Origin of the sequence: Micromonospora sp. DT63 (genome assembly GCF_049841615.1) — a bacterium.
In the GTDB taxonomy this organism is placed as follows: Bacteria; Actinomycetota; Actinomycetes; order Mycobacteriales; family Micromonosporaceae; genus Micromonospora.
In genome coordinates this window covers 280,002-333,788 of sequence record NZ_JBNCKQ010000006.1, presented here as the reverse complement: position 1 = coordinate 333,788, position 53,787 = coordinate 280,002, and the positions used below count along the sequence as shown (strand labels likewise).

The window sequence follows — 53,787 nt, the reverse complement described above, 5'->3', positions numbered from 1 at the left end:
GTGAGGCAGGACAGCCCGTGAGGCAGGACAGCCCGTGGCAGGACAGCCCGTGAGGCAGGACAGCCGAGCCTCAGGACACCGGACACCGGGCAGTCAGGGACACCACGCAGCCAGGACACCCGGCCAGGACCGGGCAGCGGTCAGGGCAGCCAGGCGGGTAGCGGTTCGCGGGCGGCCAGCCACGGCTCGGGCACCCCACCCGGCGTGCCGACGCCCGTGTACGCGGCCACCACCGCCCCGGTGATGGCGGCCGTGGTGTCCACGTCACCGCCGGCCCGCACGCAGACGCGGATGGCCTCCGGGTAGTCGTCGAGGTGGGTGGCGGCCACCCAGAGCGTGAACGCGACGGTGTCCTGGGCCGTGACGCGGGTGCCGTTGCCGAGCGCCGCCACCACCCGCGACAGTGGCCGGCCGAGCAGCCCGACGGCGCGGTGCACGCCGCGGTGCACCTCGGTGCCCGGGTCGACCGCGGCGGCGATCCCGGCCAGCAGTCGGGCCGGCGCCGGTCGGTGTCCGTCGAGGCGGGCCCGGGCGGCGAGCGCGGCGGCGACCGCCACCGCGACCGCCCCGGCGATTCCCTCGGGATGCGCGTGGGTCACCTCGGCCGAGGCACGGGCCTGCGCGGCGGCGCGGGCGGTGGAGTCGGCGAAGTACGCGCCCAGCGGGCCCACCCGCATCGCCGCGCCGTTGCCGCAGGAGCCCTGCCCGTCGAAGGCGGAGGCGGCGGCCACCGGCCACGGGGTGCCGGTGCGGATCAGCCGCAGGATCAGCATCGCGCCGGGACCGTACCCGCGCCGGGCGTCGCAGCGCCGCGCGAACGCCAGTGCCAGCCGGTCGCGGTCGATGCCGCCCGTCGCGGCCAGCTCCGCGACCACCGAACAGGCCATCTCGGTGTCGTCGGTCCACTCCCAGGGCGCGGGCGGCAGCGTGCCGTCGGCGAGGTCCTCCGGCGGCCCCGGCAGGAAGAACCGCGCCCCGAGCGCGTCGCCGGTGGAGAGGCCGGCGAGGCTGTCCCGGGCGAGCGCCAGGCGGGCGTCGGCGAACAGGGTGAAGGACATCGTCGTACCAGCTTGCCCGGTTCCCAGGCACGTCGCAACGCGATCAACTTGCCAGGCCAAGTACGGTCTTGTCGTGGCCTCCGTGCTCCTGGTCGAAGACGATCACGTCGTACGCGGCGCGATGCTGCGGTCCCTCGCTGACCGGGGGCATGCCGTGCACGCCGTGGGCACCGCCCTGGACGCGTTGCGCCGGGTCGCCGCGGAGACACCCGATCTGGTGGTGCTGGACCTCGGCCTGCCCGATCTGGACGGTTCCGACGCCCTGCGGATGCTGCGCGGCATCACCGACGTCCCGATCATCATCGCCACGGCCCGCGACGACGAGCAGTCGGTGGTCAAGCTGCTGCGCGCCGGGGCGGACGACTACATGGTCAAGCCGTTCACGGGCGCGCACCTGGACGCCCGCATCACCACGGTGCTGCGGCGTGCCGGGCGGGCCAGCCGGACGGTGCAGCCCGCGGTGCACACAGTCGGCGGCCTGCGGGTCGACGTCGGTGAGCGCAGCGCCCAGCTCGACGGCGAGCCGCTGGCGCTGACCCGTAAGGAATTCGACCTGCTGGCGTATCTCGCCGCACGACCCGGGCGGGTAGTGTCCCGCCGGGAACTCTTGGAGGAGGTATGGCGGCAGCCATCGGTCGGCGAGGATCAGACCATCGACGTACACCTGTACTGGCTCCGCCGAAAGATGGGCGAGTCCGCGGCGAAGCCGCGCTACCTGCGCACCGTGCGGGGGGTCGGGTTCCGGCTGGTGGCACCGGACTGAGGACGGCGCTGGCCCTGCTCACGGCCGGCATGTGCAGCCTCGTCGCGCTCGCGTTCCTGATCCCTCTCGGGTTGAGCCTGCGCGGGCAGACGCGCGAGGAGGCGATCGCCGACGCGGCTCGACGCAGCGCGCTGGTCACCGGGGCGCTGGCGGTGAGCACGGACCCGGCGGTGGTGGAACGCGCCGTCGTGGCCAGCGGTGAGGGCGCGTCGACCCGGCCGGTGGTGCACGGGCTGGGGTTGGACGAGTCCGCCGGCCGCGCGAGTGGCAGCGACCTGGACCGGGCCCGCGCCGAGCGGCGCTCGCTGGTCACCGACGTCGACGGCGGGGTGGTCCGGCTCGACCCGGTGGTCCTCGGCGACCGGACGGCAGTGGTCGAGGTGTTCGTGCCGGACTCGACGTTGGGCGAGGGCGCCGGCGGCACCTGGCTGTTGCTGTTCGGGGTGGGCGCGGCGATGGCCGGCGCGGCGGTGCTGGTGGTCGACCGGGTGGCCGCCCGCGCGGTGGACGCCACCCGAGGTCTGGTCAAGGCCGCCCTGTCGATCGGCGACGGCGACTTGGGCGTACGCGTGGAGCCGACCGGCCCCCGTGAGCTGGCGGAGGCCGGGTACGCCTTCAACCGGATGGCGGACCGGCTGGACGCGGCGCGCACCGATGAGCGGGAGCTGGTGGCCGACCTGTCACACCGGCTGCGGACGCCGTTGACAGTGCTCCGGCTGGACGCGGAGGCGCTGGAGTCCGACGACACCAGCGTGGGCTCGTTCAGCCCGGCGGAGCTGGACCGGCTGCGGGGCATCCGGCGGATCCGGCAGGCGATCGTCACCCTCGAAGGTGAGATCGACGTGCTGATCAAGACCACCCGCAAGGCGGTGGCCCACGAGGCCGGGCCGGCCATGTGCGACGTCAGCGAGGTCGTCCGGGACCGGATGGTGTTCTGGGCGGCGCTCGCCGGTGACCAGAACCGGCCCCACCGGGTCAACGGCGCCCAGCTGCGCATCCCCGCGCCCGTGCCGCGCGCCGAGCTGGCCGCAGCGCTGGACGCGGTGATCGGCAACGTCTTCCGCTACACCCCGCAGGGAACGGCGTTCGAGGTGGCGGTGTCCCGCCGCGACGGGTATGTCGCGATCCGGATCGACGACGCCGGCCCGGGCATCGCCAACCCGGACCGGGCGCTACGGCGGGGCACCAGCGACCAGGGCTCCACCGGGCTCGGCCTGGACATTGCCAAGCGGGTGGCGTTGCAGGCCAACGGTTCGGTCAGCATCGACCGGGCCCGGCTGGGCGGCGCCAGCGTGGTGATGCTGCTCGCCGATCCGGAGGCGACGCCCCGGCAGGTCAACCGGTTCGGCCTCGTGGGTCGGATGGCGCGGGACGCCCGGGACCAGAAGACGACCGGCCGTCGCTGGCCCCGGCAGCGCCCCACCGACGACTGAGCGCCCCCGTGCCGGGCGACTGTCCATCGTCGACCGATCGGCCGACGGGGGCGCTCCGATCGGCTGAGCGGACCGGGGCTGTGCGGTGGCGCAAGTCTTCCTTAGATCGCGGTTAACGACTGCGGTCAGAGGCTTGCGGGCTGACAGGATCAGAGCACGAACCCACCAGTTCCACCGGCCAGCGCACCGCGCACCCACACCGGCCGGTGGAGCCGCGCGCGCGGCGGGAGTCTCAGGTCCCCCCACACCCACGCTCCCGCCGCGCGCCCCGCTCACCCGAGCGGCCCGGCCCGATCGGCGTCAGCCGGCGCTGGCGAGGTACGCGTCGATCTCGGCGGTGATCCGCTGCTTGCCGGCCGGGTCCATGAAGGACGCGGTCACCGCGTTGCGGGCCAGTGCGGCAAGCTCCCCCGGGCCCGCCCCGAGCAGCCGGGCGGCCACCGCGTACTCGTCGTTGAGTGTGGTGCCGAACATCGGCGGGTCGTCGGAGTTGATGGTGACGAGCAGCCCGGCCTCGACCAGCCGGGGCAGCGGGTGCTCGTCGAGGTTGGCCACGGCCCGGGTCCGGACGTTGGACGTCGGGCAGATCTCCATGCCGATCTGCCGCTCGGCCAGGTGCGCGAGCAGCTCCGGGTCCTGGGCTGCGGAGATGCCGTGGCCGATCCGCTCGGCGCCCAGCTCGTTCAGCGCGTCCCAGACGGTCTGCGGGCCGGTGGTCTCGCCCGCGTGCGGCACCGAGTGGAGCCCGGCGGCGCGGGCCTGGTCGAAGAAGGGCCGGAACTGCGGCCGGGGCACGCCGATCTCGGGGCCGCCGAGACCGAAGCTGATGAGCCCGTCGGGGCGCTCGTCGAGCGCGATGCGCAGCGTCTCCTCGGCCGCCGGCAGGCCGGCCTCGCCGGGGATGTCGAAACACCAGCGCAGTTCGAGGCCGAAGTCGGCGGCGGCGCGCTTGCGGGCGTCCTCGATCGCCTCGCAGAACGCCGGCGCGGGGATGCCCCGGCGTACGTGCGAGTACGGGGTGATGGTCAGCTCCGCGTAGCGGACCTGCTGGCGGGCCAGCTCCCGGGCCACCTCGTGGGTGAGGAGCCAGACGTCCTCCGGGTCGCGGATGAGGTCGACGACGCTCAGGTAGACCTCGACGAAGTGGGCGAAGTCGCGGAACTCGAAGTAGCTGGCGAGGGCCGCCGGGTCGGCCGGGACGGGCGAGCGACCCTCGTGCCGGGCGGCCAGCTCGGCGACGATGTGGGGGGAGGCGGAGCCGACGTGGTGCACGTGCAGCTCCACCTTGGGCAGGCCGGCGATGAAGGTGGTCAGGTCGGTCACGGGTTCTCCTGGGCATGAGCGCCGGTGCGGGCGACGACGAAGACGCGGCGGAACGGGAAGGACACCTGGCCGTGCCGCACCGGGTACGCGGCGGCGAGCCGTACGCCCAGCTCGGCCCGGAAGGCCGACCAGCCGGCGGCGTCCAGGGCGGCCCGGACGGGGCGCAGCGCGGTGCCCTCCATCCAGGCGAGCACCGGGTGGTCGGCGGCGGGTTCGGCCGGCAGCAGGTGCACGTACGTAGTCTCCCAGGCGTCCACCGCGCAGCCGGCGGCGGTCAGCAGCTCAGCGTAGTCGGCTGGGTCGTCGACCGGGTGGGCGCGCAGTAGCGATGCCAGCTCGGCACGCCAGGCGGGGCGGCCGGCGACCTCGCGCAGCGCCCGGTGCGACGGGGCGTCGAAGTTGCCGGGGACCTGCATGGCGAGCCAGGCGCCGGCGGGCAGGTCGGCGGCCCAGTGGCGCAGCAGCTCCTGGTGCCCGGGCACCCACTGCAGGGCCGCGTTGGTGACCACCACGTCCTCGTCGCCGGCCGGGCGCCAGTTCCGCAGGTCGGCGACGGCGAACTCGACAGGTGTCGGCAGGGCCCGCGCCCGGTCGATCATCTCCGGCGCGGAGTCGAGGCCGACGATCCGGGCGTCCGGCCAGCGCTCGGCGAGGGTCGCGGTGAGTTGGCCGGGGCCGCAGCCGAGGTCGACCACCGTGCGGGGCCGGACGGCCGGGACCCGGGCCAGCAGGTCGTAGAACGGCCGGGAGCGCTCGTCGCCGTAGCGCAGGTACGTCGTCGGATCCCACATCTCCGCCTCCAAACCGTACGTCCGTCTTGTTTACGGTACGGCTCGCGTGGCAGGCCGGCAACCCGATCACTAGGCTCGGGGTATGGAACAGCGCAGCTTCAACCGGCTCGGCCGGACCGTCGGAGTGGTTGGCCTGGGCGCCTGGCAGCTCGGCGCCGACTGGGGCACGGTCAGCGAGGCCGACGCCATGGGCGTGCTCGACGCCGCCGTGGACGCCGGAGTCACCTTTCTGGACACCGCCGACGTGTACGGCGACGGCCGCAGCGAGCAGTTGATCGGCCGCTTCCTGCGCTCCCGGTCCGACGCCGGCCTGACCGTCGCCACCAAGATGGGCCGGCGCGTCGAGCAGCGGCCGGAGGCGTACACCCTGGCCAACTTCCGGCAGTGGACCGACAGGTCCCGGGCCAACCTCGGCATGGACACCCTGGACCTGGTCCAGCTGCACTGCCCGCCGACCGCCGTCTTCGCCGACGACACCGTCTTCGACGCGCTGGACACCCTCGTCGCCGAGAAGGCCATCGCGGGGTACGGGGTCAGCGTGGAGACCTGCGACCAGGCACTCACTGCGATCGCCCGGCCCGGCGTGGCCAGCGTCCAGATCATCCTCAACGCCGTCCGGCACAAGCCGCTGGAGCAGGTGCTGCCGGCGGCCGCGCAGGCCGGGGTCGGCATCATCGCCCGGGTGCCGCTGGCCAGCGGCCTGCTCTCCGGCCGCTACGACGAGAACACCCAGTTCCCGGCCGACGACCACCGCAACTTCAACCGCCAGGGCGCGGCGTTCGACGTCGGCGAGACGTTCTCCGGCGTCGACTACGCGCAGGGGCTCGCGGCCGTGCGCCGGCTCGCGCCGCTCGTCGACGCCGACCGCACGATGGCGCAGTTCGCGCTGCGGTGGGTGCTGGACCAGGCCGGCGTCACAGTCGTCATCCCCGGCGCCCGCGACGCCGAGCAGGCCCGGCGCAACGCCGCGGCGGCCGACCTGCCGCCGCTCACGGCCGCGCAACTGGCCGGGGTACGCGAGGTCTACGACGAGCTGATCCGCCCGCAGGTGCACGACCGGTGGTGAACCGCCCACCCCTGGTGCTCGCGTCGCACCGCCGCGACGGCGATGCTGGGGGCCTCGGGCGGTGTGCCGCCCGATCTCCGAAGGAGGGCGCGCGATGAGAGGTTGGCTGACACTCACCCTCGGCCTGCTGGCCGTGGTGATCGGTGCGGTGTGGACGGTGCAGGGCCTCGGCTACGTCGGCGGCAGCGCGATGACCGACGAGCGGCTCTGGGCGGTGATCGGTCCGATCGTGGCCCTGGCCGGGTTGGTCGTGCTCTGGCTGGGCCTGCGCTCGCGCCGTCGACTCTGACGAGAAGAATGTGGGAAGCCCCGCATCCCGGAAGGGATACGGGGCTTCATCGCAACGACCCCTGGCCGGGTCGTCCACTGACCGGCGGGGGCCGGCCACCCTCGTCAGAGGGGACGGACCTGCTCGGCCTGCGGGCCCTTCTGACCCTGGGCGATCTCGAACTCCACTCGCTGGTTCTCCTCCAGCGTGCGGTAGCCGCTGGTCTGGATGGCCGAGAAGTGGACGAACACGTCAGCACCCCCGCCGTCGACGGTGATGAAGCCGAAGCCCTTGTCAGCGTTGAACCACTTCACGGTTCCCTGCGCCATGTGTATCTCCTTCTAAAACTGGCGGCCGTGCACGCCGTGCGGCCGATTGGCCGTTTTCGAGCAGCGGCGTCTGAGGCGGCCCCCACGAAGGGAACTTCTCTCAACCCACGCCATCTCGCAACAGCGTGGAACAGCAAATCACGTACGCAAAAAGTCTGCACGACCTGTCCGACGAATTTCTCCGACATGTGACCTGACGGATGCCCGAGATCGCTGGGCGGCGTGCGGAGCCATGCGAAAGGCCCCCTTCCCGTCGATGGGTAAGGGGGCCCGACGTCGATGTCGGTCAGTCCGGCCAGTGGCCGGTCATCCGGCGGACGCCAACCGCTCCACCCCGGTCCACTGCGGCCCGGACCACCGCGAAGATGGCCCCCTGCAACGCCGCGGCGGCCAGGATCTCGCCCCAACGGCGGTCCTCGTCGGTGGCGTTGGGCGCCTCGCCGTCGCCCGCCGTGACCTTCCAGACCTGCCGGAAGATCGCGCCGGCCACCGTACCCGCGGCGATACCCAACAACACGCCGACCGGCCGGTACGCGACCCTGCCGATGCTCTTGCTCACCTACGCCTCCCCCGCACGATCATCAGAACCACCACGGTGGCCACCGCGCCGGCGGCGATCGCCGCCCACGGCACCGGGTTGCGTCGTACCAGCTCGCTCTTCTCGCGGACCAGGCCGCCCTTGTCGTACGCCTGGGCGCGTGCCATCCCCGCGCCGCGGGCGGCCTGCCCGCGGACCCGGGCCATGGTCTGCGCCGCCTGCTCGCGCATCCGCTCCCGCGCCTGGTCGGCGGACTCCTTCAGGCGGGCCTTGACGTCCGCCTTGGCGGCCAGCGCCTCCATCGTCTCGCCCAGCTCGACCCGGGTGCGGCGGATCTCCTCGCGCAGGGCCTCGGTGTCGCCCGTCCCGTTGCCCGTCATGCCCGACCCCTGTCCTTCACCGCGGCGGCGACGGTGTCCACATCAGCCCGGAGGCTGCGGACCGCTGCCGCCGGCATCGGCGGGACCGCACGGCTGACCTGATTCTTTCCCACCAGCGCGAGAATGCCGGCAACCAGGAAGAGAGCCACCGCGACGATCAGGGCGGCGGCCCAGGCGGGCAGCACCAGGTCGAGCAGCAGGATCGCCGTGACGACCAGCGCGCCCAGGCCGTAGAACGCCAGCGCGCCGCCGCCGCCGAACAGGCCGATCCCGATGCCGGCGTGCTTGCCCTTCTGGGTCAACTCCGCCCGGGCCAGCGCCAGTTCGTCCCGTACCAGACGGGAGACCTGTTCGGTGGCCCGCTGCACCAGCTCGGCGGTGGAGGGCTCGCTCCCATTGCGGGATGTGCGGGCATTTGCCACGTCAGCCATGCTGTCCTCCTTTCCTCATCACCGCGCTGTATGCCCGGAGTTGCCGCCCGTCAATCCTAGAGCGCCCCGGGTCGGCGACAGTTCCTGTTGTCCGGTTGCCGCGCCGATCGCCGACAGAGATGCCCGGCAGCAGGTCCCCCGCCAACGCCAACCCAAACCTCCCCACCCACCCCCCTTTGACGGTGATCAAGAGGTTTGCGTCAGGAGTGGCACCTTTACTGACGCAAACCTCTTGATCACCGGAAGGGGTCAGCGGTGGGCGGGCAGCGGGTGGGGGGTCAGCGGGACGGGGTGGCGGGAGTGGGACTGGGGGTGGGGGTCTCGTCGGGGCCGACGAAGGCTTCGCTGCGGGCGTCGCCGTCGTCGCTTCCGCCGAAGACGCGCGCGTCGTCGGGGGCCTCGGTGCCGCCCGGACGTCGGGTCGGCCGCCGGGGCTGCACCCACTGCCACGGCAGGTTGCTGCTGGCGTCGCCCAGCTCGGTACGCATCCGCGGCATCGCGGTGGGCCGGTTGTCCCGGATCCAGGCAACCAGGTGCTCGCGGACGAGGCAGCGCAGGTCCCACAGGCTGCCCGCGTCGGCGGCGCTGACCAGCGCGCGCACCCTTACCGTCCCGCCGGTGGCGTCGGTGACCTGCAGGACGCAGACCCGGCCGTCCCACAGCTCGGTGCCCTCGACCAGCCGGCGCAGCTCCTCCCGCATGGTCTGCACCGGCACGGCCCAGTCGACGTCGAACTCGGCGGTGCCGAGCACTGCCGCCTCGGTCCGGGTCCAGTTCTGGAAGGGCTTGCTGGTGAAGTACGAGGTGGGCAGGATCAGCCGCCGGTCGTCCCAGATCTGGACCACCACGTAGCTCAGGGTCAGCTCCTCGATCCGGCCCCACTCCCCCTCGACGACCACCACGTCGTCGAGGCGGACCGCGTCGCTGAAGGCGAGTTGCAGCCCGGCGAAGACGTTGCCGAGCAGGCTCTGGGCGGCCAGCGCGGCCACCACACCGACCACACCGGCGGAGGTCAGCACGCCGGCGCCGATGCCGCGCACGCTCGGGAACGTCATCAGCATCACGCCGACGGTCAGGATGACGATCACCGCGATGGTCAGCCGCCGCAGCATCACCACCTGGGTCCGCACCCGTCGGGCGTGCCGGTTGTTCGGCACGTCGACGCGGAACCGGGCGAGCGCGGTGTCCTCCACGACGACGAGCAACGCCGCCACCAGCCAGGCCGCGCTGGCGATCACGCAGAGCACCAGCAGGTGCAGCAGCAGCCGCCGCCAGCTCTCACCGACGGCGTACCCGGTGCTGAAGCGGACGGCGAACTGCACCGCGAGCACCGTGGCGGCGACCTGGAACGGGCGGTGCGCGTGGTCGGTCAACTCGGTCATCAACAGCGAGCGCCGACCGAACCGTCGGGTGAGCCGGTGGATGACCTCGACCAGGAAAAGGGCGACCGCCGCCGCGGCGAGCGCGGCGACGGCCGTTTCGAGATAGCTCTGCACGAGTGGGGCGCTTCCCTTCGACCCGGGGGGCGGTACTTCGGGCAAAAGCCCAATAGTGCCGCACGTCCCCGGTATCGACCAGCTCAGACCTTGCGGTACCGGGACTGGAGGAAGCAGTAGACGCCGAAGCAGGCGATGCCCAGGGCGACCAGGGTCAGCAGGGCCGTGCCGTACGACTGCTCGCGCAGCGTGCGCAGGGCAGCGTCCAGGCCGCGGGCCTTCTCCGGGTCGTAGTTGACCGCGGCCACGATGACCAGCAGGCCGGCGATACCGTACGCGACGCCCTTGGCGACGTAGCCGGCGATGCCGAGGCGACGGGCCAACTTGCGGGTCTGCGGGCTCATCTCGCCGGTCTTCAGGTGCTTCTCGAACGTCTTCTTCAGCCCGTAGATCACCAGGCCGACACCGATCGCGGCGACCACCAGTCCGGCCAGGCCGACCAGCCAGCGGCCCCCGGTGGAGGTCATCAGCTTGCCGGTCAGCGCCTCCTGACTGTCGGCGCTGTTGGAGCCGGCGTCGGAGAAGACCTTGAACGCGGTCCAGGCGAAGTAGAGGTAGACGATGGTCCGGCCGGCCGAGGCGAGCCGTTCGGTGACCCGCTCCCGGCCCCGCTCGGCGCGGTGCCCGACCGCCGCCTCCAGCCCCTGCCAGATCGCCATGGCGAGCAGGCCGACCGCGGTGGCGATGACCAGGAACTTGCCCAGTGGCTGCGCGGCGAGCGTCCGCAGCGCGCCGGACTGGTCGCCGTCGTCGGACGACGTGCCGAACGCGATCTGCAGGGCCAACCAGGCGAAGAGCAGGTGGACGATGCCGTAGCCGATGAAGCCGGCCCGGGCGAGGAGTTCCAGCCACCGGCTGTCCGCCGTGCGGGAGGCGGTGGCTTCGGCGCTACGGGTGAGTGACATGCTGCCACAATCTCCGATTTCGACGATTCCCAAACGTCGGCCACCGCCGCCCGCCAGGTCAGTTGCCCGGGTTGCGGGAAACGCGGATCTTGACCTGCTGGTCGGTGACGCTGTCGACGGTGACCGCGAAGCCGCCGGCCTCGGTGGCCTGCTGGCCGGTGGTGAGGGTGAGCTGCTCGCCGGCGACCTCGACGGTCACCTGGTCGCCCTCGGCCCCGACGAGCTTGGCCTCGACGCCCAGGATCGTGGCGCTCGCGTCGACACCCCGCTCGAAGGTGACGGTGCAGGCGTCCAGCCCACAGTCGGTGGAGGCGCCCTGGGAGCTGCAACCGGCGAGCACGGCGAGGCCGAGCGCGAGACCGGCGAACAGGCCGGCGGCGCGGCGGACGGGGGGCAGGCCGATGGTGGTGGGTCGGTTCGTCACCTAGCCAAGGGTACGAGACGTCTGCGACGCCCAGCCGGGAGCGAGCGCGCAACGCACCCCGGCTAGGGTCCCGACATGGCCTTCGACATCGCCCGTACCCGGGCCGCCTATCCCGCCCTGACCGAGGGCTTCATCCACTTCGACGGCGCCGGGGGCACCCAGACCGCGGCCGGTGTGATCGACGCGGTCACCGACGTCATGCGTACGGCCATCGGCAACCGCAGCGCCGCGTTCGAGCCGGGCCGCCGCTCGCTGGAGGTGGTGGCGGCGGCCCGTCAGGCGGTCGCCGACCTGCTCGGCGCCGAGCCGGACGGAGTGGTGCTGGGCCCGAGCGCGACCGCGCTGACGTACACCCTGGCCCGCACGCTCGGCGCTGGTTGGCGGCCCGGCGACGAGGTGGTGGTGTCCCGGCTCGACCACGACGCCAACGTGCGCCCGTGGGTGCAGGCCGCCGAGGCGGCCGGCGCGACGGTGCGCTGGGCCGAGTTCGACAGGCACACCGGCGAGCTGCCCACCGGTCAGTACACCGACCTGGTCGGCGAGCGGACCCGGCTGGTCGCGGTGACCGCCGGCAGCAACGCCATCGGCACCGTGCCGGACGTGCCGGCGATCGCCAAGATCGCGCACTCCGTGGGGGCGCTGGTCTGCGTCGACGGAGTCCACTCGGTTCCGCACGGGCCGACCGACCTGGCGTCGCTCGGCGCGGACGTGCTGGTCACCAGCGCGTACAAGTGGTCCGGGCCGCACCTGGCCGCGATGGTGGCCGACCCGGCCCGGTGGGCGGCGCTGCGCCCGGCGAAGCTGGTGCCGTCCTCGGACGCGGTGCCGGACCGCTTCGAGTACGGCACGCCGAGCTTCGCGCTGCTGGCCGGCGTGACCGCCGCGGTGGACCACCTCGCCGGGCTGGACCCGGACGCGGTAGGTGACCGCCGGGCGCGGCTGCGGGCCGGACTGGCCGCCGCGCAGGCGCACGAGGAGGCGCTGTTGGACCGGCTGCTCGCCGGTCTCGCCGCGCGGCCCGCGATCACCGTCTACGGCTCGCCGGCGCGGCGCTGCCCGACGGTCTCCTTCCGGGTCGCCGGGATGTCGCCGGTGGCGACCCAGCAGGCGCTGGGCGAGGCCGGGTTCTGCCTGTCGTCCGGTGACTACTACGCCTACGAGTACTTCCAGACGCTGGGTCTGCGCGACAGCGGCGGCGCGGTGCGGGCCAGCATCTACCACTACAACACGGCGGACGAGGTGGACCGGTTGCTGGCCGAACTCGACGCGGTGGCCGACCGGACGGGGACAATGGCCCGGTGAGCACCCTCGTCGAGGACAACCCCGCCAAGAACCGCTTCGAGATCCTGGTCGACGACGCGCTGGCCGGCTTCACCGCGTACGTGCCCCGCGGGGAGGTGCTGGTCTTCACCCACACCGAGGTGGACCGCGCCTTCCAGGGCAAGGGCGTCGGCGGCGCGTTGATCCGGGGCACCCTGGATCAGGTGCGTGCCCGCGGCGGCCGGGTGGTGCCGCAGTGCCCGTTCGTGGCGGCGTTCATCGACAAGCACCCCGAGTACGCCGACCTGGTCGCCGAGCAGCCGTAACCCGACCGGTCACCCGGGGGTCAGCGGGCCCGGCCGGTCAGCGCCTCGGCGGCGGCCTGCCCGCTGGCCCGGGTGGCGCCGTGGGTGGCCAGGTGCACCGCCCCGGTGACCAGCTCGGGCACGCCCAGCTCGACCACCACCGCGTCGGGCCGGGCGCTGAGCGCACGCCGCACCGCCGCGCGCATCCACTCGTGCCGGTGCAGGTCACGCACCACCAGAACGAGGGGGCGGTCCCCGGCTGCGGCGCCCGGGTCGGCGGGCACGTCGGGCTCGGCGTGGCGGACCGTCGTCGTGCCGGGCAGCAGCTCGCCCAGCGGTTCCCCGATGCCCCACGGGGTCTCCGCGCCGATGGCGATGTTGCGTGGCGGCTCGAACTCGACCACGTACGCGGCGCGGGTCAGCGGCAGCGCGCTCGGCGCGTCCGGGCCGGTGGTGATCCGCACGGCACGACGGGCCGCGACCAGCCCGACATCCGAGGCCCCGTGGACGGCGCCCGAGCGGGCGGCGCGGGCGGCCACCGTCCAGGCGGCGAGCTGACCGACCCGTTTGGCGGCCTCGGCGAGGCGTTCCTCGGGCAGCTCACCGGCGACGACGGCGGCCACGATGGCGTCGCGCAGCTCCCGGGCCGCCCCTTCGTCGGCCCGCTCACCACCGACGCAGATCGCGTCGGCCCCGGCGGCGAGCGCCCGCACCGCCGCGCCGGCGAAGCCGTACCGGTCGGCGACCGCGCGCATCTCCACCGCGTCGGTCACCACCACGCCGGAGAAGCCCATCTCGTCGCGGAGCAGCCCGCCCAGGATGCGCTGGCTCAGCGTGGCCGGCAGCCGCTCGTCGAGCGCTGGCACCAGCAGGTGACCGGTCATCACCGCCTGCACGCCGGCTGCCACGGCGGCGCGGAACGGCGCCAGCTCGCAGGCGTCCAGACGGGCCCGGTCGGCGGTGATCCGGGGCAGGTCGTGGTGGGAGTCGACGCGGGTGTCACCGTGCCCGGGGAAGTGCTTGGCGCAGGCGGCCACGCCGCCGCGCTGCAACCCGCTGATCCAGGCGGCGGTGTGCCGCGCGACGAGCGCCGGGTCGGCCCCGAACGACCGGACGCCGATCACCGGGTTGGCCGGGTTGGAGTTGACGTCGGCGTCGGGCGCGTAGTCGAGGGTCACCCCGGCCGCCGCCAGCTCGATGCCCAGGTCGAGGGCGACCGCCTCGGTCAGCGCCGGGTCGTCGACCGCGCCGAGGGCGAAGTTGCCCGGTCGGGAGCTGCCCCGGCCGGATTCGATGCGGGTGACGTCGCCGGCCTCCTCGTCGATCGCCACGATGACGTCCGGCCGCTCGGCGCGCAGCGTGGCGGTCAGCGCCGCCACCTGGGCGGTGTCGACGACGTTGCGGGCGAAGAGCACCACCGAGCCGAGCCCCTCGCCGAGCCAGCGGCACACCCAGGGTGGCGGCGTGGTGCCGACGAACCCGGGTTGCAGGACGGCGGCGGCCAGTGCCGGAAGGTGCCCGGCGGGCGCGGTCACGCCGTGGTCCCGAAACGCTCGACGTCGGTCGCGGGCGCCGTGGCGCCGACCCGCTGGTTGCGCTCGCTCATGCGGCCCCCGTACCCCATCTCTCGCGCGCCCTCGGCGCACCGCCACCGGCAGGCGGTGCTGCCATGGTCACACCGAGCGATTCAATAGTCAATAAACCTTACAGTTGCCCGGCGGCACCGTTCCCGGGGAGAGTGCGGGGATGGATCCCGCCCTGCTGGCCGACGCCACGAGCCCGGCCGACATCCCCGGCGTACGCCTGCTCGGCCTGGTGGTCGGCGCCCTGCTCCTGCTCGCGGCGATCCGGGCGATGTTCGGCCGACGGTGACCTGGCGTCGCCGCGCCCGAACCGGTGTGTGACCCGCCGCCGCCGGGGTACGGCTTCGGCATCGAGCAGGACACGCGCGCCGAGGGGGCACGATGAAGATCGGTTATTTTCTGTCCAGTGAGGAGTTCACGCCGGCCGAGCTGGTGGAGCAGGCACGCGGCGCCGAACGGGCCGGCTTCGAGGCGCTGTGGATCTCCGACCACTATCACCCCTGGGTGGACGCGCAGGGTCAGAGCCCGTTCGTCTGGTCGATGATCGGCGCGCTCAGCCAGGTCTGCTCGCTGCCGGTGACCACTGCGGTGACGTGCCCGACCGTACGGATCCACCCGGCCGTGATCGCCCAGGCGGCGGCGACCAGCGCGGTGCTGCACGGCGGGCGGTTCATGCTCGGCGTCGGCACCGGCGAGGCGCTCAACGAGCACATCTTCGGCGACGCCTGGCCGCAGGCCGACGTCCGACTGGAGATGTTGGAGGAGGCCGTCGAGGTGCTGCGCGAGCTGTGGGAGGGCGGCTTCGTCAACCACCACGGCAAGCACTACACGGTCGAGCACGCCCGGATCTACACCCTGCCCGACACGCCGCCGCCGATCTACATCTCCGGGTTCGGGCCGAAGGCCATCGACCTGGCCGCCCGCATCGGCGACGGCTACGTGAGCACCATGCCCGACGGCGACATGGTCCGGCGCTTCCGCGAGAACGGCGGCGGTGACAAGCCGTGCCAGGCCGGCTTCAAGGCGGCGTACGCGGCCAGCGAATCCGAGGGCGCGCGGATCGCGTACGAGCGCTGGCCCAACGCCGGGGTGCCGGGCGAGCTGTCCCAGGTGCTGCCCTCGCCGCGGCATTTCGAGCAGGCCGCCGAGCTGGTCACGCCGGAGATGGTGCGCGACGCGTTCGTCTGCGGCAACAGCGCCGAGGCACACCTGGAGATGATCGACAAGTACGCCAAGGCCGGCTTCGACGAGGTGTACGTGGCCAACACGGGCCCGCACTACCAGGGGCTGTTCGACCTCTATCAGCGCGAGGTGCTCCCCCGCCTGCGCTGAGCCACGGATCCGCCGAGCCCATGATCGCCGAACGCGTTTCGGCGGTCATGGGCTCGGGTACCTCCGGCCCTCGATGAAACTGTCCACGCACTCGATGACGTTGCGCCGCGCGGCGCGGAGCCTCTTCGGCTGGAACGCGCTGCGGCCCAACCAGCTCGCCGCCATGCGTGCGGTGATGAAGCGCCGTGACGCCCTGGTGGTGCTGCCCACCGGCGCCGGCAAGTCGGCGATCTACCAGATCCCGGCCAGCCTGATCCCCGGCCCCACCGTGGTGATCTCTCCGCTGCTGGCGCTCCAGCAGGACCAGATCGCGGCGCTCAACGAGCGGCAGCGTCCGGAGCTGCGGGCGGTGCGGATCAGTTCGAACGAGTCGGCCGCGCAGCAGGCCGAGGCGATCGCCGAGATCGAGTCGGGCCGCGCGGAGTTCCTGTTCATCACGCCGGAGCAGTTGAGCAACCCGGACCGGATGGCCGAGGTCGCCGCGCTGAAGCCGGCGCTGGTGGCGATCGACGAGGCGCACTGCATCTCCGCCTGGGGGCACGACTTCCGGCCCGACTACCTGGCGCTGGGCCACCTCATCGAGGGCATCGGCCGGCCGCCGGTGGTCGCGCTGACCGCCACCGCCTCGCCGCCCGTACGCGACGACATCATCGCCCGCCTGCGGCTGCGCGAGCCGGAGGTGGTGGTGTCCGGGCTGGACCGGCCCAACCTGTTCCTGGAGGTGGCGCACTGCCCCACCGAGGACTACCGGTGGCGGCGGCTGATCGCGCTGCTGCGCGACGACGAGCGACCGGGGATCATCTACGTGCCGACCCGCCGGTCGGCCGAGGAGCTGGCCGAGCGGTTGACCGGGGCTGGCTTCCCGGCGCAGTTCTACCACGGTGGGATGGCGACCGGCGCGCGCAACGAGCTGCACGAGGCGTTCCTCGCCGATGAGGTGCCGATCATGGTGGCCACCTCGGCGTTCGGCATGGGTATCGACAAGCCGAACATCGCCTGGGTGGTGCACATGGCGCTGCCCGACTCGCCGGACAGCTACTTCCAGGAGATCGGCCGCGCCGGGCGCGACGGGCAGCCGGCCCGGGTGCTGCTGCTCTGGCAGGCCGAGGACGTCGGCCTGCAACGATTCTTCAGCGGCGGCCTGCCGGACTCCGAGGAGCTGCGGGACCTGGCCGCGCTGCTGCGCCGCAAGGCGGCCACCAAGACCGAGCTGCGCGAGACCACCGGTCTCGGCCCGCGCAAACTGGGCCAGTACCTGTCGCTGCTGGAGCAGGTCGGCGCCGCCGAGCCGCGCGCCCGCCAGCGCATCGGGGCTCCCCGCTACTCGCCCACCCCGACCGACGCGGCGGCGGCGGCGCTGGCCGAGGCGGAACGCCAGCAGACCGTGACCCGCTCCCGCACCGACATGATGCGGGCCTTCGCCGAGACCACGGCCTGTCGCGGGCAGACCCTCCTGGCCTACTTCGGCGAGCAGATGACCGAGGTCTGCGCGCACTGCGACAACTGCCACCGGGGCACCAGCGTGGCCGACCAGGGCGCGGTCGGGCCGTTTCCGGTGCACAGCCAGGTGCGCCACGCGGAGTGGGGGCACGGCCTGGTGCTCTCCTACGAGGACGACAAGATGACGGTTCTCTTCGATGAGGTCGGGTACAAGACCCTGTCGGTGCGCGTGGTGTCCGAGCAGGGTCTGCTGACCCTGGACTAGCCTGACCCGGGCACCGGTGCGGGGCCCGTGGATTGACCACACTGAGCAGGGCGGAAGGGGCATTGCCGTGATCGAGCAGCCGGCGTACACCGGTTTCGGTTTCTCCGACGGGGAGTGGGGGCTGTTGGTCGGTCTTCCGCAGTCGGTGCTGACCGCGGCGAGCGCCGCCGAGTCCGACGGCACCCGCCGGACCATGGCGGAGAACGCGGCCGGGTTGGAGACCATCGGCGCGGGCCGGGAGTCGGCCAGCCCGCTGGTCGCCGCCGTGGCCGGCGAGATCGTGACCCAGGTCGGCGACCCCGAGGCCGGCGAGGAGCTGCCGGTCATCGCGCCCGCCGACCCGCAGGGGTACATCGACGACGTGCTGGTACGGGCCGGTGAGGCGTCCGCGTTGCTGGCCGCCCGCGTCGACGAGGGCGAGGCCGGGGCGTACAAGCACTGGCTCGTGAAGATCGCGGACCAGGTGGTCGGCGCCGCGTCCAGCGGCGGACTGCTCGGCCTCGGCGGCGAGTCGGTGAGCGACTCCGAGCGGAGGTTCCGCGACCGGCTCGCCCACGTGCTCAACGACTGACCGACGACGTTTCCGACAGCGGCGTACCGCCCGGTTCGGTCGGCTCGGCGGCCAGTGCCGCCGGGTCGGCCGGCCGGACGCCGCGCAGCGTCACCAGCGCGACCACCGCGCCCAGAACCATCGCCACCATGGCGGCGATCGCGGCGAGGTGCAGCCCGTCGGTGAAGGCGAACCGGGCCGCGTGCAGCACCGCGTCTCCCACCTCCGCCGGCAGTCCTCGGGTCACGGCGAGCGCGCCGCCCAGCGTCTCCCCGGCCGCGTCGCGGGCGTCGGCCGGCAGTCCGGCCGGCAGCTCGTCCAGGACCTCGCGGCGGTAGATCGCGGCGCCCACGCTGCCCAGGATGGCCATCCCCAGCGCGCCGCCCAGCTCGCTGCTGGACTCGGTCAGCGCGGAGGCGACACCTGCCTGCTCCGGCGGCGCCGCACCGAGGACCAGCTCGGTGACCAGCGACATAACCATCACCAGGCCGCCCGCGTACACGCTGGCGCCGACCAGCAGCAGCCAGAGCGGCGTCTCGGGGGTGACCCGGGTCAGCACCGCGAAGCCGAGCACGGCGATCGCGAAGCCGGCGCCGATCAGGTACGCCCGCTCGACACGCTGGGCGAGCGCGGCGGCGGCCGGGGCGACGCCGCCCACGGCGAGGGACGGCACCAGGCTCCACAGTGCCGCCCGCAGCGGGCTCAGGCCGAGCACCAGTTGCAGGTGCTGGGTGGTGAAGATGGCGAACCCGACGAGGGCGAACATCGCCAGCAGGTTGACCGCGAGCGACCCGGCGAAGCCGTGGCGGCGAAACAGCGCCAGGTCGACCATCGGGTACGCCCGGGTCCGCTGCCGGTGCAGGAAGAGCGCCCCGACGAGCAGACCGGCGACGACCGCCAGCACCCGGACCGCGCTGACGCCGTCGCGGGCCATCTCCTTGATGCCGTAGATCACCGGCAGCAGCGCGCCGAGCGACAGCGCCGCGCTGAGCAGGTCGAACCGCCCGCGCACCGGGTTGCGGAACTCGGGCACCAGGACCGGGGCGAGCAGGAGCAGCAGCACCATCGCCGGAATGTTGATCAGGAAGATGGAGCCCCACCAGAAGTGCTCCAGCAGGACGCCGCTGAGCACCGGACCGACGGCGATGCCGCCGGTGAGCGTGGCGGTCCAGATGCCGATCGCGGTGCCCCGCTGCTTGGCGTCGTGGAACATGTTGCGCACCAGGGCGAGCGTGGACGGCATCAGGGTGGCCCCGCCGACGCCGAGCACGGCGCGCGCGGCGATCAGCGTCGCGGCGCTGTCGGCGTACGCGGCCAGCAGGGACGCGGCGCCGAACGCGGTGGCGCCCAGCAGCAGGAGCCGACGCCTGCCGATCCGGTCGCCGAGCGCGCCCATGGTGATCAGCAGTCCGGCGAGCACGAAACCGTAGATGTCGAAGATCCAGAGCTGCTGGGTGGCGGTGGGCCGCAGCTCCTCGCTGATGAACGGGACGGCGAAGTAGAGCACCGACACGTCCATCGAGACCAGGAGCAGCGGCAGCATCAGCACCGCGAACCCGATCCACTCCCGCCGGCCCGCGCGGGGTGCCGGTGAGGTCGTCGCTGTCATGGGAGGACTCCTTCTGCGTATGGAGTACGCTGTTATGCGTAGACCATACGCAGAACTAGGATGGCGGGGCAAGGAGGAAATGTGGCGGAGACGCAAGACGACACCGGCCCGGCGCTCCCGCCGGCCATCGAGAGCGCCTGGGGCCTGCGCGAGCGGCCACCGCGGGGCCCCCGACCCGGCCTCAGCGTGCCCGCCATCGTCGACGCCGCCGTGCGGGTCGCCGACGCCGACGGGCTGACGGCCGTCTCGATGAGCCGGGTGGCCAAGGAGCTGGGCGCGGCCACCATGGCCCTCTACCGGCACGTCGGCTCCAAGGACGAGCTGCTGATGCTCATGGTGGACGCCGGTTACGGCCCGTCGCCCGGCCCGGCCGCGCCGGACGACGACTGGCGTGCCCGCCTGACCCGCTGGGCCTGGGCCGAACACGACGTGCTGCGACAGCGCCCCTGGCTGCTGCACGTGCCGATCACCGGCCCACCTGTCACGCCCCAGCAGCTCGACTGGATGGAGGACGGGCTGCGCTGCATGGACGCCACCGTCCTGGCCGAGGCCGAGAAGATGTCGGTGATCCTGCTGATCACCGGGTACGTCCGCAACGAGGCGACACTCACCAACCAGATCGCCGAGGGCAGCCGGGCCGCCGGCATCGAGCCGGGCGAGCTGATGCCGGCGTACGGCCGGATGGTGGGCCGCCTGATCGACCCGGCCCGTTTCCCGGCGCTGCTGCGGGTGCTCAACGCCGGCGTCCTCGACCAGGACGACGACCCGGACGACGAGTTCACGTTCGGCCTGGACCGGATCCTCGACGGCATCGAGGCGCTGATCGCCCGCCGAGCGGCCTGAGGCGGCCCCGATGCTGCCCGTCGAGACCGTCGACACCACAGTCCTGCCACCCGGTGAACGGTTCGGCATGTGGCTGGACCTGGTGGCGCGCACCTCCGCGCCGCTGCGGATCCGATCCGAACACACGGCCGACTTCGCCGCCCGGGCCGACTTCGTCGACCTCGGCGCGATCCAACTGGTCGAGTACCAGTACCCGTCGCTGGACGCCACCCGCACCCGCAAGCTGGTCCGCCGGTCGGACCCGGAACTCTACGTGCTCGCCCTCACCACCGGAGGCGTCGGCACGTCCAGTCAGGACGGTCGTCGCAGCGAGATCCTGGCCGGCGAGTTCACCTTCTACGACGCCTCCCGCGAACACGACGTCTGTCACCACTCGACCGATCCGCAACGGACCCCGGCCACCTCGATCATCACGCTGATCCCGCACGACGCACTGCCGCTGCCACGCCAGCGGATGGCCGCCCTCTACGGCGGCCGGATGTCCGGCAGCGAGGGGCTCGGGGCGCTGCTGGCGCAGTTCCTGCTCCAGGTGACCGGCCATCGGGAGCAGTACCACGCCGCCGACGCCGACCGGCTCGGCGCGGTGGGGCTGGACCTGGTCACCACCATGCTCGGCCGGCATCTCGTCGCCGAGGACGCGGTGCCGACCGAGGTCCGCCGCCGGGCGCTGGTCGCCCAGGTGCAGGCGTACATCCACCGCCACCTGGGCGACGCGACGCTGAGCCCGCAGGTCGTCGCGGACGCCCAGCACATCTCGCTGCGCACCCTGCACCGCCTCTTCGAGGCCGAGAACGCCACCGTCGCGTCGTACATCCGGGACCTTCGGCTGGCCCGGTGCCGGCGTGACCTGACCGACCCGACGCTGCGGACCCAGCCCGTGCAGGTCATCGCCGCGCGCTGGGGCTTCGGCGACAAGGCCCACTTCAGTCGCGTGTTCCGGGCGGAGTACGGGATGAGCCCGCAGGAGTGTCGCGACGGCATGGCGCTTCCGGCGCGGCCCGTCAACCGCCTGGCGTCCAGAGTCAACTCGTCCCGGGCAGACTGACGACCGACGTGGCCGAGGCGATGCCCGCGCACCCGGGCTCGACAGCGGCCACGAACGGGGGCCGTGGCGAGGCGCCCGCCGCGGGATGCGGCGGGCGGCCGCCCGGTGCCGCCCCCGGGCCGAGGCTCCGGCCCCGTCGCTTCCCCCCCAGGATCGTCGGCGGGGCCGGTCAGGCCTTCTCCAACAACTCCAACACGATCCGCTCGATCTCCGCACGAGGCGCACCCGGATCCACAGGTGCCACCACTCCGTCGTGGTAGAGGTCGACGACCCGGGGGTCCACGTAGGACGTCCGCGCCACCGTCGGGGTGTTGCCCAGCAGCTCGGCCACCGCACGCATCACCGCCGCCACCGCCCTGCGCCGGGCGGTGGTCGAGCGGGCCGGGTCGGCCGCGGCCAACTCCGCGGCGGCGAGCACCGTGGCATGCCAGGTGCGGAAGTCCTTGGCGGTCATCTCGCCGCCGCTGGCATCGCGCAGGTAGCCGTTGACCTCGTCGCTGCGCACGTCGCGCCACTCCCGACCGTCCCAGTAGCCGAACAGCCGCTCCGCCCGTCGACGACGCCGGCGCAGGTTGACCAGCACCTCGCACAGCTCCGGGTCCTCGATCCGGCGCACCTGCTCGATGCCGCCCTTGGCGGGAAACTCGAAGACCACGCAGTCGCCGCGCCTACGGGCGTGCTCCGGACGCAGGGTGGACACCCCGAACGTCGGGTCGTCGCCGGCCGCGTACTGGTCGCTGCCGACCCGGAACATCCCCATGTCGAGCAGGCGGGCCACGGTCGCCAGCACCCGGTCCCGGCCCAACCCTCGCCCGCTGAGGTCCTGACCCACCCGATCCCGCAGCTCCGGCAGCCGCCGGGCCACCTCCAGCATGTGGTCGAACTTCGCCGCGTCCTGCTTCTCCCGCCACACCGGGTGGTAGACGTACTGCTTGCGTCCGGCCGCGTCGACGCCGGTCGCCTGGATGTGCCCGTTCGCGTGCGGCGCGATCCACACGTTCTCCCAGGCCGGCGGGATCACCAGGTCCCGCAGCCGCGCCAGGACGGCGGGATCCCGCACGACCGCGCCGCCCGGATCGACGAAGGTCCAGCCCTTACCGCGCCGGCGTCGCCCGTAACCGGGCCGACCCGGGTCGCTACGCCGCAACCGCACCGGAGACCCGCACCGCCCTCTCCACCTCGTCCACGGCGGCCAGCACCTCGTCGAGGCGCAGGGCCGTCAGTGTCGGGTGGCTTCCTACCCCGTCCCACCTGCGCCAATCCCCGTCGCCGACCCACAGCGCCCGGTGTCGGGGCCGGTCCGGCGGCGGCCCCCACACCGCCGGGGGCACCGGCCCGAAGAGCACCACCGACGCGGTCCCGTACGCGGTGGCCAGGTGGGCCACGCCGGTGTCCCCGCTGACCACCAGGCGGGCGTCGGCGACCAGCGCGGCCAGCGCGCCGAGATCGGTCCGGCCGGCCAGCACAGCGTCCGGCGCCAGGCCGGCCTCGTCGGCCACCCGGGCGGCCAGCGCGCGTTCGTCGGCCGAACCGGTGACCAGCACCCGGTGCCCCCGTTCGTCGAGAGCCCGGGCCAGGGCCGCGAACCGTTCGGCGGGCCACCGCTTGGCGGGGACCTTGCTGCCCGGATGCAGGACTGTGGCGCCGGTCGGCCGGCCAGCCGTCGCGGGCCGGCGCAGGCCGAGATTCCGGCGGTCGGTCGGAATGTCGTACCAGGACAGCAGCCGGCACCAGCGGTCCACCTCGTGCTCGTCGGCGACCCACCGCGGCCCGTCGCCGAACCCGGCGTCGGCGTTCGCGAAGGCGAGCAGCCGCCCCGGACGGGCGGCGGCCAGCAGTCGATGCGACTGTGGTCCGCGCCCGTGCAGATTCACCGCGACCTCCGGGGCGGGGCCGGGCCAGGACGGCCCGTCCAGCCCGGCGGTGTCCACCAGCCGGTCGACGCCCCCGACCAGGTCGACAAGCGGGGCCAGGCCGCCGGGCGCGGCGAGCGCCAGCTCCCGGTCGGGGTACGCGGCCCGCAACGCCCGCAGCGCCGGCACCGCGGTGACCAGGTCGCCGACGCCGAGGGCGCGCAGCACGAGGATCACGGGTACGACGTCTCCTGCTCGGCGCAGACCACCAGCTCGCGCACCGCGCAGCCGGGCGGCTGGTTGAGCGCGAACATGACCGCCGCGGCGGTGTCCACGGGGTCGTTGAGGATGGCGTCCGGCCCCGGCTTGTACTGCGGGTCGCGCTCGTCGAAGAACGCGGTGCGCATCCCGCCCGGAATGAGCAGGGTGACCCCGACCTCGCCGGCGAGCTCGGCGGCCAGGGCGCGGGTGAACCCGACCACGCCGAACTTCGCCGCGCAGTACGCGGTGGCGTCGCTGACCGCCTTGACCCCCAGGGTCGAGGCGACGGTGACGATGCGACCGCGGGAGGTCTGCAGGAACGGCAGCGCGGCCCGGATCACCGCGGCGGTGGCCAGCAGGTCCACGGCGACGATCCGGTCCCAGGTCTCCCCCGGCACGTCGGCGAGCCGACCCGGCACGTCCATGCCGGCCGCCGTGACCACCGCGTCCAGGCCACCGGCCTGCTCTGCGAGGTGCACGGTGGCCACCTCGGCGGCGCGGGTGTCGGCGAGGTCGCACTCGGTCCACGACACGCCGTCGGCCGGCGCCTGCCGGTCCAGCACGAGCGGGCGGCCACCGGAGGCGGCCACCGCCGCGACCACCGCCGCGCCGAGCCCGCTGGAGCCGCCGGTGACCAGGACGGTGGGCCCGGCGCCGGGCCTCGTGGCGGTCATCGGGCGCGCTCCCGCGTCGTCGACACCGGCTGCTGCGGTCGTCCGCCCAGGCCGGGCGCCGGATCGCCGGCCGAACGGGCGATCAGGTCACTTGTGGAACGACCGTCGAGGTACGGCACCACCACCGTGTTCCCGCCCCAGCGGCGCAGGACCTCGGCCTCGGGGAGCCCGGCCTCGTCGCCGCCGCCGGTGGCGTAGTCGCCGCCCTTGACCCAGACATCGGGGCGCAGCCAGGACAGCACCGCCTCGGGCGTCGGCTCGTCGAAGACGAGGACCGCGTCGACGCAGCTCAGCGCGGCCAGCAGCCGGGCACGGTCACCCTCGGACATGACCGGCCGGTCCGGCCCCTTCAAGCCGGCCACGCTGGTGTCGGAGTTCACGCAGACGATCAGGCAGTCGCCGAGCTGGCGGGCGGCCTGCAGGGTGGCCACGTGTCCGGCGTGCAGCAGGTCGAAGCAGCCTCCGGTGGCCACCACGGTGCCGCCGGCACCCCGCACCTCGGCGAGCAGCGTGGCGACCGCAGCGATGCCCACCCGCTCGCCACCCGGGCCGGCGATCGCGTGCCCGCTCGCCGGTGCGCGGCCCGCTCGCAGGATGCGCGAAAGTGGCTGTTCCGGTGGCGGCAGGGCCGTGGCCACTCCCCCGCCCGCCACGTACGCGGACGCCTCGGCGACCGCCGCCTGCACCGCCTCGGAGACCAGCGCGCCCTCGGCCAGGGCGAGACTGGCGGCGGCGGCGAACCGGTCGCCGGCCCCGCAGGTGTCGCCCTCGGCGCTGCCCGGGGTGGGCACCACCAGCGGCGTCGATCCGGCGTGGCAGAGCAACGCGCCGTCCCCGCCCAACGTCACCGCGACCGCGCCGGCCCGCCACCGCCGCCGCAGCCCCTGCGCGCCCCGGGACGCGGCGGCCAGCCGGGACGCGCCGGGCAGCGCGGGGACCAGCTCGCGTACCTCCGACTCGTTCGGGGTGGCCAGGTGCACCCCGGGCACCGCCGCCGGACCGCGCGGGTGCGGGTCCCACACCACCGGCGCGCGGGTGGCGGCCAGCGCGGCACGCAGCGCGGGCTGGCGGGCCACTCCCCGGCCGTAGTCGCTGACCAGCACCGCCGACGCGGCAGCGAGCACCCGCAGCACCTCGTCGGACGGCTGGCCCGGCTCACCGGAGGCGCCGCCCCGGTCGTGACGCAGCAGCACCCGGCCCCGGGCCCGCAACCGGATCTTCTCGGGCGTCGCCCCGGCCAGGCTCAGCGGGTACACCTGCACGCCGGCCGCGGCGAGCAGCGCGCTGAGCCGCGCGCCACCGGCGTCGTCGGCGAGCGCGGTGACCAGCACCACCTCGGCGCCCTGCGCGGCCGCGAAGACCGCCGCGAGGCCGGCGCCGCCGGGCCGGTCGACGGCCGACGTCTCGTCGAGCACCGGGACCGGGGAGTCCGGGCAGAGGCGGTTCACCACCCCTTCCACGTCCCGATCGAGCAGGGTGTCCCCGACCACCACCACGGGTCCCCTCACGCTTTCCTCCTCATCCTCACGCGTCGACCTGCTGTCCGGCCCCGCCGTCGAGCACCACCTCGACCCCGGTCCGCACCGGCCCGGACGCGAGCCGACCGGCCGGCGCCGGCTCGGCGGGCACGCCCGCGGCGGCACCTGTCACGGCAAGCGCTGCGGGCAGTTCCTGTTCGAGGTACTCGCAGAGCAGATGGCTGGTCACGAGATGCAGCTCCTGGACGACCTGACTGTCGGCCGACGGCACCGCCAGCACCTCGTCGCAGGCGTCGGCGAGCGGGTTGGGGGCGGGCCCGGTGAGCGCCCAGGTGGTGAGGCCGGCGTCGCGCGCCGCGTGCACGGCGGCGAGCAGGTTGCCGCTGGTGCCGCTGGTGCTGAGCAGCAACAGCACGTCGCCGGGCCGGCCGTGGGCGCGGACCTGGCGGGCGTAGACATCGGCGTAGCCGTAGTCGTTGGCGATGGCGGTGACCGCGCTGGTCTCGGCGTGCAGGGCGATGGCCGACAGGGGCTGGCGGTCGTCGCGCAGCTTGCCCACCAGCTCCGCGGTGAGGTGCTGGGCCTCGGCGGCGCTGCCACCGTTGCCGGCGACGAGCAGCCGTCCACCGCCGGCCAGCCGGTGCGCCAGGGCCGCGCCCCAGCGCGCCAGCTGCGGTTCACACCTGCGGTACGGCGCCAGTGCCGCGGCGAGATTGGTCAGGTGCACGTCGAGCGGGCTGCCCGCCGGCATCAGGCCACCACCCGGCTCGGCCGCCGCACGGCGGCGACCTCGCCGTACACCTCGGCCAGGCGTTCCGCGGTGACCGCCCAGGAGTAGCGCGACCGGACCCGCTCGCGCGCCGCCGTGGCGTACCGGAAGCGGCGGATCCGGTCGTCGAGCAGCCGCTGGATCGCGGCGGCGAGGGCGTTGGGGTCCCGGGCCGGTACGAGGTCGCCGGTCGTGCCGTCGACGACTGTGTCGCGGATGCCGCCCACGGCGGTGCCGACCACCGGTACGCCGCACGCCATCGCCTCCAGCGGGGTCAGCCCGAACGGCTCGTACCAGGGCGCGGCGACCAGCAGGTCCGCCGAGCGGTACCAGCGGCCCATCTCCTCCCGGGGCACCGCGCCGACGAGGTGCACCCGGTCGGCGACCCCGCACGACTCGGCCAGGGCGCGCAGCCTGCGGGCGTACGGGTCGGTCTCCAGCAGCCCCTCGGGCGGGCCGCCGACCACCACACACTCGGCGTCGGGCACCAGCGCCATCGCACGGACCACCGTCTGGAAACCCTTGCGCTCGACCAGCCGGCCGACGGTCAGGATCCGGGCCCGGCCCGGCGCACGGTCGGCGACCGGCCCGAGCGGGGAGAACGAGGCGAGGTTCACCCCGGAGGGCACGACCGTCATCCGGGACCGGGGCACGCCCATCCGGACCAGCTCTCCGACCTCGTCGCGGCACTGGGCGACCACCCGGTCCACCGAGCGGCCCAGCTCCCGCTCGTAGGAGATGCGCCGGGCCGGGCTGGTGTCCTGAACGCCCTGGTAGCGGCGCTTGACCGTGCCCAGCGCGTGGTACGTCTGCACCACCGGCACCCCGGTCTGCCGACCGGCGTTCAACGCGGCCAGGCCACTCATCCAGAAGTGCGCGTGGATCACCTCGGGCGTCCAGTCCCCGCCGCGCCACCGCTCGACCAGCCAGCGGCTGAACTCCCGCATGTGCGGCAGCAGCGCGTCCTTCGCTACCGGCTCGGCCGGACCGGCCGGCACGTGCACCACGTCGTACCCGTCCGGGGCGCGCACGGTCACCGGCAGGTCGAGGGCGTCGCGGCGGGTGTAGACCCGCACCTCGTGCCCGGCGGCGACGAGCGCGGCGGACAGCTCGGCGACGTGCGTGTTCTGGCCGCCGGCGTCCTCGCCTCCGAGGATGGCGAGCGGGCTGGCGTGCTCCGAGATCATCGCGATCCGCATACTTCCTCCTCCAGCAGCCGGTCCCAGTCAGCGAGGAAACGGTCGAGGCCGTACCTGTCCCGCGCGGCGGCCCGTGCCGCCACGCCGGCCTGACGTGCGGCCGCCGGCTCGGCGATGAACCGGCGGGCGGCGTCGAGCAGGGTGTCCATCCGGGTGGCGAGCGCCCCCGCCTCCGGTGGCACCGCGGTCACGGCCTCGGTGGTGGCGAGCGCGACGACAGGCATGCCGATCGCCATCGCCTCGATGAGGCTGAGCCCGAGGGAGGTCCAGCGGCACAGGTGCAGGTACGCGCGCCGACGGGCCAACTCGGCGTGCATCCGGTCCTGGGGCACGTCGTCGTGGCTGGTGAGCCGGTCGGCGGGCAGCCCGAGATGGTCGGCGAGTCCCGCGACGCCCATGCCGAACACGTCCAGCGGCGCGATCGCGGCGAACTCGGGCAGCAGGTCCGTGCCGGTGACCCGGCCCCGCCGCACCGGCTCGTTGATCACCACGGCGAGCCGGTCCAGTTCACCCGTGTACGACACGGCCGGCGCGACGATGCCGTGGTCGACCACCGTGGTGCGGGTCGCGCCGGTGTCCCAGAAGATCTGGTTGAACCCGGTGACGTGGGCGACGAGCAGGTCGGCGCGGTCGGCCATCGGGTGGCGGGTGTTCGGCACGTCGCCCTTGGGGGTGTTGTGCTCGACGTAGATGGCGGGCACGTCGCGCCCGGGGCGTCGCCCGAGCCACTGCTCGGCCAGGTCGATCTCCTCCGGACGTTGCAGGATGACCAGGTCGACGTCGCTGCCGGGCAGGTCGTCGGGGGCGACCTCGACGGCGCTGTCCGGCCACGGGTAGGTGCGGGCCCGGCCGAGGCCGTACGGGCCACGGTCGGGTGTGGTGGGGATCAGGTAGCGGTGGCTGCCGTGCACGAAGGACGTGGTCCAGGAGCCGTGCACGTGCCAGAGCAGGATGTTCATCGGTTGCCACCACCGCTGGGCACGAGCGTGCGTACCGCCTCGACCACCTCGGCCGGGTCGACGCCGCTCAGGCACGGGTGCCCCGGGACCGGGCAGGTGGCCGCCCGGGTGTCCCGGCACGGCGCGCTCGCGTCGCCGAGCCGGACGGTGGGCACCCGGTACGGCCCCCACTGCCCGAACGGGACTGTCGGCGCGAACAGGCTCACGACCGGTACCCCGGCCGCGGCGGCCAGGTGCGCGGGTCCGGTGTTGCCGACCACCACTGCGGCGGCGTCCGCGACGAGCGCGGCCAGAGCGGCCAGGTCGGTCCGGCCGCCCAGGTCGGTGCCGCCGGCCGCCGCGACCCGGGCGGTGACCGTACGCTCGTCGGGCCCGCCGGTGACCAGCACCCGGTGCCCGGCGGCGGTCAACGCGGCGGCGATCCGCGCCGCCAGCTCGGTCGGGCAGGCCCGGCTCGACGCGGCCGACCCGGGGTGCAGCACCACGTAACCGGGGTCACCGGCAGCGGCCGGGCGCGGCGCCACGGCGTCGGCCCGGAGCCGGAGCACTGGTTCGTCGCCGACCGGCAGCCGGTAGCCGGCCGCCGCGGCGAGGGAGAGCGCCCGCTCGGGTTCGGGGACGCCCACCGGCACCCGGTGGCGGATGTCCACCAGGGAGCCCGGGTAGTCGTCGCTGATCGCGGCGATCCGGGTGATCCCGGCCATCCGCAACAGCAACGCGAGCGGCAGGGCGGACTGGTGGAACGACGTGAACACCACCGCCTCGTCCGCGCCGACGGCGGCGAGACGGGCGGTCAGGTCCCGCATGGCGTCCGGGTCGACAGGTGCCGGCGCGGGGTCGATCCACGGCAGCGGGTGCTCGATGATCTCGTCGACGCCGGGCAGCAGCTCGGCGGCGGCGCGTCCCCGGGGGCCGCACAGCAGCACCACCCGCCGCGCGCCGGCCGCGACGGCGCGGATCGCCGGCCCGGTGACCAGCACGTCCCCGGCCGAGTCCGACCGCACCACCAACGCCGTGCCCACCCGTTCGCCGATCTCGACGGGTTGCACGGCCCGCTGGCGGCGCAGGATCTCGTCGACCGCGCAGGGCAGGTCCGCGGCCACCCAGCCGGCGGCGGCGATCTCCTCGGGTCGGGTCACCGGGGTCGGCACCAGCACCCCGGTCGCCCCGGCGGCCAGTGCGGCGCCCACGTCGCGGCCGATGTCGCCCACCAGGACACAGCGCGACGCGCTCGTGCCGAGCTCGCGGGCGGCGGCGTGCACCAGACCGGGCGCGGGCTTACGGCAGTCGCACCGGTCGGAGTCGTCGTGCGGGCAGACCAGCCAGGCGTCGAAGCCGCCCAGCAGCTCCTCCACGCGGGCGTGCACCGCCCGCATCTGCTCCTCGCTGAAGTAGCCCCGGGCCAGGCCCGACTGGTTGGTCACCACCGCCAGGCGCAACCCGGCGGCCCGCAGCCGGTCCAACGCGGCACGCGCCCCGGGGACCGGACGGACCTTCTCCGGGTCGCCGTTGTACGGCACATCCTCGATCAGGGTGCCGTCGCGGTCGAGCAGGACCGCGTCGTACAGGACTCCCCCGGTGGGTGCGACAGGCCCGTGACCAGCCCGGCCAACACCGGCGTAAACCCGGGCTGACCTGCGCTGATACGGATCCTCCTGGTCCTGTCGCACAGCCGGCGGGTTCCCGGCGCCCCGAGGAGTAAACGTCGTCGTCGGCGCCGTGGGCCAACGCCGCCGGCGGTGCCCCGGGTCGGCCTTACCCGCCGCTTCCGAGAAGCTAACCCGCAGGTCCGTTAGCCTCCGCCGGGAGGCGGGTATGGGAGCCCAGTGGCGATAGTGGAGAAAGTGATCGACGCTGCCCCGCAGCAGGTGTTCGACGTGCTGGCCGACGGGTGGACGTACAGCGACTGGGTGGTCGGGACCGCGCACGTGCGCGACGTGGACGACGCCTGGCCGCGGGTGGGCAGCCAACTGCACCACCGGGCCGGGCCGTGGCCGTTCTCGTTGCAGGACGCCTCGACGGTGCTGGCCTGCGAGCCGCCGCACCGGCTGGTGCTGCGCGCCGGCCTGTGGCCGGCCGGCGAGGCGATCGTGGCGTTCACCCTGGAACCGGTCGACGGCGGCGCCACCCGCGTCCGCCTCGGCGAGGACTTCGCGGCCGGTCCGCTGCGCTGGGTGCGCAACAAGGCCAACGACCTGGTCCTGCACCTGCGTAACCGGGAGACGCTGGACCGGCTCTCGGACATCGCCACCCGACAGAAGGGCGCCCGGTGACGCAGACGGTGGTGGTGACCGGCGCGAGCGCCGGCGTGGGCCGCGCGGTGGCCTGCGCGTACGCGGCCCGGGGCGCCCGGCTGGCGCTGCTGGCCCGGGGCGCGGCCGGGCTGGCCGCCGCCGAGCGGGAGTGCCGTTCGCTGGGCGCCGCCGACGTACGGGTGTACCAGGTGGACGTCGCTGACGCGGGCGCCGTGCAGCAGGCCGCCGACGACGTGGTGCACCACTGGGACGCCATCGACGTGTGGATCAACAACGCCATGGTGTCGGTGTTCGCGCCGGCCTGGGAGATCCCGGCCCGCGAGTTCCGCCGGGTCACCGAGGTGACGTACCTGGGCACGGTGCACGGCACCCTGGCGGCGCTGCGGCACATGCGCGCCCGTGGTCGGGGCGCGATCGTGCAGGTGGGCTCCGCGCTGGCCTACCGGGGGATTCCGCTGCAGTCGGCGTACTGCGCGAGCAAGCACGCCGTGCAGGGGTTCAACGACTCGCTGCGGGCCGAGCTGCTGCACGACTGCCCGGGCGTGAAGCTGTCGATGGTGCAGCTGCCCGCCGTGAACACGCCGCAGTTCTCCTGGGTGCGTACCCGGCTGCCCCGGCACCCACAGCCGGTGCCGCCGATCTTCGCGCCCGAGGTGGCGGCGCGGGCCATCGTCTGGGCCGCCGACCGGGGCACCCGGGAGTTGAACGTGGGCGGCCCGACGTGGCAGGCCCGCCTCGGCGACATCCTGATCCCCGGCCTGCTGGACCGCAAGCTGGCCCGCGACGGGTACGACAGCCAGCAGACCGGCGACGAGATCGACCCGGCGACCTGGCGGGACAACCTGGACCACCCCGGCGACGACGACCGGGACCGGGGCGCGGCGGGCATCTTCGGCGAGCAGGCTCGGCGGCGCTCGGCGGCGCTCTGGGTGGGCACCCACAAACCGGCGTTGTCCGGCCTCGCCCTCGCCGGCGTCGCGATGGCCCTCACGGCGATGGCCCGTCGCCTGCGCTGAGCGGGCCGCCACCTGCGGCCGCCCGATCGACGGGGAGCCTTTTCAATCCGGGTCGGGCAACTGGCTACCCTCTGAGGTAGCCCAGTCCGCAAACCGAGGATGTCCGACATGATCGAGCCCGTCCAACTGCCGTCGCCGTGGCGAGACGCACAGCTGACCGTCGTCGTGCCCACCTACAACGAGGCGGGCAACCTCCCGGCGCTGGTCGAGCGGCTGCTCGCGCTGCCGCTGCCGGGCCTGCGCATCCTCGTCGCCGACGACAACTCCCCCGACGGCACCGGAGAGGTGGCCGACAAGCTGGCCATCGAGTATCCGGAGCGGATCGAGGTGATGCACCGGGCCGGCAAGGAGGGCCTGGGTCGGGCGTACGTGGACGGGATGAGCCGGGCTCTCGAGGGCGGCGCCGAGTTCGTGGCACAGATGGACGCCGACCTGTCGCACCCGCCGGAGGCGCTGCCGGGGATGCTGGGCGCGCTGCTCTCCACCCAGGCCGGCGTGGTGATCGGCTCCCGGTACGTGCCCGGTGGCGAGCTGGACGAGAACTGGCCGCTGTACCGGCGCGCGCTCAGCGGATGGGCGAACCTCTACGTGCACACGCTGCTGCGGGTGCGCATCCGTGACCTGACCGCCGGCTTCAAGATCTGGCAGGCCGACGCGCTGAAGGACATCGGTCTGCACCGCGTGCAGTCCAACGGCTACAGCTTCCAGGTCGAGATGCACTACCTGGCGACCAAGCTGGGCCACACGATCCTGGAGGTGCCGATCCGCTTCGAGGAGCGGCGCGACGGCGTCTCCAAGATGACCACTGCGACCAAGGTCGAGAGCGCCCTGATGCCGTTCCGCCTCCGCAGCAAGCACCGCAACATCACCAACTGACGCACCTCGTCGACCGGGAGGTCCGCGTCGCGGACCTCCTGGTCGACGGATCAGGTCGGGGGGTAGACGGCTCGGTGCGCGGTGGCGATCGCCGCCGCGTAGGCGGTGCCGGTCAGCGCGCGGTCGCGGGCCAGGGCCGCGCGGGCCGCGTTCGCGCCCGGTGCGCCGTGCACCCCGCCGCCCGGGTGCGCCGACGAGCTCGCCAGAAAGAGCCGGTCGACCGGGGTGTCCGCCCTTCCCAGGCCGGGGATCGGGCGTAGGAACAGCTGCTGGTACGCGGCGGCGGTGCCCCCGCCGAGCGCGCCCCCGACCAGGCTCGGGTCGCCCTTTTCCAGCTCGGCGGGCCCGGCCACGTGCCGTCCCACGATGAGCTGCCGGAAGCCCGGTGCCGCCGCCTCCAGCACGTCCTCCATGCGCTGCACGTGCCCGGCGATCTCCTCGGCCCGCCAGTCCTGCCGGAACGGCAGATGGGTGTACGACCAGAGCGACTCGGTGCCCGGCGGCGAGTGGCTCGGGTCGGCCACGGACATCTGCCCGACCAGCAGGAACGGGTCGCGGGGCAGTTCGCCGCGGGCGAGCTCGCCGGCATAGCGGGTCAGTCCGTTCAGGTCCGCGCCGAGGTGCACGGTGCCGGCGCCGGCGACCTCCCGGTTGGTCCACGGCACCGGGGCGGAGAGCGCCCAGTCCACCTTCAGCGTCGAGCCGTCCCACCGGAAGTGCGCCAGGTCCTCGACCAACCGCGACGGCAGCGCCGCCGGCCCGACGAGGTCGAGGTAGAGGGCCGGGGCCGGCACGTCGGCGAGGACGGCCCGGCGGGCCCGCCACAGCGCGCCACCTGAGGTGCGCACGCCCATCGCCCGGCCGCGCGCGGTGAGCACCCGGTCGACCCGCGCGCCGTAGAGGATGCGGCCACCGCGCTCGGACAGGCGGGCCACCAGAGCGTTGGTGATCTGCCGCGCGCCGCCGTCGGGCACCGGCCAGCCGACCTGCTGGCCGAGCATGGCCAGCAGCCAGCCGTACACGCCGGAGCCGGCCTCTTCCGGGGACAGGTCGGTGTGCAGGGCGCAGCCGGCGAGCAGCGCCGGCCCGCCCGGACCGTCGAACAGCTCGTCGCCGAGCTTGCGCACGGGCACCACGAGTCGGCGGGCCAGTCGCAGGGCGCCCGCGACCCGTAGCCGGCGCAGCAGGCCCAGGCCACCGCGCACCGGCGGGAACGGCGTGGTGATGGTGGTCAGCATCGGCTCGGCCACGTCGAGCCAGTCGGTGTACGCGTTCAGCCAGCGCTTGCCGTCGCCGGGGGCGAACTGCTCCAGCGAGGCGGCCGTGACGTCGGGATCCCGGTTGATCACCGCCGCCCGGCCGTCGGGCAGCAGGTGCGCCAGCACGTCCGGGGCGTGCCGCCAGGACAGCCCGTACCGGCCCAGGTCGAGGCCGTCGAGCACGGGCGAGGCGTACCCCAGGGGGTAGAACGAGCTGTAGAGGTCGCTCAGGTAGCCCGGGGCGGTCACCTCGGCGGACTGGACCGCGCCGCCGGGTACGGCGGTCGCCTCCAGCACCACCACGTCCCACCCGGCGTCGGCCAGCAGGTTCGCCGCGACCAGGCCGTTGTGCCCGGCTCCGACGACGACGGCGTCCGCGCTCTGCGCGCCGGTGGTAGTCACCCGATCCGCCTACCCGGCGCGCAACCGGGCGAAACGCGTTTGTCTCGCCGGGGCCGGGGCATCCAGCGCCGCATGTACACGGTTGCGCAGCTGGTGGGCGGGGTGTGGGGCGCGGGCGGGGCCGGCGGCGAGTTGGTCGTCCACGATCCGGCGGACGGCGAACCGGTCAGCTCCGTGCCGGTGGCCACCGCCGACGAGGTCGGCAAGGCGGCCCAGGCGGCGCGGGAGGCGGCGGCGTCGTGGGCGGCTACCGCGCCGGCGGAGCGGGCGGCGGCGCTGCACCGGGCGGCGGACGCGGTCGCGGCCGCCACCGACGAGCTGGCGGCGGCGGTCACCGCGGAGATGGGCAAGCCGCTCGCGGACGCCCGCGGCGGCGTCGAGGCGGGCATCGGCACCCTGCGACAGTACGCGGAGCTGGCCCCGCTGCGCGGCGGGCGGACGTTGAACGGCGCGGCGGACGCGGTGGATTTCATGACGCCCCAGCCGCGGGGCGTGGTCGCCGCGATCACCCCCTGGAACGACCCGGTGGCGGTCTCCTGCGGACTGCTCGGCGCGGCAGTGGTCACCGGCAACGTGGTGCTCTACAAACCCAGCGAGCGGACGCCGGCCACCGGCTGGCTGCTGGCGCGGGCCCTGGACGAGGCGCTGCCCGCCGGGGTGCTGTCGCTGCTCACCGGTGGTCCGGAGGTCGGCGCGGCACTGGCCGCACAGGACGTGGACGTGGTCGCGCACGTCGGTTCCACAGCCACCGGGCGTCAGATCGCCGCCGCCGCGGCGCGCACGGGCGCGAAGGTGCTGCTGGAGAACGGGGGCAGCGACCCGTTGGTCGTCGACGCGGGTGTCGACCCCGAATGGGCTGCGGAGCAGGCCGCGCTCGGAGCGTTCGCGAACGCCGGGCAGATCTGCGTCGCGGTGGAACGGATCTACGTGCACCGGGAGGTGGCCGACGACTTCGTGGCGGCGCTGGTGCGGCGGGCCGGCGCGCTGCGGGTCGGGCCGGGTCGGGACCCGGACACCGAGCTGGGCCCGCTCGTCGACCGGCGGCACCGCGACCACGTGCACGGGCAGGTGAGCGCGGCGCTGGCGGCCGGCGCGCGGGCGCGTACCGGCGGGGAGGTGCCGGACGGGCCCGGGGCGTACTACCCGGCGACGGTCGTGACCGACTGCCGGCACGACATGGTGCTGGTGCGGGAGGAGACGTTCGGGCCGGTCGCCCCGGTGGTGGTGGTCGACTCCTTCGACGAGGCGCTGACCTGCGCCGCGGACTCGGAGTACGGGTTGGCCGCGACGGTGCTGACCGCGTCGATGAGCAATGCGCAGCGGGCCTGGCGGGAGCTGCCGGTGGGCACCGTGAAGATCAATTCGGTGTTCGGCGGGGCGCCCGGCGGTGCCGCGCATCCCCGCCGGGCCAGCGGGCAGGGCTTCGGGTACGGCCCGGAGCTGCTGGACGAGTTCAGCGCCACGAAGGCGGTGCACATCGAGGCGCCCGGCGGCGGGCACTGGTGAACGGTACGGGCGGACGCAGGGGTGGCGCGTCCGCCCGTACCGTGCTGTGTGTGGGTCAGTCGCCGCGAGCCTTGCGGGTGGCCCGGTCGTTGGCCTTCTCGATGGCCGTGACCAGCTCCGGCTTGGTCATGCTCGACCGGCCGGGTACGTCCAGCTTGCGGGCCACCGACATGAGGTGGTCCTTGCTGGCGTTGGCGTCCACCCCACCGGCGGTGGGTGCGCGCCGCTCCGGGCCGCCGCCGGCGGCCTGGCGGTCGCTCGGGCCCTTGCGGCCCTTCGGCTCCCAGTGGTCGCCCACCTTCTCGAACTGGTGCTTCACCGCGGCGAAGGCGGTGCGGTGCGACCGCTCGCCCTCGCCGTAGGTCTCCACCGCCGAGTCGTGTGTCTTCTCCCAGGTGCGCTGCGCCTTGTCCGGGGAGCGTCGCAGCGTGCTGGGCATGTCCTCGCGCCCGGGCATCTCGTCCTCCTGGATCCTCGACAGGGTCATCGATGACCGTTCCCCGCGGGCGGCACGGCAAACACGGCGATGTCGGCACGGGTTTGTCGATTTCCCACTCCGGGTATCGGCCCGCCAGGCCCGACCGGACGACCGGTCATCCGGTGGCCGGGGCGCAGGGAGCGGGCATGACGACCACGGAGCCCGGTACGACGCGCGACGGCGCGGACGACACGCGTGTTCCGCGCCGGGTGCGGCAGCTGAGCTGGCGGACGTGGCGTGGAGTGCTGGTGCGCAGCGTGCAGAACTTCGTCACCGACAACTGCTCGGACTGGGCCGCCGCGCTGACCTACTACGGCGTCCTGGCGCTCTTTCCGTCCGCCATCGTGGTGGTGGCTCTGGTCGGTCTGGTCTCGACCGGCGAGCGGACCGTCGACACGGTCGTCGACCTCGCCAAGCAGGTGGGCGCCGGCGCGGTGCTGACCGACGACGAGAACGGCGTGATCGGGGTGATCCGGGCCGTGGTGCTCCAGCAGAGCAACCCCAAGCTGCTGCTGAGCTTCGGTCTGCTCGGCGCGCTGTGGTCCGCGTCGGGCTTCATCGGGGCGTTCACCCGGGCCTCCAACGCGATCTACGGGGTGACCGAGGGCCGGCCGGTCTGGAAGCTGCGGCCGTTGCAGATCGGCCTGGCCGCGATCACCCTGGTGCTGCTCGCGGTGGTCGCCCTCGGGTTGATCGTCAGCGGGCCGGTCACCGACGCGGTCGGCGACCTGATCAACGCCGGTGGCCTCGCCCGCACGCTGTGGAGCGTGGCGAAGTGGCCGGTGCTTGCCATGATCATGATGGCGTTGCTGTCGCTGCTGTTCTGGATCGCCCCGAACGTCCGCCAGCCCCGGTTCCGCTGGCTCACCCCCGGCGGCGCGGTGGCCCTGGTCTCCTGGGCGGCGGTCTCCTTCGGCTTCGGCTTCTACGTGGCGACCTTCGCCTCGTACAAGTCGACCTACGGCAGCCTGGGCGCGGCCATCGCGTTCCTGGTCTGGCTCTACCTGTCCAACTCCGCCCTCATGCTCGGGGTGCAGATCAACGCCGAGGTGCAGCGCGGCCGGCAGTTGCAGGCGGGCGAGAAGGACCCGGAGGATCCCGTGCTGCCACCACGAAAGGCCGCCGACTCCTAAGGTCTGTTGTCCGCCCGGATGTCCGGCCCGGGAGCCGGTTCGTGACGCGGTGCCGGTTTACCGGGCGGGGTGCCGGGTAGCGCAGAAGGCATGGAGCGTGGCAACAGCAAGCACGGACCGAGGATCGACGACCAGATGAGCCAGGAGGTCAGCGGCCTCGTGCAGGGGCCGGGGACCGGTGGCTCCCGGGTCGAGGAATCCCGGGTGCCGGAACCGGCCGGCGAGGACCAGCCGGAAACCACCACGGCCCCGGCGGGCGACCTGCGCACCGGCACGCCGCAGGGGATGAGTTCCACCGACGTCGAGCAGCGCAGCCGGCTCGGCCGGTTCATCTCCATGAGCGCGCTGCCCGGCGACCGACTGGTGCTCATCGCCAGCGCCCGGGAGAACGAGGCGCCCGACGACATCGTGGCGGCGCTGGAGCGGCTGCCCGAGGGCACCGAATACCAGACGGTCTCCGAGGTGTGGGCCGCGCTCGGCCACAAGAACGAGACAACGCGCTGGTGAGCAGGATCGTCCCCCGATCCGGCCATCACCAGCGACCAGAGGAGGGTTCCTGATGAGTGGCGTTACCGAACACGTCGAGGTTTCCGTACCCGTTCGCACCGCGTACGACCAGTGGACGCAGTTCGAGGAGTTCCCCCAGTTCATGGAGGGCGTGCAGGAGGTGCGGCAGCTCTCCGAGACGATGACCCACTGGACCGTCGACATCGCCGGCGTGAAGCGCGAGTTCGACGCCGAGATCACCGAGCAGCTGCCCGACGAGCGGGTGGCCTGGCGCTCCACCGGCGGCACCCAGCAGGCCGGCGTGGTGACCTTCCACCGCCTGGACGAGACCAAGACCCGGGTCACCCTCCAGCTCGAGTTCGAGCCGCACGGGGTGGTCGAGCAGGCCGGCGACAAGCTCGGCATCGTCGACCGGCGGGCCAAGGGCGATCTGGAGCGCTTCAAGACGTTCATCGAGCGGCGCGGTCAGGAGACCGGCGCCTGGCGTGGCTCGGTGGACCGCCCCCAGCCGTGATCCCGCGTACCGACCGAGGATGGCCGCCGGAGTTCCCGGCGGCCATCGCCGTCTCTCGGGCCGGCCGGTACCCGTTTGCGATCATCGCGCCCGGGTACGGCTGAGGTCATGACGGACGACAGGGTGTGGCGCGACGAGGAACGGCTTCCGCTGGAGGAGTTGGAGCGCGCCGTGGCGGGCTCCAGCATCGACGGGCAGGCCGACGACGTGACCGGCAACGACGCCGGTGAGGAGGCCGCCTTCGGGCACGGGCCCGCGGCGGCCGACCGGGGCGGACAGGCCGAGGGCGCGGGGCGGGAGCCGACCGACCCGGAGCGCGCCTACCGCCCGTCGACGACCGGCCGGACCGGACCGGACAACGGATAGTCCGCGTCATCGGGCCGAGCGGTCCGGGACCGGGACGGCGTCCCGGACGCGACCGACCCGGCCGCTGAAGGCCTGGACGCGTCAAGACCGGGCCCGGACGCGTCGGAGCCGGGCCCGGCCTGCTCCGGTCCACTTCCGGCGGCGGGCCGGCGGGTGCCCAGTTCGTGGAGCACGATCAGCGCCAGCGCGAGCCCCAGCAGGGCCGAGCCGAGCACCTGCACGGACACGGTGCTGATCAGCACGCCGAGGCTCGTCGGGACGAGCGCCGCGCCCAGACCGGCGGCACCGATCTGCAACCCGATGGCCCGGTCCGCGTGCACAGCGCCGACCCGGTCGGCGGTGGTGAGGGTGAGCAGCGGAAACACCGGCGCGGCGGCGAACCCGAGCACGACCAGGCCGAGCACTGCCAGCGCTGCCGACCCGGGCACCGCGATCAGTGCCGCACCGAGGGCCATGCCGCCGAGGCTGGCCCGCAACACCAACCGGGGCCCGAGCCGTTCGGCCACCACGCCCTGCACCACCCGACCGACGAAGAGACTGCCCCAGTACGCGGAGACGCAGCCGCCCGCCACGGCGGCGCTCAGGCCGCGCCCCTGGGTGAGCAGCAGGAACGCCCAGAGTCCGGCGGACACCTCGATGGCCACGTACAGCGCGAACGCCAGCGTTCCCGACCAGACCGCCGGCAGCCGCAGTGTGGTCAGGATCGGCACCCGGACCGCCGGCGCGGCGTCGGTGGTCCCCGCGCCCGGCTCGGGAGTGCGGCGCCGCCACGCGCGGACGGTGAGCGCGAACGCGGTGGCGAGGACGAGTTGGGCGCCGGCCACGATGCCGTACCCCCACCGCCAGGCCAGCCCGGCGCTGAGCGCCGCCGTCATGATCAGTGGACCGATCGCCACCCCGAGGCCGAAGAAGGCGTGCATCCAGTTCATGTGTCGCGGGCCGAAGGCCCCGGCGGCGTACGCGTTGAGCCCGGAGTCGATCGCACCGGAGCCCAGCCCGAGCACCAGCGCGCAACCCACGAGCACGGCCAGCCCGGGGCTCACGGCGTAGCCGGTGAGCGCCAGGCTGGCCAGCAGGGTGCTGCCGGCGAGCAGCGCGCCCACCCCGAGGCGGGCCAGCGTGAACCCGGCCAGCACGCTGGAGGTGAGATAGCCGACCGTGCCGGCGGTGAGCAGCAGTCCGACCGCCTCGGTGGGTACGCCGAAGTCCGCGCGGATCGACGGCCAGCCCACGCCGAGCAGGCCGTCGGGCAGGCCGAGGCTGACGAACGCGAGATAGGCCAGCAGGAGCAGCGTGGCGCGGGGCGGCGCGGGCGAGGTGGACACGGGACACCATCCTGCCGCAGCGCACCTTACCGGCGGCGGGAGCCGCCCGTCCGTCGCGACAAGAACTCGTGTCCGGACGGTCGAGAAAGCGGACAGCTCAGTCAGAATCGACCGATCGGAGGACGGCAAACGGGTCAGTTCGCGTAAGAATTTCGGGATGCATCAAGGCTCCGGAATCCTCTCCACGCGTCAGCGCCGCCTCGCCTGGCTCGGCTTCCTGCTCGCCGCGCTGCAGGCGCCCGTGTCGGCCTGGCTCGTCTCGGACGAGTCCTGGCTGTTCAGCCTCTGCGTCGCGCTCATGGTGGCGACCGTGATCATCGCCGACGACGCCGCTCGCCGTCGGCCGGCCAACGCGACCGACTAGCCCTCGCCGGCCGGCCGGGCCTCGTGTCCCGGTCGACCCCGGGTGCGGCGGCGTTCCTTCATCTCCGCCTCGTACAGATGACGCCGCCCGCCCACCAACTCGTCACGGGCCTGCCGGTCCAGCTCGCGGAACAGCGCGTGGTAGCCGTCGTCGAAGTCCTCGACGATCTGGAACGTCCACCGGCCGGCGATCACGTTGCGGCCGAGCAGTTCAGCGTCGATCCGTTCGGCGATGTGGGGATGTCCGGCGGCGCGGAACTGTTCCACCGCGTCGTCGAGCATCAGGTCGGCGTGCCCGATCAGCTGGTGCAGCGAGTACAGGTGGCCACGGGCCCGTTCCACGCACTCCAGCGCCTCGCTGAGCTTGCCCAGCGCCGCAACCGTCTCGTCGCTCACCCCTGCCGGCCGCCGGTGCCGCTCGTCCGGCCCGTCCGTCGGGTTCCCCATTGGTGCCTCCACGCTGTCCGCCACCTGACCCGGCGCCGCCCGCGCTCTGTGCCGCGCTGCGCCGTCCCTCTCCTGCTGCCCCGTCTGTGCCGGATCAACCCCCGCGGCCAGCACGGACTCGTCCGGTGGCACAGCCGACACCCGCCGAGCGGCCGAGGCCGACCCGGTGACCGGTCGGTTAGCCTCGGTCACCATGCGTGTGTCGTTCAACCGGGTCGCCTCCCGGACCGCCGTCGATTCGGCGCGGTCCTCCCTGGCCGCCCTCACCGTCTCCGTGGGCACCGCCGGTCTCGCCGCCGCCGCCGCGCGTCCCGGACTGCTGGCGCTTGTCGACCAGCACGCCGCCGCCGTGCGGGACAGCCTGGACGGCGACCGGCGGCCGTTGACCGCCGCGACGCTCGCCGGCTACGCCGAGGGGGTACGCGAGGCCGCCCTGGAGCACGGGTGGACGCCGCCGCGGGGTCCGGTGGACTGGAGCGAGCCGGAGTGGCCGCTCACCCGGCTCGTCGCCGTCTGCGCGCTGGCCCGTTCGCTCGACCGTTCCTGACCGGCCCCGGTCACCCGTACGACACCGGGGCGCGGGAAGGGCGCCCGCGTGACGCGGACGCCCTCCCCCTCACGATCGCCCCGCTACGGGCGGTACTGCTGGGTCTCGTCGGCCGCGCCGGACTGGTACGTGCCGCGCCCACCGGACATCGTCGACTGCTCGTCGACCCGGGGCATGGCCTGGGTCCGGTCGCCGCCACGGTCGGCCATCTGCCGCTCCATGTCGCCGCGCCCGGCCGTGTTGGCCCGCCGGTGCTCCTGCACCGCCCGGGCTTCCTGGGCGGCCCGGTCGAGCCAGCCGTCCCAGCGGTTCTGCATCGGCTTCACCAGACCACCGCCGACGCCGACGATCAGGATGCCGGCGACAGTGGCGAGCACCGCGATCAGCACCGGAGTGGTGACCGTGGTGGCGATACCCACCTGGTTCAGCGCGGCGATCACGCCGAGCGCGATGATGAAGATCGCCGTCAGGTCGGCCAGAACCTTGCCGTACGAGAGCCCGCCCAGCGCCCCGGTGACCAGATCACGGGCGGCGTTGGCGATCGCGGCCGCGATCACGACGATGACGATCGCGATGAACGCGCGCGGCAGCCAGGCCACCACACCGCTGATCAGGTCACTGATCGCGTTGGGTCCCCAGACTCCGAAGGCGAACTGCAGGGTGAACAGCAGGACGGCGTAGTACGCCAACCTGGCCAGGATGTCGCTGGCGTCGTACTTCGTTCTCTCCAGTGCCCGTTTGATGCCTCCGCGTTCGACCGCCTCGTCGAAGCGCACCCGTTCCAGCACCGCATCCACGATCTTGAGGACCGCTCTGGCGATGAGCCAGCCGACCACGAGGATGACGATGAAGGCCACTGCCTTCGGGATGAAGAGCAGCACCGACCTCCAGGTGTCGGCGATGGCATCGCCGATGTCGGCCTGCCGAACCGCGAGGGTTTTCAGCATGATGTCCCTCCTGTCGCATGGACTGCGCCGGGCGCATACCCGGCCACCGGTGCGGCAGTCCGCGCGGCTCGCTGCCATTTTTCCGACAAGTCGCCAGACAGGGGCCCTGACCTGCCCTAACAGTCACTCCGCCAGGGTCAGCCGCGACCCGCGCACATGATCGGATGCGGCTGACCGACGGCCGGCTAGGCTGCGAACATGCCAGGAACGGTCGGGCGAGTCCCCACGCCAGCAACTCCGGTCCCCGGCGCATCCACCGGGCCCGGTGCGGCCGCCGTGCTCGCCCATGACTGGTCCGCCACCGCCCTCGGCCCGCGCGAGAGCTGGGATCCGGCGGTCCGGGCCGTGGTCGAGCTGGTCCTCGCCTCGCCGATGCCGATGGCACTGGCGTACGGCGACGACCTCGTCCTGCTCTACAACGACGGCTACGCCGAGTTGTTGGGGAGCAAACACCCCGCCGCCCTCGGTCGACCGGCCGCCGAGGTGTACGCGGAGGTCTGGACGCTGCCCGGCTTCGGTGACGTGATCGAGCGCGCCTACCGGCAGGGTGTGCCCTTTCTGGAGAAGGAGTCCACGCTCCCCCTGATCCGGGACACCTCCGGGGTGGTCGAGCAGGTGGTCTTCACCAGAGGTCACTCGGCCGTACGCGACAGCGCCGGGCAGATCGTGGGAACCCTGACGGTGGCCGCCGAAACCACCCACGTGACCGAGCAGTTGCAGAGTCTCAGCGAGGTCGCCGCCGCGCTCGCCGGCACCCTCACCCTCGACGACGTGGCCCGGGTCGCGCTGCGCCACACCATCACCACGTTCGACGCCGACCGGGTCGCCTTCGTGGTGGACGAGGGTGGCGGTGGCTGGCGGATGGTGCGCCGGGTCCGCGGTGAGCTGATGGACGAGGCCGACGAGCGTCTGCCGCCGCTGTGGCGGCGCACGCCTGCGGACTGGCTGGGCCCGGTCGCAACAGCGGCCCGCTCGGGCGAGTCGTCGTTCACGCACGACGGGCAGCCGCTGCGTGACACCGCGGTGGACCGCCACGATCAGAAGATCCGCTCGATGGCCGTGCTGCCGCTGGGCACGTCGGTGATCCGGGGTGGGTTGACGGTCGGCTACCAGGTGCCGCACTCGTGGTCGGCGGCCGAGCGGGCGCTGCTGGCCGCCTCGGCGGAGCTGATCGGGCAGGCGGCGGAGCGGGCCCGGCGGTTCGAGACCCAGCACGGCACCGCCCAGTTGCTGCAGCGCAGCATGCTGCCGGAGCACCTTCCCGACCTGCCCCGGCTGCGGATCGCGGCCCGCTACGACCCGGGGGTGGACGGCAACGCGGCCGGCGGTGACTTCTACGACGCGTTCCTGCTGCCCACCGGCGCGCTCGGTGTGGTGCTGGGCGACGTCGCCGGGCACGACGTGCAGGCCGCGGCGCGGATGGGTCAGGTGCGGGCGGCGTTGCGGGCGCTGGCCCTGGCCGATCCCGCGCCGGACGCGGTGCTGGCCGGGCTGGACCGGCTGGTGACCAGCCTCGGTGTGGAGGCCGGCACCCATGAGCTGTTCGTGACTGTGGCGTTCGGGGTCATCGACGCCGAGCGCCGGGAGCTGACCCTGGCCAGCGCCGGTCATCCCGCTCCACTGATCCGCCGCTGCGACCCGGACGGCCGGTCGCACGCCGAGTACGTGGACCTGCCGGCCGGTCCCCCGCTGGGGTTGGGTGGGCGCCCGGGCACCGTCACCGTCGCGTTCCCTCCCGGCGACACCCTGCTGTTGTTCAGCGACGGCGTGGTGGAGCGCCGCCGGCAGAGCCTCACGGCCGGGCTGGACACCCTCGGCGACGCCGTGGCCAAGGCCGGCACCAGTGACCCTCGCGCCCTCTGCGCGGTGGCCACCGCCGCCGTGTCCGGCGGCACGGAGGACGACGTGGCCGTGCTGGCGGTCGAGCACGCGCTCAAGCCGAGCCGGTCGGCGGCGATGGAGGTGCCGGCCGAGCCGACCGCGCCCAGCCGGGTCCGGCACTGGATGACCGGCCAGCTCACCGAGTGGCAGGTGCCCGAGTCGGTGATCGGCGCGGCGGTGCTGTGCACCAGCGAACTGACCACCAACGCGCTGCTGCACGCCGGCACGGCCGCCCGCGTGGAGATCGACCTCAGTCCGGAGCGGCTGTTGGTCTCGGTCGCCGATTCCGGCACCCGCGGCACCGTGACCCGGGCCCGCACCGACACGTTGAGCAGTCGCGGTCGCGGGTTGGGCCTGATCGAGGAGCTGAGTGACGCCTGGGGCACCGACCCGTCGGTGCGCGGGTCCACTGTCTGGTTCGAGATCCTCGTCCCGCCGGCCGAGCCGCGCTGAGTCCGGCCGGCGTCGGCGCTCCCGGACGAATCAGCCGACCGCCGAACGGGTAGGAGTGCGCCCATGGCCACCGAACAACCCCACGGGGTGCTCTTCGACATCGACGGGACGCTCGTCGACACCACCTACCTGCACACCGTGAGCTGGTGGGAGGCGCTGCGCCAGGCCGACCACCCGGTCCCGATGGCGACCGTGCACCGCTCGATCGGCATGGGCTCGGACAAGCTGCTGGACCACCTGCTCGGCCCCGAACGCGACCGCGACGACGACCCCAAGCTGCGCGAGGCGCACAACACCCTGTACACCGAGTACTGGGAGCGGCTGACGCCGCTGCCCGGTGCGGCGGACCTGCTGCGGGCGTGCGCCGAGCGGGGGCTGCGGGTGGTGCTCGCCACCTCCGCCGCGGAGCACGAGGTGGGTGCGCTGCGTCGGGCCCTGAACGCCGACGACGTGGTGGACACCGTCACCTCCTCGGCGGACGCGCAGGAGAGCAAGCCGGCACCGGACATTCTCGAGGCGGCGCTGGAGCAGTCCGGGCTGACCGCCGAGCGCGTCGTCTTCGTCGGCGACTCGGTCTGGGACGTCGCCGCAGCCGGCAAACTCAACATTCCCTGCGTCGGGTTGACCTGCGGCGGCACCAGCCGTGGGGAACTCGCCGGCGCCGGCGCGGTGGCGGTGTACGACGACCCGGCCGCGCTGTTGGCCGAGCTGGCGGATTCCCCGCTCACCCGACCGAGGTGAGACTCACTCCGGTTCACCGGGGCGCACGCGCATAGCCGCACATCGTGCGGGGCATGGTCTGTGGCCACCTGCCCGCACCGCGCGGGTGCGGCGAAAGGGTGGTGTCCGTGGAACCGGTAGACGTCGCGTTCGCGCTGGTGGGCCTGGGCGCGCTGCTCGCGGGCATCCTGCCCCGGGTGTTGGAGCACCGGCCACTGTCCATGCCGATCGCGTTCCTCGCCCTCGGCATGCTGGTCTTCCTCCTGCCGGTCGGGCTGCCGACACCGGATCCGCTGGCCCACCCCGAGCTGACCACCCACCTGACCGAGATCGGGGTGATCGTCGCCCTGATGGGCGCCGGGTTGAAGATCGACCGGCCGTTGAGCTGGTCCCGGTGGTCCTCCACGTGGCGTCTGCTGGTCATCGCGATGCCGTTGTGCATCGCGGCGGTGGCGCTGCTCGGGTGGTGGTGGGCCGGCCTGGTGCCGGCCGCGGCGCTGCTGCTGGGCGCCGCGCTGGCGCCTACCGATCCGGTGCTCGCCGCCGACGTGCAGGTCGGCGAGCCGACCGATGTGGAGGACTCCGAGGACGAGGTCCGTTTCGCTCTGACCTCGGAGGCGGGCCTCAACGACGGGCTGGCGTTCCCGTTCGTCTACGCGGCCATCGCGATCGCCTCGACCAGCCTCGCCCCGCGGGAGTGGATGGCCGAGTGGTTCACCGTCGACGTGCTCTGGAAGGTGGGCGTCGGGGTGGGCGGCGGCCTGCTCATCGGCTGGCTGCTCGGCAAGCTGTTCTTCCGGGCCCCCAGCGAGCTGCGGCTGGCCCGGCACGCGGAGGGGTTCCTGGCGCTGGCCGCCACCTTCCTGGCGTACGGGCTGGTGGAGGTTGCCGGCGGGTACGGCTTCCTGGCGGTGTTCGTGGCCGCGCGGGCCATCCGGGCCGCCGAGCGGACCCACGAGTTCCACTCGGTGCTGCACGACTTCGCCGAGCAGGTCGAGCGGTTGCTCACCCTGGTGTTGCTGCTGCTGCTCGGCGGCGCGATCGTGGGCGGTCTGCTCGCCCCGCTGACCTGGCCGGCGGCGGCCGTGGGGCTGGCGCTGGTCTTCCTGATCCGGCCGGCTGTCGGCTGGTTGTCGCTGCGCGGCGCACCGGGCCGGCCGGCGGAGCACTGGGTGATCTCGCTGTTCGGCATCCGCGGGGTGGGCTCGTTCTACTACCTGGCGTACGCCACCACGAAGGCGGACTTTCCGCAGGCGGAGCTGTTGTGGGCGACGGTCGGGCTGGTGGTGCTCGTCTCGGTGGTGGTGCACGGCGTCGCGGCGACCCCGGTCATGCAGTTGCTGGACCGCGAGGGCGAGCGGACGAAGGACCCGTCCGAACGCGAGGCCCAGCCGGTCGCCGCCGCCGGGCACGCCTGAGCGCCGGGCAGCGGCGCTCAGCCGAGGCGGTCGGCCAGCGCGCGGCCGAGGTCGCGGCCGGAGCGCCAGGCGCTCTGCACGCGGGGCTTGCCGAACGCGTCGCCGGCCAGGCCGATCCCGTCGGCGTCCAGGTGGTGGGTGTTCCCGGTGACGTCGCCGGCGGGCTTGGCGTACGTCCAGCGGTGCACGTGCACGTCGGTGGCCTCTGCGGCCAGCCCCAGCACGTCCCGGACGGCCTGTTCGATAGCCGGTCCGGCGCCGGAGGGTTGGGCCAGGTGGCCGGCGGCGAACTCCGGCACGGTGTGCGCCACCAGCACCGGCGCGTCGTCACCGCGCCGGTCCCCGTCGTCGCAGATGAGCGAGAGCACCGGGTGGTCGTTGACGAACGCGCCGTGAAAGTGCGGCCAGCGTCGGGACGGGAAACGCAGCACCGCGGCCAGGGTCGGCGACCAGGTCTGCGCCTGCACGACCCGGGTGGCGTCGGCCAGGGCGGGATCGAGCAGCAGGGCGGCCTGCGGTCCGGGCATGGCCAGGGCGACCGCCGCGTACGGCTCGCCGTCGACGGTCGGACCGGGCTCCACGGCCAGCACCAGCCGGTCGACGGTCACCGGCACCGCGCCGGCCAGGTGTTCGACGAGCGACCGCAGCCCGCGTGGCGCGGCGTAGCGCAGCGGACCGGGCGCGTCGTGGCGGCCGTTCGTGTCGTACGACCAGAAGGTGTCGGTCCACTCCCGGACCAGACCGGCGGCACGCCACTCGTCGACCACGGCGGCGAAGTCCGGGTCGCTGACGGTGAAGTACGCGGCGCCGATGTCGGCGGGGCGGCCGTCGAAGCGTTTGCTGGCCATCCGGCCGCCGCGGACGTGTCCCCGTTCCCGGACCTGCACCGGCACCCCGGCCCGGGTCAGCTCCACCGCGCAGGCCACTCCGGCGATGCCCGCCCCGACCACCACCACGCCCGAGGAGTTCACGCTCATCCGGTGATCCTAGGCGCCGACTGTCGCGGTGGACGGGCATGAACCGGCGGTGATCGGGGTACTGGCACACCTGTTCGAAGAAAGGGTGATGATGATGACGGACCGCAGCAACGACCAGGCCGACCCGCGCGGCGCGATCAAGGACCCGGACGAGTGGGTCACCGGCGACGAGCCACCCACGGCGGCCCAGGAGTCGTACCTGGCCACGCTGGCCCGGGAGGCGGACGCGACGCTGCCGGACGACCTGACCAAGGCCGAGGCGTCCAAGCGGATCGACGAGCTGCAGGCCGAGACGGGTCGCGGCCAGTAGCTCGCCGCTCAGGGGCGGGGCAGGGTGTGCAGCCGGACCCGCGTCAGGCGGGCTCCGGTTGTCTCGGCCTCCAGATAGGTGGCGTGCGGCTGGGATCGGCGGTCGGTGGGCGACCCGGGGTTGAGCAGGCGCAACCCGTTGGGTGCCACGGTGTCCCAGGGAATGTGCGAGTGCCCGAAGACCAGCAGGTCGACGTCGGGAAAGCGGGCCGCGCACCGCTGTTCCCGGCCGGTGCGGGGGCCGGTCTCGTGCACCACGGCGACCCGTAGCCCGTCGAGGTCGGCGCGGGCCACCTCCGGCAGCCGGGCGCGCAGCGCGGGGCCGTCGTTGTTGCCGTACACGCCGACGAGTCGCCGCGCCCGGGCGGTCATGGCGTCCAGCAGCGACTCGTCGACCCAGTCGCCGGCGTGCAGCACCACGTCCGCCGCCTCGATCGCCGTCCACAGCGGCCCCGGGAGGTCCCGGGCCCGCTTGGGCAGATGCGTGTCCGCCGTGAGCACCAGCCTCATGCCGGCATCATCCCCCGTGTGGGCGCCGTCCACCCGGGGACGCTCACGGGGGCGGTCAACTCCGGCCGTTCAGCGCGACGTGGGTGTGAAGTACCCGGCCGGCATGCCACGCCGGCGCAGCGCCGGGTTCTGCTCGACGTCACTGAGCACACCTGCGGCGTTGATCAGGCCGATGTGCGAGAACGCCTGGGGAAAGTTGCCCAACTGTTCCCCGGTCGACGGGTCGATCTGCTCGGCGAACAGTCCCAGATCGTTGAGCCGCCCGGCCAGCGCGTCGAACAACTCGTGCGCCCGGTCCCGCTCACCGGCCAGCGCCAGGCAGCACACCAGCCAGAACGAGCAGATGAGGAACCCCGCCGGGTCGCCGTTCCAGCGCCGCAGCAGGCCGTCGTGCGACAACTGCTCCTCCACCGCGCGGATCGTCGAGCGCATCCGCTCATCGTCGGCCGGGAGGAAACCCACCAGCGGCATCACCAGCACCGACGCGTCCAGGTCGTCGGATTCGAAACTCCCGGTGTACGCCCCGAGCCGGTCGTTCCACCCCCGGTGCAGCACCTCCGCGCGCACCTCGTCGCGGGCGGCCGCCCAGCGGGCCACGTCCGGCGGCTCACCGAGCCGTGCGCCGAAGCGGACCGCCCGGTCCAGGGCCGACCAGCACTGCACCTTCGAGGACACGTGGTGGCGTTCGATTCCGCGCTCCTCCCACATCCCCGCGTCCGGCAGCTTCCAGTCCCGCTCCGCCTTGTCGGCGAGCGACCGGAGCAGGTGGTAGACGTCGGGTTCCAACGGCTCCAGCCGGTCGCGCATCAGCCAGGCCGCGTCCAACGCCTCACCGAAGATGTCGGTCTGCCGCTGCCGCCACGCGTCGTTGCCGATCATCACCGGCGGGCTGTCCCGGTAGCCGGCGAGCTGATCGAGGCGGTGCTCGGTGAGGTCCCGCTCCCCCAGCACCCCGTACATGATGGGCACCGGCTCCTCGTCGATCCGGCCCATGGCGCGGCCCAACCAGGCGAACTGCCGCTGCACCTCGTCGTAACACGCCGTCCGCCACAGCGCCCGCAGTGTCAGGCTGAAGTCGCGCACCCACACGTAGCGGTAGTCGTAGTTCCGGTCCCCGCCGAGCTTCTCCGGCAGCGACGTGGTCACCGACGCCACCACCGCGCCGCTGGGCCGGTACGTCATGCCCTGCACCACCAACGCGCTGCGCCGCACGTGCTCGGCGTAGATCCCGTTGTACTCGTGCTGCCGGACCCAGGAGCGCCATCCTTCGGCCGTGTCGGCGATGGTCCGGTCGGCCGCGGGCACCTGGGGCTGCGGCGCGTCGTAGGTCGGGGCGTACCCGAGGGTGAAGTTGTGGATCGTGCCGGGGCGGACGGTGAACGTCCCGGAGGCCTCACCGTCCCCGCAGGTCAGCCGCAGATCGGTGACCAGGACGAGCCGGCTCGCCCCGCCGACGGCCTCCAGGGCGCCGTCGCGCTCGACGAGGAACGGCGTGGTCCGGCCGTACTCGAATCGGGGTCGGTAGTGCACCCGCATCGGCACCTCGCCGGAGAGGCCCCGCACACTGCGGACCAGCACCTGCGGCGAGCGCAGACCGATGTCGTGCTCGCGCGCCCCGGGCTCCAGGGCGAGCGCGTCGCTCAGCTCCACCTCGCCCTGCGCGGTACGAAAGACGGTCCGCAGCACGAGGGTGCCGTCGAGGTAGCAGCGTTCGACGGTGAAGTCGGCCTCCGGACGGATCGACCAGTGTCCGGCGTGCTCGCCGATCAGCCGCGCGAACACCGACGGCGCGTCGAACCGGCCCGGGCACCACCAGTTCACCGAGCCCGAGCGGTCCACCAACGCGGCCGTGCGGCCGTCGGCGAGGAACCCGTGGTCGCTGATCTGTCCGCTCTGCACCCGCCTGCCTACCCGGACCGTTCCCGCACATGCCTCACCGGCGACACGGGCCCCACTCCGGCGGCGGGTGTTACCGCCCGGCGCTGGCGGGAACGCGGTCGGCTGACGAGGGAGGATGCTCATGACCTCAGCTTCGGGGCCGGCCGCCGCGTGGCGGCCCGGCGCACACAGTGGTGACGTGCTTCCGTCCGGCCCGGCAGGCCGCCTGTCGGCACCGGCCGGGGACGGGCACGGGCCGCAGGGCGGCCCGCCCACCGTGACGATCGGTTCGTATCCGGACTATCCGTCCGCCCAGAAGGTGGTCGACTACCTGGCCGACAACCGCTTCCCGGTGGAGCACAGCGCCATCGTCGGCACGAACCTCACGCTGGTGGAGACGGTGCTCGGGCGGATGACCACCGGTCGCGCGGCGCTGCTCGGCGCCGGCACCGGCGCCTGGTTCGGACTCTTCATCGGCCTGCTGTTCGGCATCTTCACCGTCGGCAACTGGCTGGCGGTGATCCTGGTCGGCCTGGTCATCGGCGCGATCTGGGGCGCCGTGTTCGGCGCCGTGGCGCACGCGATGACCGGCGGGCAGCGCGACTTCACCTCGGCCAGCTCACTGCGCGCCGGCCAGTACGCGGTGACCGTCGACGCACAGCTCGCCGATCAGGCCCGGCAACTGCTGGGCCGGATGCAGGTGCCCGGCTCGACGCCGGCGAACACCCGCTGACGCATCGGCACGACCGGCCGTTCCCGGCAGTTCGCCGGGGCGGCCGGTCAGTCGTGGTACGCCAGCTCGCCGGCCCGCAGTGGCACGTCGACGCGGTTCTCCGGCGGGGCGAGCGGGCAGGCCCAGCGGTCGTCGTACGCGCAGCTGGGGTTGTAGAGGTAGTTGGCGTCCAGCCGGACCCGGTCGCCGGGCAGCAGCTCGACGCCCCGGCCGAAGGTGCCCTTCACCGTGTCGGTGAGGTACCGCCCTCCGCCGTAGGTCTCCTGGCCGCAGGTGCCGTCGCGCAGCGGCACGAAGAGCCCACCCCCGTACGCCTCGATCCACCACAGCGTGAGCGGCCCCCACGGCGTCTCGGCAACCGCCACCCGCCGGTACGCGACGACCCCGTCCGGGCCGCCGGTGTCCACCCGCAGCTCGCCGCTGGCCGGCCGAAGGGGCGCTTCCACCACGGCCTCCGGGTTCGGTGCGAAGTAGCGCACACCGGTGAAGCCCTGCCGCTCGGCCGGCGGGATCGGGCTCTGCGGGTGGGTGGCGAAGAGCTCGTCGCGGCCGGCGCGGAAGCCGGCGAGGTCGACGTCGGACAGGTACAGCCGGGCCACCCGCTCCCGCCAGTCGGCCAGTTCCAGATCGGTCAGCATGCGGCGGACTCCTGATCGAGGGACAGCTCCCCGGACCGCAGGGGCCTGCCGCACGCCTGGCAGCGGACCTCGGCGACGAACACCTCACCGCACACGTCGTGGATGAAGTCGACCTTGGGCACCTCGGCGTCGCTGTAGGTGTCGCCCCAGCGCTTGAGCACGAGGATGACCTGCCCGAGGTCCTTGCCCTTCTGGGTGAGCTCGTACCCCGCGACCTTGCCGTCCTCGGTCGATCGCGCCTGCAGGATGCCGGTTTCGGCGAGCTTTCGCAGCCGGGCGGCGAGCACGTCCCGGGGTGCGCCGACCGCCCGGAGGATCTCCGTGTACCGGGAGGCCCCGAAGGCGAGCGCCCGCACGATGTGCAGCGACCACCTGTCGTTGACCGCGTCGAGCGCCACAGCGAGCGTGTCCCGAGCCGGTTTGGAATTCAAACCGGTGGTGCTACGGTTCGTCTGGTTGGACATTCAAACCACACTACCCGAGGAAGCACCCATGACGTCGCCACCCGAACCACGTACCGAGCGGGAAACGCCAGTCGTCACCCACCGCCGAGCCTGGCTCTCCCTCGTGCTCACCGGGCTGATCATCGGTACGGCCTTCATCGCCGTCTACGTCGGGCTGCAACGCGGTCCCGAGCCGCGCCACCTGCCGATCGCGGTGGTCGGCGAGCAGCTGGCCACCACCGCGCACGCCGGGTTCGGCGACGCCGTCGCCGTCACCCCGGTGAGCACCGTCGAGGACGGAACGGCCCTGGTCCGCGACGGCGACGCCGTCGCGGTGCTCGGCGCGACCGCCCCCGGCAGGCTGACGCTCGACTACGCCGGCGCGAGCGGATTCAGTGAGAGCGGCGCGGCCCGGCAACTCGTCGCGGGTCTCGCCCGGCAGGCCGGCGCGACAGTCCAGGAGAACGACATCGTGCCGCTGGCGAGCTACGACAGCCGGGGGCTGTCCGCCTTCTACGTGGTGTTCGGGGTCACCCTGTCGTCGTTCGTCCTCGCGCAGGGGCTCACCGCGGCCACCGCGAAGGTGCGCCTGCGTCACCGGCTCTACGCCATGGGCGGATTCGCCGTAGCGATCGGCGTGATCGCGGCGACGGTCGCGGGCCCGGTCTACGGGTCGCTGACGGCGCCGTTCCCGCTGCTCGCCCTGTCGCTCATCCTGTTGTCGGCCGCCAGCGCCTTCACGACCAAGGCTCTCGGGGCCTGGCTCGGCCCGATCGGGATCGCGCTTGCGGTGCTCACCCTCACCACCATCGGCAACGCGACGAGCGGAGCGACGATCGGGATCGACCTGCTGCCGGGATGGGCGCAGTCGATCTCGGCGAAGCTCCCCCCGGGCGCGGCAGTGCGGGCGGTCAACAACTTCGGTTACTTCAACGGCTCGCACACGCTGGTGCCCCTGGCCGTCCTCGCCACCTGGTTCCTGGCCGGCCTGGGCTTCGTCCTGCTCCGACAGCGGACCGCGCAGCGACGCCCGCTGGCGTCCCGTGCGGACGCGCCCGCGACACCCTGATCCGGCTGAAGACGATCGGGTGGGCGGACGACGTGCGCCCACCCGATCGTCATCCCCGCGGCCAGTTGCTCAGGACGGCGTCGAGGGCGTCGAGGGCGCGAGCCCAGGACTCGTCCGTCGAGCGCGGGGTGTGGCGGAACCCGCCGGTCCGCTCCAGGCTCACGAAGCCGTGGAACGTGCTGTGCAT

General features: G+C 73.6%; 59 protein-coding genes (1 of these 59 cut by a window edge). 28 read left to right on the top strand and 31 right to left on the bottom strand.

All coding sequences use genetic code 11. The features are described 5' to 3' along the window. Positions 1-140: 140 nt before the first annotated feature. Positions 141-1,058 (bottom strand): ADP-ribosylglycohydrolase family protein, encoded by a 918-nt coding sequence (locus tag ACLQ27_RS22990; RefSeq protein ID WP_425868553.1) that lies wholly within the window; start codon positions 1,056-1,058, stop codon positions 141-143. A 73-nt stretch (positions 1,059-1,131) separates the two neighbouring features. Between ACLQ27_RS22990 and ACLQ27_RS22985 the strand changes: the two genes are divergently transcribed. Continuing rightward, a complete protein-coding gene (locus ACLQ27_RS22985; RefSeq protein ID WP_007458139.1) occupies positions 1,132-1,821 on the top strand; it encodes a response regulator transcription factor in 690 nt (229 codons plus the stop codon). Between the two features lie 29 nt (positions 1,822-1,850). Then, positions 1,851-3,254, top strand: coding sequence for a HAMP domain-containing sensor histidine kinase (locus ACLQ27_RS22980; RefSeq protein ID WP_234589339.1), 1,404 nt, complete (start codon positions 1,851-1,853; stop codon positions 3,252-3,254). Positions 3,255-3,554: 300 nt separating this feature from the next. Here ACLQ27_RS22980 and ACLQ27_RS22975 read toward each other — a convergent pair whose 3' ends face one another. Beyond that, a complete protein-coding gene (locus tag ACLQ27_RS22975) occupies positions 3,555-4,577 on the bottom strand; it encodes an adenosine deaminase (RefSeq protein WP_425868551.1) in 1,023 nt (340 codons plus the stop codon). Next, the gene (locus tag ACLQ27_RS22970; protein WP_425868550.1) at positions 4,574-5,368 is read right to left on the bottom strand and encodes a trans-aconitate 2-methyltransferase; all 795 of its coding nucleotides are present in this window, start codon (positions 5,366-5,368) and stop codon (positions 4,574-4,576) included. Before ACLQ27_RS22970 ends, ACLQ27_RS22975 begins: the two co-directional genes overlap by 4 nt. An 82-nt stretch (positions 5,369-5,450) precedes the next feature. On the opposite strand from ACLQ27_RS22970, the gene ACLQ27_RS22965 reads away from it, so the two are divergent. Then, complete coding sequence (locus ACLQ27_RS22965) at positions 5,451-6,434, top strand: aldo/keto reductase (RefSeq protein WP_425868549.1); 984 nt, start codon at positions 5,451-5,453, stop codon at positions 6,432-6,434. A 94-nt stretch (positions 6,435-6,528) separates the two neighbouring features. Continuing rightward, positions 6,529-6,723, top strand: coding sequence for a hypothetical protein (locus ACLQ27_RS22960; RefSeq protein WP_234589346.1), 195 nt, complete (start codon positions 6,529-6,531; stop codon positions 6,721-6,723). 104 nt (positions 6,724-6,827) lie between these two features. On the opposite strand, the gene ACLQ27_RS22955 is transcribed toward ACLQ27_RS22960, so the two are convergent. From ACLQ27_RS22955 to ACLQ27_RS22925, 7 genes are all read right to left on the bottom strand, one after another. Continuing rightward, positions 6,828-7,031 (bottom strand): cold-shock protein, encoded by a 204-nt coding sequence (locus tag ACLQ27_RS22955; protein ID WP_011905669.1) that lies wholly within the window; start codon positions 7,029-7,031, stop codon positions 6,828-6,830. Positions 7,032-7,317: 286 nt separating this feature from the next. After that, positions 7,318-7,590: a DUF4235 domain-containing protein gene (locus ACLQ27_RS22950; RefSeq protein ID WP_234589348.1), complete on the bottom strand. Its 273-nt coding sequence runs from the start codon at positions 7,588-7,590 to the stop codon at positions 7,318-7,320. Next, positions 7,587-7,949 carry a DUF3618 domain-containing protein gene (locus ACLQ27_RS22945; protein WP_357497504.1) on the bottom strand — a complete coding sequence of 121 codons (363 nt, stop codon included), beginning with the start codon at positions 7,947-7,949 and terminating at the stop codon, positions 7,587-7,589. The genes ACLQ27_RS22950 and ACLQ27_RS22945 overlap by 4 nt, the downstream gene beginning before the upstream one ends. Then, positions 7,946-8,380 carry a phage holin family protein gene (locus tag ACLQ27_RS22940; protein WP_234589353.1) on the bottom strand — a complete coding sequence of 145 codons (435 nt, stop codon included), beginning with the start codon at positions 8,378-8,380 and terminating at the stop codon, positions 7,946-7,948. The genes ACLQ27_RS22945 and ACLQ27_RS22940 overlap by 4 nt, the downstream gene beginning before the upstream one ends. Before the next feature lie 278 nt (positions 8,381-8,658). Continuing rightward, positions 8,659-9,876 (bottom strand): mechanosensitive ion channel family protein, encoded by a 1,218-nt coding sequence (locus tag ACLQ27_RS22935; RefSeq protein WP_357497501.1) that lies wholly within the window; start codon positions 9,874-9,876, stop codon positions 8,659-8,661. 83 nt (positions 9,877-9,959) lie between these two features. Continuing rightward, positions 9,960-10,781, bottom strand: a complete 822-nt coding sequence (locus ACLQ27_RS22930) for a DUF1206 domain-containing protein (RefSeq protein ID WP_234589361.1) — start codon at positions 10,779-10,781, stop codon at positions 9,960-9,962. Between the two features lie 58 nt (positions 10,782-10,839). Then, positions 10,840-11,205 (bottom strand): hypothetical protein, encoded by a 366-nt coding sequence (locus ACLQ27_RS22925; RefSeq protein ID WP_234589362.1) that lies wholly within the window; start codon positions 11,203-11,205, stop codon positions 10,840-10,842. A gap of 75 nt (positions 11,206-11,280) precedes the next feature. On the opposite strand from ACLQ27_RS22925, the gene ACLQ27_RS22920 reads away from it, so the two are divergent. Both ACLQ27_RS22920 and ACLQ27_RS22915 read left to right on the top strand, forming a co-directional pair. Beyond that, on the top strand, positions 11,281-12,507 hold the full coding sequence (locus ACLQ27_RS22920) for a cysteine desulfurase-like protein (protein ID WP_425868546.1): 1,227 nt from the start codon (positions 11,281-11,283) through the stop codon (positions 12,505-12,507). Next, the gene (locus ACLQ27_RS22915; protein WP_357575648.1) at positions 12,504-12,791 is read left to right on the top strand and encodes a GNAT family N-acetyltransferase; all 288 of its coding nucleotides are present in this window, start codon (positions 12,504-12,506) and stop codon (positions 12,789-12,791) included. The genes ACLQ27_RS22920 and ACLQ27_RS22915 overlap by 4 nt, the downstream gene beginning before the upstream one ends. 20 nt (positions 12,792-12,811) lie before the next feature. On the opposite strand, the gene ACLQ27_RS22910 is transcribed toward ACLQ27_RS22915, so the two are convergent. Further along, positions 12,812-14,305 (bottom strand): glycoside hydrolase family 3 protein, encoded by a 1,494-nt coding sequence (locus ACLQ27_RS22910; RefSeq protein WP_425868545.1) that lies wholly within the window; start codon positions 14,303-14,305, stop codon positions 12,812-12,814. A 211-nt stretch (positions 14,306-14,516) separates the two neighbouring features. On the opposite strand from ACLQ27_RS22910, the gene ACLQ27_RS22905 reads away from it, so the two are divergent. The 4 genes from ACLQ27_RS22905 (at position 14,517) to ACLQ27_RS22890 (ending at position 17,961) form a co-directional block, all read left to right on the top strand. Continuing rightward, positions 14,517-14,642 carry a hypothetical protein gene (locus ACLQ27_RS22905; RefSeq protein WP_255421242.1) on the top strand — a complete coding sequence of 42 codons (126 nt, stop codon included), beginning with the start codon at positions 14,517-14,519 and terminating at the stop codon, positions 14,640-14,642. A gap of 92 nt (positions 14,643-14,734) precedes the next feature. Further along, complete coding sequence (locus tag ACLQ27_RS22900) at positions 14,735-15,685, top strand: TIGR03557 family F420-dependent LLM class oxidoreductase (protein WP_357497493.1); 951 nt, start codon at positions 14,735-14,737, stop codon at positions 15,683-15,685. 73 nt (positions 15,686-15,758) lie between these two features. Continuing rightward, on the top strand, positions 15,759-17,390 hold the full coding sequence (locus tag ACLQ27_RS22895; RefSeq protein ID WP_425868543.1) for a RecQ family ATP-dependent DNA helicase: 1,632 nt from the start codon (positions 15,759-15,761) through the stop codon (positions 17,388-17,390). A gap of 67 nt (positions 17,391-17,457) precedes the next feature. Continuing rightward, positions 17,458-17,961, top strand: coding sequence for a hypothetical protein (locus ACLQ27_RS22890; protein ID WP_234589383.1), 504 nt, complete (start codon positions 17,458-17,460; stop codon positions 17,959-17,961). On the opposite strand, the gene ACLQ27_RS22885 is transcribed toward ACLQ27_RS22890, so the two are convergent. Next, positions 17,951-19,549, bottom strand: a complete 1,599-nt coding sequence (locus tag ACLQ27_RS22885) for an MFS transporter (RefSeq protein ID WP_425868541.1) — start codon at positions 19,547-19,549, stop codon at positions 17,951-17,953. The two genes, ACLQ27_RS22890 and ACLQ27_RS22885, sit on opposite strands and share 11 nt — an antisense overlap. Positions 19,550-19,630: 81 nt before the next feature. Between ACLQ27_RS22885 and ACLQ27_RS22880 the strand changes: the two genes are divergently transcribed. After that, on the top strand, positions 19,631-20,392 hold the full coding sequence (locus ACLQ27_RS22880) for a TetR/AcrR family transcriptional regulator (RefSeq protein ID WP_357497486.1): 762 nt from the start codon (positions 19,631-19,633) through the stop codon (positions 20,390-20,392). 10 nt (positions 20,393-20,402) lie between these two features. After that, complete coding sequence (locus tag ACLQ27_RS22875) at positions 20,403-21,437, top strand: helix-turn-helix domain-containing protein (RefSeq protein WP_425868539.1); 1,035 nt, start codon at positions 20,403-20,405, stop codon at positions 21,435-21,437. Between the two features lie 169 nt (positions 21,438-21,606). On the opposite strand, the gene ACLQ27_RS22870 is transcribed toward ACLQ27_RS22875, so the two are convergent. The 8 genes from ACLQ27_RS22870 to ACLQ27_RS22835 are packed head-to-tail and all read right to left on the bottom strand — an operon-like array spanning position 21,607 to position 30,300. Next, positions 21,607-22,590 (bottom strand): DNA topoisomerase IB, encoded by a 984-nt coding sequence (locus ACLQ27_RS22870; RefSeq protein WP_357575653.1) that lies wholly within the window; start codon positions 22,588-22,590, stop codon positions 21,607-21,609. Continuing rightward, a complete protein-coding gene (locus tag ACLQ27_RS22865; RefSeq protein ID WP_357575654.1) occupies positions 22,574-23,527 on the bottom strand; it encodes a glycosyltransferase family 9 protein in 954 nt (317 codons plus the stop codon). The genes ACLQ27_RS22870 and ACLQ27_RS22865 overlap by 17 nt, the downstream gene beginning before the upstream one ends. Continuing rightward, complete coding sequence (locus ACLQ27_RS22860; RefSeq protein WP_234589389.1) at positions 23,524-24,225, bottom strand: SDR family oxidoreductase; 702 nt, start codon at positions 24,223-24,225, stop codon at positions 23,524-23,526. The genes ACLQ27_RS22865 and ACLQ27_RS22860 overlap by 4 nt, the downstream gene beginning before the upstream one ends. After that, positions 24,222-25,733, bottom strand: coding sequence for a PfkB family carbohydrate kinase (locus ACLQ27_RS22855; protein ID WP_357497478.1), 1,512 nt, complete (start codon positions 25,731-25,733; stop codon positions 24,222-24,224). Before ACLQ27_RS22855 ends, ACLQ27_RS22860 begins: the two co-directional genes overlap by 4 nt. 16 nt (positions 25,734-25,749) lie before the next feature. After that, positions 25,750-26,457 (bottom strand): D-sedoheptulose-7-phosphate isomerase, encoded by a 708-nt coding sequence (locus ACLQ27_RS22850; RefSeq protein ID WP_357575686.1) that lies wholly within the window; start codon positions 26,455-26,457, stop codon positions 25,750-25,752. Next, entirely contained in the window at positions 26,454-27,671 is a 1,218-nt protein-coding gene (locus tag ACLQ27_RS22845; protein ID WP_357575655.1) for a glycosyltransferase, read from the bottom strand. The genes ACLQ27_RS22850 and ACLQ27_RS22845 overlap by 4 nt, the downstream gene beginning before the upstream one ends. Then, on the bottom strand, positions 27,656-28,630 hold the full coding sequence (locus ACLQ27_RS22840; protein WP_234588362.1) for a glycosyltransferase family protein: 975 nt from the start codon (positions 28,628-28,630) through the stop codon (positions 27,656-27,658). The genes ACLQ27_RS22845 and ACLQ27_RS22840 overlap by 16 nt, the downstream gene beginning before the upstream one ends. Next, complete coding sequence (locus ACLQ27_RS22835; RefSeq protein WP_425868535.1) at positions 28,627-30,300, bottom strand: HAD-IIIA family hydrolase; 1,674 nt, start codon at positions 30,298-30,300, stop codon at positions 28,627-28,629. The genes ACLQ27_RS22840 and ACLQ27_RS22835 overlap by 4 nt, the downstream gene beginning before the upstream one ends. Positions 30,301-30,456: 156 nt before the next feature. Between ACLQ27_RS22835 and ACLQ27_RS22830 the strand changes: the two genes are divergently transcribed. The 3 genes from ACLQ27_RS22830 (at position 30,457) to ACLQ27_RS22820 (ending at position 32,777) form a co-directional block, all read left to right on the top strand. Further along, on the top strand, positions 30,457-30,903 hold the full coding sequence (locus ACLQ27_RS22830) for an SRPBCC family protein (protein WP_357497474.1): 447 nt from the start codon (positions 30,457-30,459) through the stop codon (positions 30,901-30,903). Continuing rightward, the gene (locus tag ACLQ27_RS22825) at positions 30,900-31,901 is read left to right on the top strand and encodes an SDR family oxidoreductase (RefSeq protein WP_357497472.1); all 1,002 of its coding nucleotides are present in this window, start codon (positions 30,900-30,902) and stop codon (positions 31,899-31,901) included. The genes ACLQ27_RS22830 and ACLQ27_RS22825 overlap by 4 nt, the downstream gene beginning before the upstream one ends. Before the next feature lie 108 nt (positions 31,902-32,009). Continuing rightward, a complete protein-coding gene (locus tag ACLQ27_RS22820) occupies positions 32,010-32,777 on the top strand; it encodes a polyprenol monophosphomannose synthase (RefSeq protein ID WP_234588366.1) in 768 nt (255 codons plus the stop codon). A gap of 50 nt (positions 32,778-32,827) precedes the next feature. Here the strand turns inward: ACLQ27_RS22820 and ACLQ27_RS22815 are convergent, their stop codons facing one another. Continuing rightward, positions 32,828-34,438 carry a phytoene desaturase family protein gene (locus ACLQ27_RS22815; RefSeq protein ID WP_234588367.1) on the bottom strand — a complete coding sequence of 537 codons (1,611 nt, stop codon included), beginning with the start codon at positions 34,436-34,438 and terminating at the stop codon, positions 32,828-32,830. Between the two features lie 72 nt (positions 34,439-34,510). Between ACLQ27_RS22815 and ACLQ27_RS22810 the strand changes: the two genes are divergently transcribed. Then, positions 34,511-35,944 (top strand): aldehyde dehydrogenase family protein, encoded by a 1,434-nt coding sequence (locus tag ACLQ27_RS22810; RefSeq protein ID WP_425868533.1) that lies wholly within the window; start codon positions 34,511-34,513, stop codon positions 35,942-35,944. A 55-nt stretch (positions 35,945-35,999) separates the two neighbouring features. Here ACLQ27_RS22810 and ACLQ27_RS22805 read toward each other — a convergent pair whose 3' ends face one another. Then, entirely contained in the window at positions 36,000-36,401 is a 402-nt protein-coding gene (locus tag ACLQ27_RS22805; protein WP_234588399.1) for a ChaB family protein, read from the bottom strand. Between the two features lie 167 nt (positions 36,402-36,568). Here ACLQ27_RS22805 and ACLQ27_RS22800 point away from each other — a divergent pair, with 167 nt between their 5' ends. From ACLQ27_RS22800 to ACLQ27_RS22785, 4 genes are all read left to right on the top strand, one after another. Next, positions 36,569-37,555, top strand: a complete 987-nt coding sequence (locus ACLQ27_RS22800; RefSeq protein ID WP_425868531.1) for a YihY/virulence factor BrkB family protein — start codon at positions 36,569-36,571, stop codon at positions 37,553-37,555. A gap of 90 nt (positions 37,556-37,645) precedes the next feature. After that, positions 37,646-38,062: a DUF2795 domain-containing protein gene (locus ACLQ27_RS22795; protein ID WP_234588369.1), complete on the top strand. Its 417-nt coding sequence runs from the start codon at positions 37,646-37,648 to the stop codon at positions 38,060-38,062. A 52-nt stretch (positions 38,063-38,114) separates the two neighbouring features. Further along, the gene (locus tag ACLQ27_RS22790) at positions 38,115-38,576 is read left to right on the top strand and encodes an SRPBCC family protein (RefSeq protein WP_234588370.1); all 462 of its coding nucleotides are present in this window, start codon (positions 38,115-38,117) and stop codon (positions 38,574-38,576) included. A 108-nt stretch (positions 38,577-38,684) separates the two neighbouring features. Next, positions 38,685-38,942: a hypothetical protein gene (locus ACLQ27_RS22785; protein WP_357497465.1), complete on the top strand. Its 258-nt coding sequence runs from the start codon at positions 38,685-38,687 to the stop codon at positions 38,940-38,942. Here the strand turns inward: ACLQ27_RS22785 and ACLQ27_RS22780 are convergent. Next, a complete protein-coding gene (locus tag ACLQ27_RS22780; protein ID WP_425868528.1) occupies positions 38,897-40,267 on the bottom strand; it encodes an MFS transporter in 1,371 nt (456 codons plus the stop codon). The two genes, ACLQ27_RS22785 and ACLQ27_RS22780, sit on opposite strands and share 46 nt — an antisense overlap. 157 nt (positions 40,268-40,424) lie before the next feature. Here ACLQ27_RS22780 and ACLQ27_RS22775 point away from each other — a divergent pair, with 157 nt between their 5' ends. Next, a complete protein-coding gene (locus tag ACLQ27_RS22775) occupies positions 40,425-40,631 on the top strand; it encodes a hypothetical protein (RefSeq protein WP_234588372.1) in 207 nt (68 codons plus the stop codon). Here ACLQ27_RS22775 and ACLQ27_RS22770 read toward each other — a convergent pair. Beyond that, a complete protein-coding gene (locus tag ACLQ27_RS22770; protein ID WP_234588373.1) occupies positions 40,628-41,077 on the bottom strand; it encodes a hypothetical protein in 450 nt (149 codons plus the stop codon). The genes ACLQ27_RS22775 and ACLQ27_RS22770 overlap by 4 nt on opposite strands. A gap of 193 nt (positions 41,078-41,270) precedes the next feature. On the opposite strand from ACLQ27_RS22770, the gene ACLQ27_RS22765 reads away from it, so the two are divergent. Beyond that, the gene (locus tag ACLQ27_RS22765) at positions 41,271-41,624 is read left to right on the top strand and encodes a DUF6401 family natural product biosynthesis protein (protein WP_234588374.1); all 354 of its coding nucleotides are present in this window, start codon (positions 41,271-41,273) and stop codon (positions 41,622-41,624) included. 83 nt (positions 41,625-41,707) lie between these two features. On the opposite strand, the gene ACLQ27_RS22760 is transcribed toward ACLQ27_RS22765, so the two are convergent. Beyond that, entirely contained in the window at positions 41,708-42,571 is an 864-nt protein-coding gene (locus tag ACLQ27_RS22760; RefSeq protein WP_357497460.1) for a mechanosensitive ion channel family protein, read from the bottom strand. Positions 42,572-42,769: 198 nt separating this feature from the next. Between ACLQ27_RS22760 and ACLQ27_RS22755 the strand changes: the two genes are divergently transcribed. The 3 genes from ACLQ27_RS22755 to ACLQ27_RS22745 all read left to right on the top strand — a co-directional run bounded on the left by ACLQ27_RS22755 (position 42,770) and on the right by ACLQ27_RS22745 (position 47,043). Continuing rightward, positions 42,770-44,905, top strand: a complete 2,136-nt coding sequence (locus tag ACLQ27_RS22755) for a SpoIIE family protein phosphatase (RefSeq protein WP_425868525.1) — start codon at positions 42,770-42,772, stop codon at positions 44,903-44,905. A 63-nt stretch (positions 44,906-44,968) separates the two neighbouring features. Further along, entirely contained in the window at positions 44,969-45,646 is a 678-nt protein-coding gene (locus tag ACLQ27_RS22750) for an HAD family hydrolase (RefSeq protein ID WP_234588377.1), read from the top strand. A 107-nt stretch (positions 45,647-45,753) separates the two neighbouring features. Continuing rightward, the gene (locus ACLQ27_RS22745; RefSeq protein WP_425868523.1) at positions 45,754-47,043 is read left to right on the top strand and encodes a cation:proton antiporter; all 1,290 of its coding nucleotides are present in this window, start codon (positions 45,754-45,756) and stop codon (positions 47,041-47,043) included. A 17-nt stretch (positions 47,044-47,060) separates the two neighbouring features. On the opposite strand, the gene ACLQ27_RS22740 is transcribed toward ACLQ27_RS22745, so the two are convergent. Beyond that, entirely contained in the window at positions 47,061-47,999 is a 939-nt protein-coding gene (locus ACLQ27_RS22740) for an NAD(P)/FAD-dependent oxidoreductase (protein ID WP_425868711.1), read from the bottom strand. Positions 48,000-48,114: 115 nt separating this feature from the next. On the opposite strand from ACLQ27_RS22740, the gene ACLQ27_RS22735 reads away from it, so the two are divergent. Beyond that, positions 48,115-48,330: a DUF3072 domain-containing protein gene (locus tag ACLQ27_RS22735; RefSeq protein ID WP_357119772.1), complete on the top strand. Its 216-nt coding sequence runs from the start codon at positions 48,115-48,117 to the stop codon at positions 48,328-48,330. An 8-nt stretch (positions 48,331-48,338) separates the two neighbouring features. On the opposite strand, the gene ACLQ27_RS22730 is transcribed toward ACLQ27_RS22735, so the two are convergent. Further along, positions 48,339-48,839 carry a metallophosphoesterase family protein gene (locus ACLQ27_RS22730; protein WP_357575662.1) on the bottom strand — a complete coding sequence of 167 codons (501 nt, stop codon included), beginning with the start codon at positions 48,837-48,839 and terminating at the stop codon, positions 48,339-48,341. A 69-nt stretch (positions 48,840-48,908) separates the two neighbouring features. Beyond that, positions 48,909-50,738, bottom strand: a complete 1,830-nt coding sequence (locus ACLQ27_RS22725; protein WP_357497452.1) for a glycoside hydrolase family 15 protein — start codon at positions 50,736-50,738, stop codon at positions 48,909-48,911. 121 nt (positions 50,739-50,859) lie between these two features. Here ACLQ27_RS22725 and ACLQ27_RS22720 point away from each other — a divergent pair, with 121 nt between their 5' ends. Beyond that, positions 50,860-51,450 carry a general stress protein gene (locus tag ACLQ27_RS22720; protein WP_234588382.1) on the top strand — a complete coding sequence of 197 codons (591 nt, stop codon included), beginning with the start codon at positions 50,860-50,862 and terminating at the stop codon, positions 51,448-51,450. 47 nt (positions 51,451-51,497) lie between these two features. Here the strand turns inward: ACLQ27_RS22720 and ACLQ27_RS22715 are convergent, their stop codons facing one another. Further along, the gene (locus tag ACLQ27_RS22715) at positions 51,498-52,085 is read right to left on the bottom strand and encodes a DUF1684 domain-containing protein (RefSeq protein ID WP_234588403.1); all 588 of its coding nucleotides are present in this window, start codon (positions 52,083-52,085) and stop codon (positions 51,498-51,500) included. After that, a complete protein-coding gene (locus tag ACLQ27_RS22710; protein ID WP_234588383.1) occupies positions 52,082-52,552 on the bottom strand; it encodes a winged helix-turn-helix transcriptional regulator in 471 nt (156 codons plus the stop codon). Before ACLQ27_RS22710 ends, ACLQ27_RS22715 begins: the two co-directional genes overlap by 4 nt. A gap of 28 nt (positions 52,553-52,580) precedes the next feature. Here ACLQ27_RS22710 and ACLQ27_RS22705 point away from each other — a divergent pair, with 28 nt between their 5' ends. Next, on the top strand, positions 52,581-53,600 hold the full coding sequence (locus ACLQ27_RS22705) for a hypothetical protein (protein WP_357497449.1): 1,020 nt from the start codon (positions 52,581-52,583) through the stop codon (positions 53,598-53,600). Between the two features lie 49 nt (positions 53,601-53,649). Here ACLQ27_RS22705 and ACLQ27_RS22700 read toward each other — a convergent pair whose 3' ends face one another. Beyond that, positions 53,650-53,787, bottom strand: partial view of a TetR-like C-terminal domain-containing protein gene (locus ACLQ27_RS22700; protein WP_357575663.1) — the 3' portion only. Its footprint extends 432 nt past the window's final position; only the last 138 of its 570 coding nucleotides appear in the window; the start codon falls outside the window, past its right edge; it ends in the stop codon at positions 53,650-53,652.

What these genes read in the sequence shown, in the direction of transcription:
- ACLQ27_RS22860 (WP_234589389.1), bottom strand. Translation starts at nt 24,225, where the DNA reads ATGACCGCCACGAGGCCCGGCGCCGGGCCCACCGTCCTGGTCACCGGC.
- ACLQ27_RS22775 (WP_234588372.1), top strand. Translation starts at nt 40,425, where the DNA reads ATGCATCAAGGCTCCGGAATCCTCTCCACGCGTCAGCGCCGCCTCGCC.
- ACLQ27_RS22750 (WP_234588377.1), top strand. Translation starts at nt 44,969, where the DNA reads ATGGCCACCGAACAACCCCACGGGGTGCTCTTCGACATCGACGGGACG.
- ACLQ27_RS22965 (WP_425868549.1), top strand. Translation starts at nt 5,451, where the DNA reads ATGGAACAGCGCAGCTTCAACCGGCTCGGCCGGACCGTCGGAGTGGTT.
- ACLQ27_RS22790 (WP_234588370.1), top strand. Translation starts at nt 38,115, where the DNA reads ATGAGTGGCGTTACCGAACACGTCGAGGTTTCCGTACCCGTTCGCACC.
- ACLQ27_RS22710 (WP_234588383.1), bottom strand. Translation starts at nt 52,552, where the DNA reads ATGTCCAACCAGACGAACCGTAGCACCACCGGTTTGAATTCCAAACCG.
- ACLQ27_RS22810 (WP_425868533.1), top strand. Translation starts at nt 34,511, where the DNA reads ATGTACACGGTTGCGCAGCTGGTGGGCGGGGTGTGGGGCGCGGGCGGG.
- ACLQ27_RS22735 (WP_357119772.1), top strand. Translation starts at nt 48,115, where the DNA reads ATGACGGACCGCAGCAACGACCAGGCCGACCCGCGCGGCGCGATCAAG.
- ACLQ27_RS22940 (WP_234589353.1), bottom strand. Translation starts at nt 8,380, where the DNA reads ATGGCTGACGTGGCAAATGCCCGCACATCCCGCAATGGGAGCGAGCCC.
- ACLQ27_RS22840 (WP_234588362.1), bottom strand. Translation starts at nt 28,630, where the DNA reads ATGAACATCCTGCTCTGGCACGTGCACGGCTCCTGGACCACGTCCTTC.
- ACLQ27_RS22805 (WP_234588399.1), bottom strand. Translation starts at nt 36,401, where the DNA reads ATGCCCGGGCGCGAGGACATGCCCAGCACGCTGCGACGCTCCCCGGAC.
- ACLQ27_RS22760 (WP_357497460.1), bottom strand. Translation starts at nt 42,571, where the DNA reads ATGCTGAAAACCCTCGCGGTTCGGCAGGCCGACATCGGCGATGCCATC.
- ACLQ27_RS22875 (WP_425868539.1), top strand. Translation starts at nt 20,403, where the DNA reads ATGCTGCCCGTCGAGACCGTCGACACCACAGTCCTGCCACCCGGTGAA.
- ACLQ27_RS22795 (WP_234588369.1), top strand. Translation starts at nt 37,646, where the DNA reads ATGGAGCGTGGCAACAGCAAGCACGGACCGAGGATCGACGACCAGATG.
- ACLQ27_RS22785 (WP_357497465.1), top strand. Translation starts at nt 38,685, where the DNA reads ATGACGGACGACAGGGTGTGGCGCGACGAGGAACGGCTTCCGCTGGAG.
- ACLQ27_RS22800 (WP_425868531.1), top strand. Translation starts at nt 36,569, where the DNA reads ATGACGACCACGGAGCCCGGTACGACGCGCGACGGCGCGGACGACACG.
- ACLQ27_RS22895 (WP_425868543.1), top strand. Translation starts at nt 15,759, where the DNA reads ATGAAACTGTCCACGCACTCGATGACGTTGCGCCGCGCGGCGCGGAGC.
- ACLQ27_RS22755 (WP_425868525.1), top strand. Translation starts at nt 42,770, where the DNA reads ATGCCAGGAACGGTCGGGCGAGTCCCCACGCCAGCAACTCCGGTCCCC.
- ACLQ27_RS22960 (WP_234589346.1), top strand. Translation starts at nt 6,529, where the DNA reads ATGAGAGGTTGGCTGACACTCACCCTCGGCCTGCTGGCCGTGGTGATC.
- ACLQ27_RS22945 (WP_357497504.1), bottom strand. Translation starts at nt 7,949, where the DNA reads ATGACGGGCAACGGGACGGGCGACACCGAGGCCCTGCGCGAGGAGATC.
- ACLQ27_RS22720 (WP_234588382.1), top strand. Translation starts at nt 50,860, where the DNA reads ATGACCTCAGCTTCGGGGCCGGCCGCCGCGTGGCGGCCCGGCGCACAC.
- ACLQ27_RS22845 (WP_357575655.1), bottom strand. Translation starts at nt 27,671, where the DNA reads ATGCGGATCGCGATGATCTCGGAGCACGCCAGCCCGCTCGCCATCCTC.
- ACLQ27_RS22730 (WP_357575662.1), bottom strand. Translation starts at nt 48,839, where the DNA reads ATGAGGCTGGTGCTCACGGCGGACACGCATCTGCCCAAGCGGGCCCGG.
- ACLQ27_RS22765 (WP_234588374.1), top strand. Translation starts at nt 41,271, where the DNA reads ATGCGTGTGTCGTTCAACCGGGTCGCCTCCCGGACCGCCGTCGATTCG.
- ACLQ27_RS22930 (WP_234589361.1), bottom strand. Translation starts at nt 10,781, where the DNA reads ATGTCACTCACCCGTAGCGCCGAAGCCACCGCCTCCCGCACGGCGGAC.
- ACLQ27_RS22990 (WP_425868553.1), bottom strand. Translation starts at nt 1,058, where the DNA reads ATGTCCTTCACCCTGTTCGCCGACGCCCGCCTGGCGCTCGCCCGGGAC.
- ACLQ27_RS22920 (WP_425868546.1), top strand. Translation starts at nt 11,281, where the DNA reads ATGGCCTTCGACATCGCCCGTACCCGGGCCGCCTATCCCGCCCTGACC.
- ACLQ27_RS22770 (WP_234588373.1), bottom strand. Translation starts at nt 41,077, where the DNA reads ATGGGGAACCCGACGGACGGGCCGGACGAGCGGCACCGGCGGCCGGCA.
- ACLQ27_RS22820 (WP_234588366.1), top strand. Translation starts at nt 32,010, where the DNA reads ATGATCGAGCCCGTCCAACTGCCGTCGCCGTGGCGAGACGCACAGCTG.
- ACLQ27_RS22885 (WP_425868541.1), bottom strand. Translation starts at nt 19,549, where the DNA reads ATGACAGCGACGACCTCACCGGCACCCCGCGCGGGCCGGCGGGAGTGG.
- ACLQ27_RS22955 (WP_011905669.1), bottom strand. Translation starts at nt 7,031, where the DNA reads ATGGCGCAGGGAACCGTGAAGTGGTTCAACGCTGACAAGGGCTTCGGC.
- ACLQ27_RS22980 (WP_234589339.1), top strand. Translation starts at nt 1,851, where the DNA reads ATGTGCAGCCTCGTCGCGCTCGCGTTCCTGATCCCTCTCGGGTTGAGC.
- ACLQ27_RS22900 (WP_357497493.1), top strand. Translation starts at nt 14,735, where the DNA reads ATGAAGATCGGTTATTTTCTGTCCAGTGAGGAGTTCACGCCGGCCGAG.
- ACLQ27_RS22970 (WP_425868550.1), bottom strand. Translation starts at nt 5,368, where the DNA reads ATGTGGGATCCGACGACGTACCTGCGCTACGGCGACGAGCGCTCCCGG.
- ACLQ27_RS22905 (WP_255421242.1), top strand. Translation starts at nt 14,517, where the DNA reads ATGGATCCCGCCCTGCTGGCCGACGCCACGAGCCCGGCCGACATCCCC.
- ACLQ27_RS22705 (WP_357497449.1), top strand. Translation starts at nt 52,581, where the DNA reads ATGACGTCGCCACCCGAACCACGTACCGAGCGGGAAACGCCAGTCGTC.